Here is a 57182-nt window from a genome sequence, read left to right on the forward strand (position 1 = left end):
CTGGGGCATGCGGGCCCGTACGGTCTCCGACCAGGTGAGCTTGTGTCCGGCCTGGGCCAGTGCCGCGTAGATCTCTTCGACGGGGGCGCCGGGATTCTCCGTGAGGGCCTGGGCCTGGTCGGCGGTGGCGAACGGGATCAGCAGCCGGTGCGTGGCCCGGGTGCCTGTATCCGGGTCGATCAGGGCTCGGTCTACGCCGAACGCCGCTTCGCCCTCGGCCAGTCCGAGGAGCGGCGCGTTCTCCGCTGTGGTCCGCGTCCGGTAGACGGTGGCCTCGTGTGCCTCCTGCCATGAGGGGCCACCGGTCGTGTACGTGGTTCCGGCGCGGGTGAGGGTCCGGTCGATCGCCAGGTGGGGCGCGGTCACTCCCTTGACGAAGCTGCCTTTGCCGTGCCGTACCTCGATGAGCCCTTCGGACCGAAGTGCGGCGACCGCGTTGCGCACGGTGGGGCGGCTGACCTGGTACTCCTCGATGAGCTGAGCCTCGGAGGGAAGAGGGCTTCCGGGCGGGTACTCCCCTTCCTCGATGCCTTGCCGGATCGCGTCGGCCACCTGCTGGTACAGGGGTCCGGGGCGCTTGATGCCTGACATGTCGGCCTTCCGTCGTCGGATCGATTCAGAGTCACTTACGTCACTCGTCAGCATAAGTGCTTGCCTCCGCGAGTCAAGACATGCATATTCTTCACTCGTAACGACAAGTGACGTCAGCCGACTGATGTCCGCGAGGTCAAGGAGACCACCACACATGCAGTCCATCCCTGTGGACACGGCGCGGCTGGGCGTACTGCGGTGCGCCATCCCGCCGGAGGTGAAGTACAGCAACGCGGAGACCAAGGAGGTCAAGAAGGACCGGGAGGGCAACCCGGTGTGGACCGTCGCGGTGATGGTCCGTCAGGAAGCGCGTCGGATCTCGGTGATCGAGATCGCGGTGCCGGGCGACCAGAAGGGCGTCACCGAGGGTACGGAGGTCCGGGTGACCGGCCTGGTCGCGTTCGCCTGGGCCATGGGCGACCGGCACGGAATCAGCTTCCGGGCCAACGCGATCACCCCCGTTCCGACCGGCACGGGCAAGTCCGGGGGTGCGGAATGAGTGCGGCGCTCCTGGTCCTGGCGGCCGTCGCGCTCGTCTGGGTTCTGGGCGGGGGAGAGCTGTTACGGCGCCGCTGCCCTGTCGGGCACTGGTACATCGCCGGGTACCCGCTGGCGGCGCTGAGGGTCTGGTCTACCTGGCGGCGGGTGACTCCCCTCAACGACCTGACGGTGAACAGGCGTCCGCCGCGCGCCCTGCTCGGGGACCTGGTGGTGAAGGGTGAAGCGCTGCGCCCGGTCATCCCCCGGGTCTCCTTCCCCAGGGCGACACGGCTTGGGCTGTCGGTGACGGTACGGATGTGTCCGGGGCAGACCCCGGCCGTCTACCGGGCGGCGGCCGACGCTTTCACCCATGCGTGGAAGGTGCACGCGGTCCGGGTCACCTCCCCGGAACGGGGCCTTGTGCGGCTCACCGCACTCGGGACCGATCCGCTGGCGCGCCCCGGGCTGGCGACCGCTCCGAAAGCGCTGCTGTCCGCCCTGGTGGGGATCCGCGAATCCGGCCGGGCCTGGGTGCTCGATCTGCTGGTGGTGCCGCACTGGCTGATCACGGGGGCCACCCGGTCGGGCAAGTCCACGCTCCTCGCCCGGCTGATCGCCGAACTCGCTCCGCAGGATGTTGCGCTGGTAGGGATCGACTGCAAAGGCGGCATGGAACTGGGGCCCTTCGGGTCCCGGCTGTCGGCCCTGGCCACCTCGCGCCGGGAAGCGGTCGCCCTCCTCGGCGGGCTTCTCATCGAGCTGCATCAGCGGGCACGGCTGTGCCGGGGAGGGGATGTCCGCTCCATCTGGGAACTGTCGCCGAAGGTGCGGCCCGTCCCGATCGTGGTCATCGTGGACGAGGTGGCGGAGCTGTACCTCTCCGATGGCACCCGCACCGGCCGGGCCGAAGCTGAACAGTGCTCCACCATGCTTCTGCGCCTGGTCCAGCTCGGTGCCGCACTCGGCATTCACCTGGTGGTCGCCGGGCAGCGTGTGGGCTCCGATCTCGGCCCGGGGGTAACGGCCTTGCGGGCTCAGCTCGGCGGCCGGATCTGCCATCGGGTCCATGACCCCGGGACGGCTGAGATGACCTTGGGTGACCTCGACAAGGATGCCGTAGCCGCCGCTCAGTCGATCACTTCCGGCGAACCCGGCGTGGCGATCTGCACCGGTCCCGACGGCGGTTGGGAACGCGCCCGCTCCCACCCCCTCACCCCGGAAGAGGCAGCCGCCACCGCGGCCCGGTACGCCGTTCTCACCCCCCGTCTGCGCCACCTCGACCGCGCCATGACCGGAGAGCAGGAAGGGGACGACATATGAGCGAGCAGGCGGCCATCCCCTTCGCCCTGATCTTCGGAATCGTGACCGTCCTCCTCGTCCGCTCGCGCGACGTGAAGGTGTGGCAGGCAGTCTCTATCGGCCTGTTCGGCATCTACCTCGGACAGACGCCGGTGGTCTTCACCGTCGATTCCGTCGTCACCTGGGCCGTCTCCGGCTTCACCGGCACCTGACAGGAGGTCGCATGCCGATGCGCCCCGTGCGCTGCCCCATCTGCAAGGGGGAGCGTCACCGCACCACCCGTACCGGACGTCTGCGGCGCTGTCGCTGCTGCCGGGGCACAGGAACCATCCGCTGACTCACCGCCCATCCGCTCATCGACCAGAGGAGCAGCCATGAACGATCACCCGCCCTCCATCACCCTCCGCGCCGCTAGAGCGGCCCACCCCGAAAGGGCCCCACCATCACCACCCCCAACCACACGACCCCGGCGGGCAGGCGCGCCGAACTCGACCACTCGGCGCGCCTGCGCCACCTCACCGAAACAGACCGCGACGCCATCCGGCTCGCCCGGGACCCGCAGTTTCCCCGCTGGCTCGAACAGGTCACCGCCACCGGCGGATGCTCCCACCCGGTCCATCTCTCCGGCACCACCACCACACGCGACACCACGACCGGTGAAGTCCTCCACCACTACACCACCCGCGACGAACCCGGCGAACGTCTCCTCATCCGCTGCGGAAACCGCCGAGCCACCGTCTGCGCGCCCTGCTCGCGCCTCCACTCCGGCGACACGTACCACCTCGTCCGCGCGGGCCTCACGGGCGGCAAGACCGTCCCGGTATCCGTCAGGGACCGCCCCCGCCTCTTCCTCACCCTCACCGCCCCCTCCTTCGGAGCCGTCCACCGAGCCACCGACGACCAGCCGTGCCGCCCCCGCCGCCCCCCCGATGTCTGCGAACACGGGCGCCCCCTCGGCTGCGCCGCCCGGCACTCCGCCACCGACCCCCGGGCCGGACAGCCCCTGTGCGCCGACTGCTACGACTACCCCACCCACATCCTGTGGCACGCACACGCGGGGCAGCTCTGGGACCGCTTCACCCGTGCCGTTCGGCGCCACCTCGCCACGATCGCCGGCGCGGCCCAAGCCCGATTCCATGATCACGCCCGGCTCTCCTTCGCGAAGATCGCCGAGTACCAGCGGCGAGCAGCCATTCACCTCCATGCCGTCGTACGCCTCGACGGCCCCGGGGGACCCGACGACCCACCGCCCGCCTGGGGCACCGCCGACACCCTCACCCACGCCGTCCGCAGGGCCGCCCACAGCGTCGCCGTCCGCACCCCCTACAGCCGCGCTGTTGGGGAACTGGCCTTGGGCTGGGGGCCTCAGCTCGACGCCCGCACCGTCACAGAGGCGGACACCGACAGCGGCCCGAGTGACGACGCCGTGGCCGCCTACATCGCGAAGTACGTCGCCAAAGGCGCCCGGGACACCGGAGCCGGAGCAGACCACCCCATACGCCACCGCGCCGACATCGACACCGTTCCCGCCACTGAACACGCCCGCACCCTCATGCACACGTGCTGGCGGCTCGGCGCACTCCCCGAATACGGACCCCTCCGGCTCCGCCCCTGGACACACACCCTCGGATACCGGGGCCACATCCTCACCAAATCCCGGGCCTACTCCACCACCTACACAGCCCTACGCGCCGACCGCGCCGAACACGTCGGCCCCACGGCCACCCCTGGTACCGCCGTCGAACACCACTGGCGGTACCTCGACTCAGGCCACACCCCCGGCGCCGCGCTCATCGCCACGGAAATCGCAGAAAGCCTCTCGCTGACTCGGGAATTCTTCCGCGAGGAAATAGAGGCGGAAGCATGCCAGTAGATCAGAGGGAAGACGCGGATTGGGAATGGGCCAAGAGGCAGGCGCAGGGCGCCCCAAAGTGGTCCGAAACTCGCTGGCGCCAAATGAACGCCATACTCGGCGTCAAGGTGCAAACTAAGAAGCCCCGTCACGGAAAGTGAATTCCGTGGCGGGGCTCCCGTCTAGATTTCTTCTCTATATACGGGGGTTAGGCGTTCCCTCACCGGACGCCCCCGCCCTACAGCTGGAGCAACCAGAACTGTGGTGAGAGTGCGCTCAATGTAGGCCCTCTTCTCGGCGATCGAGAGATCTTCCCAAATCGCCGCGAGATCTACAGGCTTACTCTGACTCACCTTGACTTTCCTTAGATACGTCGCGCGTTCGCGAAGTAGGTTCCGTTCCTTAACCTCCGCTTCCGCGAGGAAGCTAAAGAAAGCCTCTTTACCGATTTTCCGTTCCGCCCGCTGCTCCTTCCAATCCTCAATATCTTCGCGTAGCCGCGTGAGCTCTAGCTCGCCAGACCACGGTTCGGGTTCTTGCGTGGCAGATCGACGGGTTGCCTCCAGCTCGTATTTTGCTATTACGAGCTTCTTTACGACTTCGTCAGTCTCGGGACCAGGGATTGTGGCGCCGCCGCATCCGACACCGGATGACCGTGTTGGGCAGACGTAGTAGAAGAACCCTTCCGGCTTTTTCGCTCTCTTGGGTGCTTTCATTGCTCGCAAGCGCGCGCCGCACCCTTCCTTGTCGTGTCGCAGAGTGCCGGTGCTCAGGTACTTGCGAGCGTTGTGCCCATCACCGGGCTTGGGATTGTCTCCGAGAATTACTTTCAAAGCCTCCCATTCCTCAACGCTAATGATGGGTTCCCAGAGGCCTTTAACCGGCTTCCCGTCTCCATCTACCACGACCTCGATGCGCCTATTTTCGGCATCAGTCAGGGGGTCGAAAGTAGATACGTACCTATAGCTGAATCCGCAGATTCGCGGATTGCGGAGAATGGTTTTGAGCGCATAACCAGTCCACCGGTTACCCTTCGGCGTGGTGAATCCGCTACGATCCCATCCGGCAGCGATCGTGAAAGGTGAGGCGCCTTCAAGGATTTTGCGCGCTGCATCCTTTAGCTCTTTTGCCTCTTTGGGGTGGAGGGTGCGCTTGTCCGCGTTCCAGCCTGTAGGACGCGGCCCGCCTGTGGACAGGCCCGCCGCCTTCATAGCTCGATGCTTTCGCTTTACGCGGCGGGCGATATTTGCTGACGACTTGTTGCTCCCTGCCACGACAACACGGGCCACGTTTCGCCCGTTATCGGTAAGGAGATCCAGCGTGCCAGTGATGTCAAGGATCGGCCTCTTGAAGTTCTCCACAACTTCAATCGCATCCTCAAGGTGACGATTGTCTCGCGTGAGGCGGTCGATATCGTAAACGATCAAACCATCGAGGGTTTCACCATTGGGCGCCTTCCCGATCTTGAGATCCCCGAAGGCTCCTTCCAGTACGGGGCGAAGTACTCGATAGATGATGCTTCCATCTGGCTGACGGATACGCTTACGCTTCCATGCTGACGTGTCGGGCTCCTCGTAGGTGTAGACGTAGATTCCGCCCCGACTCTCTACGAACTCCCGAACATCCTTTTCCTGCTCCTCTCGTCCCCGGATGTCATATCCCGTTAACGGCACCCGTTGGCCCGGCATATCTGCGATCGGCGTGATGTCGACCTCGAAAGACAGACGGACCAGTCCCGCCATCCGCATACCTTCGAGGTTGCCCCAGTGCGCACGCTCGATTAGGTCTCTTTGGCTCATGCCCTTAACATACATTCATCCGTGTACTGATATCCCCATAAAACCGCCTACCGTCCGCTGGGCGACGACCGTCCGGCGCTGCGCGAGCTGTGGGCCGGGGAGCGCAAGGACGCGCTCTCCCTCTATCTGCACATACCGTTCTGCGAGATCCGCTGCGGATTCTGCAATCTCTTCACCCGGATCGGCGCCCCCGACGAGCTGACCACGCGCTATCTGGACGCTCTGGACCGGCAGGCGACGGCGGTACGGGACGCGCTCGGGGACGACGGGCCGGTCCGGTTCGCCGCCGCCGCGTTCGGCGGCGGTACGCCGACCTTCCTCACCGCCGACGAGCTGGAGCGGCTCTGCGATATCGCCGAGAAGCGGATGGGCGCCGATCTGGCGGCGGTCCCGCTCGCGGTGGAGACCTCTCCGTCGACGGCCACCGCCGACCGGCTGGCGGTGCTCGCCGCCCGGGGCACGACCCGGCTCTCCATCGGGGTGCAGAGCTTTGTCGCGGAGGAGGCCAGGGCCGCGGTCCGCCCCCAGCGGACGGCCGAGGTGGAGGCGGCACTGGGGCGGATCCGGGAGAGCCGGATCCCGGTCCTCAACATCGATCTGATCTACGGCATCGACGGTCAGACCGAACGCAGCTGGCGCTACTCCCTGGAGACGGCGCTCGCCTGGCGGCCGGAGGAGCTGTATCTCTATCCCCTCTACGTCCGGCCGCTGACCGGCCTCGACCGGCGGGCCCGGGAGAGCGACCGGGAGTGGGACGCCCGGCGGCTGTCGCTCTACCGCCGGGGCCGGGATCTGCTGCTCGGCCAGGGCTACGAGCAGGTGTCGATGCGGATGTTCCGGCGGACCGACGCCCCGGGCGCCGGAGCGGCGCGCGGCCCCGACGACTACGCCTGCCAGACCGACGGGATGATCGGCCTGGGCTGCGGGGCCCGTTCCTACACCTCCCGGCTGCACTACTCGTTCGACTACGCGGTGGCCGCGTCCGAGGTCCGGGGCATCATCGACGACTACACCGGGACCGAGGACTTCGGCCGGGCCGAGGTCGGTTTCGCGATGGACCCGGCGGAGTCCCGCCGCCGCCATCTGCTGCAGTCGCTGCTCCAGGCCCGGGGCCTGGCCGTGGCCGACTACCGGGAGCGCTTCGGCCGGGACCCCGGGGACGACTTCGGCCCCGAACTGGCCCGGTTCACGGCCCTGGGCTGGCTGGACGGGTCGGCGCCCGCCGGTCTGCTGCGGCTGAGCCCCGAGGGGCTGGCGCATTCGGACGCGCTGGGCCCCGAGCTGTTCTCCCCCGCCGTACGGGCGCGGATGACCGCGTACGAGCCGAAGTGAGGCCGTCGTCATGGATCTGACGCTGCTCTACCGGGGGCCGCTGGCCTCCTGCGACTACGACTGTCCTTACTGCCCCTTCGCCAAGCGCCGGGACACCCCGGACCAGCTCCGGGCCGACCGGGCAGCGCTGGAACGTTTCTCCAACTGGGCCGCCGAGCAGACCGGGGACCGCCTCTCGGTCCTCTTCACCCCCTGGGGCGAGGGTCTGGTCCGGTCCTGGTACCGGCGGACCCTGGTGGAGCTGTCCCGGCTGCCGCACATCCGCCGGGTGGCGATCCAGACCAATCTCAGCTGCCGTACGGAGTGGCTCGCCGACGCCGACCCGGAGAAGCTGGCGCTCTGGTGTACGTACCATCCGGGTGAGACGCCGTACGACCGGTTCCTGGCCCGGACCCGTGAACTGGCAGGCCGGGGCATCCGGTTCAGTGTCGGGATCGTGGGGCTGCCCGAGCACCGCGAGGACGCCCTGCGGCTCCGCGCCGACCTCCCGGACCAGGTCTATCTCTGGGTCAACGCGGCGGAGGGCCGCGGTTACGAGGACGCGGAGGCCGACGCCTGGACGGCGGTCGACCCGCTGTTCCCGTACAGCAGACGCCCCCACCGCTCGGCGGGGCTGCCCTGCCGTACGGGCGAGTCGGTGATCTCCGTCGACGGCGAGGGAACGGTCCGGCGCTGTCATTTCGTCCGGGCCGAGCTGGGCAATCTCTACGACGGCTCCTACCGGGCGGCGCTCCGCCCGAGGGCCTGTCCGCTGGCGGTCTGCGACTGCCATATCGGCTATGTCCATCTGGAGTCGCTGCCGCTGTACGACGTCTTCGCCGGTGGGGTGCTGGAACGGATTCCGGCGCCGGGGATCTCGCCATCCGGGACATAAACCCCGAAAACATGGCCCGATTTCCGGCCATGTTCCGATCATGGGCGGGATCTCCGGCGCCGCCGCTCCACCGAAGGATCTTCATATTCACCCCGCCTTCACGACAGAATCTTCACCGCGGCGGGTGACGGCTCAGGGCGCCGGGCGCCGAGAAGCACCGGCTGCAACGTGATGACCTGCGAAGACATGACCCAATGGCAGCCAACCGACCTCGGCGCCCTACTGCGAAGCCGACGGCCCGGGTAGTCATGGCCGCGGCGTCCTCGGGACATCCCCGGGGCCGCCCTCCACCACGATTCCCGGAGGTCGTTTCGTCATGTCCAGATTCACCCGACGCCAGGTCATCGGGGCCGCCGCGGGCGCAGCCGCGGGCACGGCACTGATCGGGGTCGCCACCGCGACCGCCGTCGGTTCCTCCGGCGGCCACACCACGCACGGCCCCGCGAAGGGACTCGACTCCTTCGACGAGGTCTTCCAGGGCCGCCGCATCCAGGGGCTGCCCGCCGAGGGACACGCCGCCAAGTCCCATGCCGCCCACGGCGGCTACCAGGTACTGATCGACGGCCGCGAACTCCACATCATGAAGCACGACAAGTACGGCTGGAGCAGCGCGGTCAACCACTACTCACGGTTCAAGACCCCGCTCGACGCCGCGCGGGGCGCGGTCGAGAGCCTCAAGGGCGCCCAGCTCGTTCCCTTCATGCCCACCGTCTGAGCCGGGGAGCCCGCGACATGACCGTACGCAAGAACCAGGCGAGCCTCACCACCGCCGAGAAGAAGAAGTTCACCGACGCCGTGCTGGAGGTGAAGCGAATAGGCGTCTACGACCAGTTCGTCGAGGCCCACCGGCTCCGCTTCGCCCTCGATATGAACACCAGCGTCTACGTGGGCCACTTCGGGGCGTCGTTCCTGCCCTGGCACCGCAAGTACCTGATCGACTTCGAGGCCGAGCTGAAGAAGGTCGACGCGACGGTGTCGATCCCCTACTGGGACTGGACGGTCGACAACACGCCCGCGTCGTCCCTCTGGGCCCCGGACTTCCTCGGCGGCACCGGCCGCGCCCTGGACGATCAGGTCATGGACGGCCCGTTCGCCTACTCCACGGGCAAGTGGAACATCACCGTCGGGGTCGATACCGGGGTGTTCCTCAAGCGCTCTCTCGCCAGCTGGGTCCCGACGCTGCCCACCGCGGCCCAGGTCGCCGACGCCCTGGCCCTGACCACCTACGACTCGGCGCCGTTCCGGGACGGTTCGAGCGGCTTCCGTGCCCGGCTGGAGGGCGCGGACGGCTACTACGCCATGCACAACCGGGTCCACCGGTGGGTCTGGGGCCACATGGAGACCGCCACGTCCCCCAACGACCCGGTGTTCTGGCTGCACCACGCCTATGTCGACAAGCTCTGGGCCGACTGGCACGCGCTCCACCCGGCCAGCGCCGAGTACCTGCCCAGCACCAGCACGACCGGCGCGGTGGCCCTGAACGAGAACATGGCCCCGTGGACCAACACCACACCGGCCAGTCTGCTGGACCACACCCAGTGGTACACCTACGCCTGACGGTCCCGGTGTGACCGGATGACCGGATGACCGCGTCCGAGGGCCCGCTCCCGGTACGGGCGGGCCCTCGGACCCGGCGTCACAGCGGCAGCAGATCGGGCCGCTTGGCCTCCACATGGTCGCCGGAGCTCTCGCCCCGCAGCCGCCGTCCGATCCACGGCGCCAGGTACTCGCGCGCCCACTGGATGTCGTCGCGCCGTACCTCCAGCGTGCCCCGCAGCGGAGTCGGCGGCCACGGCTGGTCGGGGTCGGCCGGGATGTCGAGCCCGAGCACCTGACCCGCCCGCAGGGCGACCCGGGTATGCCCCTCCGGCGACAGATGGAGCCGGTCGGGGTCCCAGGCCCGGCGGTCCTGTACGGACCGGAGCGACCACAGGTCCAGCACCGGGCAGTCGTAGCGGTCGGCGATGGCCCGGACATGGGCCGTATAGGTGGCGATCTTGCCGCGCAGATGGCGCAGTACCGGAATGTCACGGGTGTCGAAGCCGGTGGTGACCATGACGGTGCCGACGGCCCCGGTCAGTTCGGCGACGGCCCGCTCGAACCGCTCCGCCACGTCGTCCGGGTCGCTGCCCGGGCGGATGATGTCGTTGCCCCCGGCGCAGAACGACACCAGGTCCGGGGCGAGCGCCCGCGCCCTGGGCACCTGCTCCGCCACGATCTGGTCGAGGAGCCGGCCGCGTACGGCCAGATTGGCGTACCGGAAGGTGCCTTCCGGTACGCGGTCGGCGAGCAGTACCGCGAAGCGGTCCGCCCAGCCGACGTAGGTTCCATCGGGTCCCGGGTCCCCCACGCCCTCGGTGAAGCTGTCACCGATCGCCGCGTACGACCCGATCCCGCCGGTCATCACTGTGCTCGAATCGTCTCCCACGGCAACCATCCTCCCCTCCCGGATGTGACCTACGCGACCGTAGGGAGGGGTTGACGGGCCGTGATCTATCACACCGTGATCCCGCGACCGGCCGGGAATACACCGCGTCCCCCACGACAGGGGTGTCGTGGGGGACGCGAGTTCGGCGGGCTCGGCCCGCCCGACGGGCTCAGCAGGTCGAGCCGGGCCCGGCGCGCTCAGCGGGCTCAGAGGTCGACGCCGTGGCTCCGCAGATGGGCGACGGGGTCGATGTCGGAGCCGTAGCCCGGTCCGGTACGGACCTCCAGGTGCAGATGCGGGCCGCTGGAGTTGCCGGTCGAACCGGCGAGGCCGATCTGCTGTCCGCCGCTGACGGTCTGGCCGGCGGCGACGGAGAGGGAGGAGAGATGGGCGTACTGCGAGTAGGTGCCGTCGGTGTGCTGGATGACGACCTCGTTGCCGTACGCACCGGCCCAGCCGGCGGAGACGACGGTGCCGGGGCCGATGGACTTGATGCTGGTCCCGGTGGGCACCGCGAAGTCGACACCGGTGTGGTAGCCGCTGGACCACATGGCGCCGGAGGCGCGGTACGGGGTGCTGACGGCGCCGTCGACCGGGGCGGACCAGCCGCCCGTGGCCGGGGCGGACTCGGGGGCGGGCTCCGCGGCGGCGGGCTCGGCGGCCGGGGCCGGGGCGGCCTCCTTCGCCGGGGCGGGCTCGGCGGCGGGGGCCGGGGCGGCGGCCCGGGCGCCGTCGCGGGAGGCGCGGTCGGCCTTGCCGGTCTCCGCCTTCTTCTCGGCCTTCTTCTCGGCCTTCTTCTCGGCCTTCGCCGGCTTGTCGCCGGTCCCGGACTGCGGGCGCTCGGCGCCGCCGCCGTTCAGGGTGAGCTTCAGACCGGGGTGGATCAGGGACGGGTCGTCGCCGACGGCCGTACGGTTGTCGGCGTACAGCTGCTGCCAGCCGCCCTCGACGTCGCGCTCGAACGCGATCCCGGACAGATGGTCACCGGCGACGACGACATAGGTCGTGGCTCCGGTGGCGGCCTTCCCGGCGGCGGCCGGGGTCGCGGGGGCGGCCGGGGCGACGGCGGCCGTCACCGGGGCGGCGGGTTCGGCGGCGTGGGCGCCGGTGGCCCCGATCAGGGGCAGGGCGATGGCGGCTCCGCCGGTGCCGGCGGCGACGATGCCGCGTGTGATGACCGTCGTCCGGGGACGGCGGTGCTTACCCTTTCCGGGCATGGCGCGATTCCTCTCCGGCGCCTGCGAGGTGAGCTGTCGGGTTCGGGCTGGAGTTGCCCGGCCGCGCCCGTCGGGCACGGCTTCACCCCGAGCCGTCCGGTCGCCCGGATCGGCGTACTACCTGGGTCCCCCGCTCCTGCCACGTGGTTCGGGTGAAGGAAAGTCCGGGCGGCGGCAGGATTCGGCGGTCCGTCCGGAGTCCGGTGAACCTAAACCGGCCATGTCGTCAGGAACAAGCCAAGCGGTACGGGAGCGGCCGGGGTCGATCTTGCGGGAACCCCGGGGCCGGTCACCCTCCGTGGAGACCCCGGGGTCAACTCCCCAGCGCCGGGGGCGTCACGCCCGGCGCCCCCCGCCACACAACGTCACGATTGTGATCCTGCTCATGACGACCACCCATCTCCCCATGAGACAGGGCATGTTCGACCAAGCACCTATTGGGCATGAATACGGACAGAACCCTACGATCCTCTGATGGCTCGGCCGCTCTCCGGCCCCGCCCGGACACCGTGACGGCACCGCTCCGGCCCGGTCGGACAAGAAGATTGCCCGAGGGAACCGATGTCGTATCGTCGGGTTCACGCCACCGTCGGCGTCCGAGCCGACGGCAGTGACGCCACAGGGAGCCCTCAGTGACGCAGCAGGTGCCGCAGGTTCCGTCCACCGAGCCCGAGCTGGCCGGGGTCCGCAACTTCCGCGACGTCGGCGGCATGCCGACCCTCGACGGGCGGACGGTGCGCCACGGCCGCCTCTACCGCAGTGGCCATCTGGCCCATGCCACCGGGAGCGACACCGCCTTCCTCGCCGGTCTCGGCCTCCATACGATCTTCGACTTCCGCAACGCGGCCGATATCCGGATCGAGGGCCCGGACGTGACCCTGCCGGGGGTACGGAATCTCAATCTGCCGCTGAGCGACCCCGCCGACGGCGCCGAGTTCTGGCAGGTGGTCCACCGGGGCGATCTGCCCCAGCTGCGGTCCCTGCTGGCGGACGGCCGGGCGGCGGACCGGATGACGGAGTCGTACCGGACCCTGATCGCGGGCCGGACCGGCGAGCACGGCCGGGTACTGCGCACCCTGGCCGAGGACAGCGTCCCGGCCCTGATGCACTGCGCCGCGGGCAAGGACCGGGCGGGTCTCTCGATCGCGGTGACCCTGCTGGCGGTCGGGGTGGAGCGGGAGGCGATCGAGGCGGACTATCTGAAGTCCAACGATCCGCACCGCCGCTATCTGGTCCGGCGGGCCGACGACGCGCCCGCCGGGACGTCCGGCGAGGTGATGGAGCTGCTGAGCCCGCTGTTCGACGCGCGCCCGGCCTATCTGCGGGCCGCGTTCGACACCATCGACACGGCCTGGGGCGGAACCGAGGAGTATCTGTCCCGGGGTCTCGGCCTGACCCCGGAGACCCGGGACCGGCTGCGGGAGCGGCTGCTCACCTCGGTCTGACCAGCGGCGCCCCGACACCCGACGCCCCCGGCGCCTGACGGGCCCGGGGCGTATTCCCGACGGCTACTTCGCGCCGACCTCGAAGAGGAGATAGAGGAAGCCCGCGAAGACATGTCCGGCCACGAGATAGGCGAAGAGCCGGATCCAGATCCCCTTGGGGAACTTGCCCTCCTCCTTCCGCTCGCGGACGGGCCGGTCGGCGGGGACTGCCGTGCCCTCGCCCGCGGTGGGGTTCTCGACCATGACGGCCTCTGCTTTCTCCGGCCCGGGGGCCGGGGCTGTCTCCCGGCCCGGCCGGAAGGGGTTCCCGGCCGGTCACCGGGACCGGTCGGGCGGTTCTGACGGTCGTCGGGGACCGGGCGGCGGAGCCGGACCGGCCCGGGGCCGTCAGAAGTGCGGATGGAAGATATCGGGGCTCTGGAGCAGCGTATGGACGAAGATCATCTCCGCTCCGTCCCTGGTCGCGGCGGTGATCCGGTGCGGGGTGAGGGAGTCGTAGTGCGCGCTGTCACCGGGGCCCAGCTCGTGCGCGGTGTCGCCGAGCGACAGCCGGACCCGGCCGTCGAGGACGTAGAGCCACTCCTCGCCGGGGTGCTGGCGGACCAGCTCGCCCTGGGCGCCGTAGGGCACGATCAGCCGTAGCGACTGCATGGCCCGGCCCGCTCCGCCGACCTGGTGGTACGTCCACCCGTCGGCCTGGGACGGCTCCCGGCTCCCGGCCCTGATGACCGGGTCGTGCTCCGGCGACGACTCCCCCAGCAGCTCGGAGACTGTCGTACCGTAGATCCTGGCGAGACCGAGCAGCATCGGCAGCGACGGCTGGCGGCGGCCGGTCTCCAGCCGGGAGAGATGCGCGGGCGAGAGCCCGGCGCGATGGGCCGCGGCCTCCAGGGTCAGTCCGCGCCGGCGGCGCAGATCGCGGAGCCTGGGCGCCACGTCGGGCAGCGACTCCGGCGCTTCCGGCCCGCCGGGCGCCGTGGATCGGGGGTCCGGGGGGTGGCCCCCGGGAGGACTCTGCATACGTCCATTGCGCCAGGAAAATGCCTCTGAGGCAACTTTCTTGCCCCAGAGGCAAAAAATTCCCGGACGCATGATCTTCGAACTGACGGTCAGCGCTGTGCCATGGCCTGCTTGACCAGGGTTTTCCCGAAGTCCCAGAGCAGTCCGCCCCCGCTGTGGGCCTCGTCCATGACCGCCGTGAAGGCGGTGACGAAGCGGTCCACCTCCGGCTCGCCGATGATCAGCGGCGGAATCAGCTTGATCACCTCCAGATGGTCGCCGGAGACCTGGGTGAGAATCCGGTGCTTGTGCAGCAGCGGTACCACCACCATCTGGGCGAAGAGGCCCTTGCGGGCGGTCTGCAGCATCGCCCAGCGGCCCCGCAGGGCCAGCGACGACGGGCGGCCGAACTCGATCCCGGTCATCAGGCCGCGGCCGCGGACGTCCGCCAGGAACTCGTACCGGTCCACCAGCCCGGCCAGCCGGGTACGCAGCAGATCGCCGGTGGTCCGGGCCCGGGCCACCAGCTTCTCGTCCTCGATCACCGAGAGCACCGCGAGCCCGGCGGCCATGGCCTGGGCGTTGGAGCCGAAGCTGGCGGAATGGACCAGGACCCGGTCCATGGCGGAGTAGACCTTCTGGAAGATCCAGTCCTTGCCGAGGGTGGCGCCGACCGGGACGTAGCCGCCGGAGAGCGCCTTGGCGACACAGATCAGATCGGGTTCCACCCCGGGTTCGTGCTGATGGGCGTAGAAGTCGCCGGTACGGCCGAGGCCGGTCTGCACCTCGTCGGCGATCAGCAGCGCCTTGTGCCGGTGGAGCAGTTCCGCGGCGGCCGCCAGATAGCCGGGCGGCGCCTCGTACACCCCCTTGCCCTGGACGGGTTCCACCACCAGGGCGGCCACATCGCCGCGGCGCAGCTCCCGCTCCAGGGCGTCGAGGTCGCCGAGGGGGACGGCGGTGTCGGGGAGCAGCGGGGCGAAGCCGTCGCGGAAGCCCGCCTCGCCGTTGACGGAGAGGGAGCCGGTGGTCAGCCCGTGGAAGGCGTGGTCGCAGTAGAGGACCCTGGGTCTGCCGGTGGCGTAGCGGGCGAATTTCAGGGCCGTCTCCACGGCCTCCGTACCGCTGTTGGAGAAGAACACCCGGTCGAGATGGGGGCTGTACGCGAGCAGCCGCTCGGCCAGCAGTCCGGGCAGCGGCTGGCAGTCGAAGCGGGTGAGGTCGGCCAGGGACGCGTCGAGGACGTCGTGCAGGGCCTTGCGGACGACGGGGTGGTGGCGGCCGAGGCCCATCACGCCGAAACCCGCGAGCATATCGAGGTAGTCGTGGCCGTCGGCGTCCCAGAAGTAGGCGCCTTCGGCTCGTTCGTAGACCCGGTCGAAGCCGATGGTACGGAGCATCCGGGGCAGCTGGTGGTTGAGGTGCCGGGTGTGCAGGGCGTATCGCTCGCCCCCGCGTTCGGCGAGCAGCCGGTTCAGGTCGAAGCCGCCGTCCGGGTGCGGGGGGTCGGCGGCCGTCCGGTGCTGCGGCGGCTGGGTCATCTGGTGGGGCTCTCCTTTCGGCGGCGGTGGCGGCGGGTGTACGGGCCGGACACCGGTCCCGCCGCCACCCGGCGCCCCGGGCCGCGCGGGGCCCGGGGCGGGTGTGCCGGGTCAGCCCCGGTTGCCGGTGACGGTTTCCCGGGCGGCCCGCAGCGACTCCTTGAGGGAGCCCATGGTGGCCAGCACGGCGGTGGGTTCGTAGCCGCAGTGGGCCATGCAGTTGGCGCACCGCGGGTCTTTGCCCCGGCCGTACTTCTCCCAGTCGGTCTCCTCGATCAGCTGGCGGTAGCTGGGGACGTATCCGTCGCTCATCAGATAGCAGGGCCGCTGCCAGCCGAAGAGCGAGTAGTTGGGGATCGCCCAGGCGGTGCAGGGGAAGTCCGCCTTGCCTTCGAGGAAGTCGAGGAAGAGGGGGGAGTGATTGAGCCGCCAGCGGGCGCGGTTGCCGCCGGAGAACGCCTTGCGGAACAGCTCCCGGGTCTGTTCGACGCCGAGGAAGTGCTCCTGGTCGGGCGCCTTCTCGTAGGCATAGGCCGGGGAGATCATCATCTCGTCGACCTTGAGGTCGTCATTGAGGTAGTTCAGTACCTCGATCACGGTCTGCGGGGTGTCGGTGTTGAAGAAGGTGGAGTTGGTGGTGACCCGGAAGCCGCGCCGCTTGGCCTCCTCGATCGCCGCCACGGCCTCGTCGAACACCCCCTCCTTGGCCACGGACTCGTCGTGCCGCTCGCGCAGTCCGTCGATGTGCACGGCGAAGGCGAAGTAGCGGGAGGGGGTGAACTTCTCGATCTTCTTCCGCAGCAGCACGGCGTTGGTGCAGAGGAAGACGTATTTCCGCCGGGCCACCAACTGCCGGACGATCTCGTCGATCTGTGGATGCATCAGCGGTTCGCCGCCCGCGATGGAGACCATCGGGGCGCCGGACTCCAGGACCGCCCCGACGGCCTGGGCGACCGGCATCCGCTGCTTGAGCACCCCGGCCGGGTGCTGGATCTTGCCGCAGCCCTCGCACTTGAGATTGCAGGCGTAGAGCGGCTCCAACTCGACGATGAGGGGGAACTTCTCCCGTCGGCGGAGCTTCTGTTCGAAGAGATAGGTCCCGACCCTGATGGACTGACGGAGCGGCATGACCATCTGGCTCACCTCCTGGGGAGCGACAAAGAACGGTGCCATTCATGAAAAGCGGGAAGTACGGCACGAAGAACACGGATGGCTGATATTCCACCGCGTACCGTGCCAATACGGACTAGTTCATGCTCCGGGGCGTCCACGACCACCCGGACGGCGGCAACCGGACGGGGCCCGGCCGCCAGCGCGCCCCGCAGGGTGGCCGCCGACTCCATGTCGACGGCGATCGCGCCGGTGGCCCGCAGTTCGGCCCGCTCGGGGCCCCGGACCACATGGTCGGATCCGGTCAGCGGGCCGGTGTGCACCCGGCGGCCGGGCAGCGCCCTGCCGACCGCGGCGGCCAGCAGGGCGGTATCCGTACACGGCGTCGCCGTGCCGTCGATCCTGGTCTCGTCGGCGATCACCAGATCACCGGGGTGCATCCCGGCGGCGAGACCGGCGCAGAACCCGGACGCCACCACGGCCGCGTGCCGCAGCGGACCGCCGTCCAGCGCGGCCCGGACCGCGCGCTCCGCGTTGACCGGGCCCATCCGGGTCCGCAGTACGGTGACCGGGCCCCGGGCGCCCCCGTGGTCGCCGCCGCGCAGGGCCAGCCGCTCGATGCCGAGCGCACAGGCGATCAGCAGCGGCGTCCCGGGGCCGTCCGGGGCCGCCGGGCGGGCCATCAACTCCCCTCGCCGCCGGTCGGGGCGCCGGCCGCCACCGGCCGCGCGCCTGCGGCCTCGCGGCCCGGGACCGGTTCGCCGTGGAGATAGCGCCCCAGGGCGGTCAGCGGGAACACCTGCCGGTACAGGTGGTAGTTGATCGAGAAGTCCCAGGGGAAGCCGGTACCGGTGAAGTACGGCTCGTCCCAGCCGCCGTCCTCCCGCTGGGTCCCGGCCAGCCAGCGCACCCCGCGCGCCACGGACTCGCTCTCCCGCTCCCCCGCGGCCAGCAGCGCCAGCAGCGCCCAGCCGGTCTGGGAGGCGGTCGACGCGCCCTTGCCGACCCATTCGTCGTGGTCGTACGAGCGCAGGTCCTCGCCCCAGCCGCCGTCCGGGTTCTGGACGGACCGCAGCCACTCGACGGCCCGCCGGACCGCCGGATGGGACGCCGGGATCCCGGCGGCGATCAGGGCCGGGACCACGGACCCGGTGCCGTAGAGGTGGTTGACGCCCCACCGGCCGAACCAGGCGCCGCTCGGCTCCTGGTGGGAGAGCAGCCAGTCGATGCCGCGCCGGGCCCTGGGGTGGTTCGCCCGGCCCTCGTACGCCAGCATCTCCACCACGTGCGCGGTGACATCGGCCGACGGCGGGTCGATCACCTCGCCGAAGTCGCAGAACGGCAGCCGGTTGGGGAAGGGGCTGGTGTTGTCGGCGTCGAAGGCGCCCCAGGCGCCGTCCCGGGACTGCATGCCGAGGGTCCACCGCCCGGCTCTGGCCACCGCCGCGTCGACCCGGGCCTGATCGGGATGCCGGACCCGGCGCAGCGCCAGGATCACCTCGGCGGTGTCGTCGATGTCGGGGTAGACGTCGTTGTGGAACTCGAACGCCCAGCCGCCGGGGGGCAGACCCGGCCGCCGCACCAGCCAGTCACCGGTCCTGACGACCTCCTCGCCGAGCATCCAGTCGGCGGCCCGGACCAGCGCCGGATGGTCGGCCGGGAGTCCGGCGTCGGCGAGGGCGATGGTGGCGAGACAGGTGTCCCACACCGGGGACTGGCACGCCTCGATCATCCGGACCGGCGCGCCGGTCTCGGTGGCGTCCCAGACCGCGAACCGGTCCAGGGACGCAAGGCCGGCCTTCATCACGGGGTGGTCCAGGTCGTAGCCCAGCAGATGGAGGGCGATCAGGGAGTAGACGGCGGGCGGCTGGATCCCGCCCCAGCAGCCGTCCTTCTCCTGCCGCTCCACGATCCACCGGGACGCCTCCTTGATCGCGGCCTCCCGCAGCGGCCGTACGGCCAGCCGGTGGTAGCGGTGCAGCATCCGGTCCGCGCGCTGGAAGAGACCGTCCCAGGTGTGCGCGGGCGCCAGGGGCCGGGGCGGACTGGGCACCCTGGGGTCGGTGTGCAGTTCGTCCAGCGGGAACGGCGCCGGGCGCACCGGGCGGCGGGCCGAAACGATGGTGAGCGGCACGATGGTCTGCCGGGCCCAGCAGCCGAAGTCGTAGATATTGAGCGGGAACCACTTGGGCAGGAAGACCAGCTCGGGCGGGACGACCGGCAGGTCCTCCCAGCGCCACCAGCCGAACAGCGCCAGCCAGATCCGGGTGAAGACCCGGGTCGCGGCGATGCCGCCCTGGTCCCGGATCCAGGCGGCGGCCCTGGCCATATGGGGATCTTCGGGCAGATCACCGGCGAGCCGGAGGGCGACGTACGCCTCGACGGTGGTGGAGAGTTCGCCGGGGCCGCCGTAGAAGCTGGCCCAGGTGCCGTCGGCGCGCTGCCGCCCCCGGACGAACCGGGCCGACGCCTCGGTGGTCGCCCGGTCCTCGATCCCGAGGAACTGCCGGAGCAGCAGATCCTCGGCGTCCATGGTCACATTGGTCTCGAGGTCGCCCTTCCACCAGCCCTCGGCGTCCTGCCGGGCCAGCAGATGGGCCACGGAGCGTTCGACGGCCCGGTGGGCCAGGGCGGGCGGACCGTCCGCGGGACGCTCCCCCGCGGCCGTACTCCCCGGGGCGAGTCCGTTCGCCGGGGGGAGGGCCGTCGCTGTCTCGGTCTCCGCGGTGGTACGGGCCCGGGCGGGCCCGCCGCTTCCGTCGGTCGTCGCTGTCATGGCTTCCCCTTCGGTGCAGTGATTCGTCTGCGCTGTGCTGGGGTATGCCGTCGGCGGGTGAACGGGTACTCAGGTCACCTGCCGGCGACTGCGATGCGTATCGGCGTGTAGGTGATGGCGATCATCTCTTCCGTGGATTTTCCGTCATAGTTGCCCGGGGCGGGTTTGTCGAGGGTTTCGCCGGGTGGATTGACCACCTATCGCCCCTCTCGCCCCGGTGAGCGGGCCCGGCCACCGGGCCGGTGCGGTCGGTGCCGCAGGCCGGTGGCCGCCGACGGGCCGTACGGCCGGATCGCGGCTACGGGCCGGGCCGCCCGCTCCGCGGGCCGCGGCCGGCGCTCGCGGTCAGCGCTTGCGGACGACCACGAAGTCGGCGAGGGCGACGAGCTGCTCCCGCACCCGGCCGGGCATGTCGACCGCGTCCAGCGCCTCGACGGCGATGGTGTGCTGACGGCGGGCCTCCTGCGAGGTCCACTCCCGGCCGCCCGCCTCCTCGATCAGCGCCGCGCGGGTGGCGAACTCCTCCTCCGAGAACGAGTCGAAGTCGGAGCTCTTGGCGTCGGCCGCGAGCAGTTCGCCGAGCCGCCGGGACGCGGGGCCGCCCTCGGCGAGCGCCGCCACGACCGGCAGGGACTTCTTCCGCTGCCGCAGATCGCTCCAGGTCTGCTTGCCGGTGGTGACCGGGTCGCCCCAGATCCCGAGCAGATCGTCGACGGCCTGGAAGGCGAGGCCGAGGTGGTAGCCGTACCGCTCCAGGACGTCGGCGGTCCGGTCGTCGGCCCCGCCGAGTACGGCGCCGATGGAGACGGCGCAGGCCAGCAGTGCGCCGGTCTTGTTGCCCTCCATCTCCAGGCACTCCTCGACGCTGACGCGCTCGCGGTGCTCGTAGGAGATGTCCTGGGCCTGGCCGTCGATCAGCTTGCGGGTGGCGGTGGTCAGCCGCCGGGTGGCCCGGCCCGCCTCCACCGTGCCCAGCTCCAGCAGCACCTCGTTGGCGAGCGCGAAGAGCGCGTCGCCGACCAGGATGGCCTGGGCGGGCCCGTGCACCTTCCATACGGTGTCCCGGTGGCGGCGCTGCTCGTCGCCGTCCATCAGATCGTCGTGCAGCAGGGAGAAGTTGTGCACCAGCTCCACGGCGACCGCGCCGGGGACGCCGACCTCGGGCCGGGCGCCCGCCGCCTCGGCGGAGAGCAGGGCCAGCGCCGGGCGGACGGCCTTGCCGCCGTCGCCGTCGGCGGGCCGCCCCTCGACGTCGATCCAGCCGAAATGGTAGGCGGCGACGGTGTCCATGGGCGGGGCCAGCCGTCCCACGGCGGCCCGCAGCTCCGGTGCCGACATCTCCCGGCCGCGCTCCAGCAGTGCGGCGATGTCCACACCGCCGGTGCCGCCCGCGCCCGGCGCGCCGCCGGGCGCTTGGTCTTCCGCCGGGTTCGCCGAGGGCACTGTCGGCACGGTCTCTCCCCTGATTTCGGTGGGTTCTGTCGGTTCGGTCGTCGCGGTGACGAGGCTCACGCCGTCTCCTTGAGCGGATGTTCGTGGGGGCGGCCCAGTTCGGTGAGGGCGGCGCCCGCGGCGGTCAGTCCGCTGCGTACGGCGCCCTCCATGGTGGCGGGCCAGCCGGTGGCGGTCCACGCACCGGCCAGATAGAGGCCGGGCGCGCGGGTGCGGGGGCCGGGGCGCAGCCGTCCGACGCCCGGCGTGGGGGCGAAGGTGGCGGTGCGCTCCCGGGTGACGAAGAAGTCGCGGACCTCGGCGTCCCGGGAGAGCGGCAGCAGCCGGGCCAGCTCGGGCAGATAGCGGGCGCGCAGTTCGGCGACGGGCGCGTCGATCTCGTGCTCGACGGCGGACTGGGAGAGCGCCAGGTACTGTCCGCCGCCGGTCAGCCCGGACGCCTCCGTACGGTCGAAGACCCACTGCACGGGGGAGCCCACGGCGGCGAAGAAGGGCTTGCGGAGCACCGGGCGGTCGTAGACCACATGGATGTTGAGAATGGGTGCGGTGCCGATGTCGAGCAGCCGGTCCGGGGCGTCCAGCGCGCCGTCCGGGAGCAGGGCGTGGGTCTCGCGCTGGGCGGTGGCGAGGACGACGGTGTCGGCGTCCAGGGTCTCGGTCTCGGTGCTGACCTGCCAGCGGCCCCCGCCGGCCCGGGTGACGTCCTTGACCCGGGTACCGGTCTCGGTCCGGACCCCGGCCGCCGCGAGCCGCTCGCGGACCAGGGTGTCGTGGAGCTGGCCGAGCGGTACCCGGGCCCAGCCGATGTCCGCGGCACCGGGCTCGGAGAGCAGCCCGGTCTTGAAGACCATGGCGGCCAGGCCCAGGGAGGCGTCGGCGGCGCGGGCGTTGAGGGTGGCCACGCCGACCAAGTCCCAGAGCGCCGCGACGGTACGCGGCGACTGGCCGTGGCGGGCGAGCCAGCTCGCGAAGTCGATCCCGTCCAGCGCCGGGTCGGCGGGGTCGAGGGCGCGCAGCGCGAGGGCCGCCCGTCCGACGGAGGCGCGTTCCGCGAGGGAGAGATGGGGGTACGTGGCGAGGCTGGCGGCGAGATGGAGGGGTACGGGCAGCGCGGCGCGCCGCAGCCGTCCCAGCCGCTTGCCCTCGGGGCGCGCGGGGTCCACCACGGGGACGTCCAGCCGGTCCTGTACGGGTGCCAGCTCCGTACCGCCGATCCGGTCCAGGAACCAGCGGTAGGCGGTACAGCAGCGGAGATAGACGTGCTGGCCGTTGTCGACGGTCAGCCCGCCACGCTGGAAGGAGAAGGCGAGGCCGCCCAGCCGGGGCCGCCCTTCGAGCAGGGTGACGCGTACTCCCGCGTCGGCCAGCCGGAGCGCGGCGGTGGCCCCGGCGAGCCCGCCGCCGACGACGACCGCGTCGCCTGTTCCGTCACGCCGGATGTCGTGGTCGCTCATCCGGTCTCCCCTCGGGTCGTCGAGCACAGGGACGCGCCGCGGGTACCGGCGGTTGCCCGCGGGCGGCCCCCGCGACCGGCCCGGGACGCTCCGGACACGCGCGAAACGGCCGTCGGGCCGCCCCGGATTCCGGCGCCGAGTGGCGCGTACGGCACCGGAGTCGTACGCGCGACGGCCCGGCGCCCGCCTCGTACCGGTACCGGGGAACAGCCCCGCACGCGCGGGGACGACGCCTCGGGCAGGCCGAGCCCGTAGCCGCCCGCCGGACCATCCCCGCAGGCGCGGGGAGCACATCGGCCCGGCCGCCCGGCGCGGGTACCGGCGGGGAACTCCCCCGCACGCGCGGGGAGGACCCGGCGATATCCGGCGTACGAGACATCCGCCCCGGCCCCCACGGGCGCGGGGTGCGCACCCGGCGCGTCGGCTGCTTCGATCCGGGCCGGGGACCATCCCCGCACCCGCGGGGAACACACTTCCCGACCTGCGGTTGCCGCTTCGCGCACGGCGGTATCCCCGCCCGGGCGGGGACGGCGCGTCGGGCGGATCGAGCCCGTAGCCCCCGGCGGGACCATCCCCGCACGCGCGGGGAGGAGCCGAAGGATCGCGCCCTCCGGGACGTGACGGCCGGAACAGCCCCGCGGGCGCGGGGAGCGGTACTCCGCCGCCCGAGCGGCCGGGGCGGGGGCATCGGGGTGACGGGGCATCAGGCGCGTCCCCTCGGGACGCGGCGGCCCACGGTGCGGGTGTCGAGGCCCGAGAGGCCGCGGACCGCGACGTACGCCTTCTCCCGGCCGGGGAGCGAGACCCGGCCGCGGAGGACCGCCTCGGGGTCGCGTTCGATCCGGTCCAGCAGCCGTCGGTAGATCCCGGCCATCGCGGCCACACAGGCGCCGCTGCGGCGGTCGAGCATCGGCAGCAGCCGGTAGCCCTCGGCGAAGAGGGCGCGGGCCCGCCGTACTTCGAAGTGGACGAGCCCGGCGAAGTCGGCGCCGGGCGCCGGGGTGGCCGCGTGGAAGCCCGCGGAGCAGCCGAACTTGGCCAGGTCGTCGGCGGGGAGATAGACCCGCCCGTTGGCCGCGTCCTCGCGGACGTCCCGCAGGATGTTGGTGAGTTGCAGGGCGAGGCCGAGGGTGTCGGCGTACTCGGCGGCCCGTTCGGTGCCGGGCGCGCCCGGCTGGGTGCCGAAGACGCCGAGGGAGAGCCGCCCGATGGCACCGGCCACACAGCGGCAGTACGCCCGCAGATCGTCCCAGGTCTCGTAGGTGCGCCCGCGGACGTCCATCAGGACGCCGTCGATCAGTTCGTCGAGGGCGTCGAGGGGGATCGGGAAGCGCCGGGCGGCGTCGGCGAGCGCGACGGCGACCGGATCGGTGTCGTCGTCGGGTACGTCGCCCCGCCGGATCCGGTCGAGTACGGCCCGGGTGGCCTCCAGCCGGTCCCTCTTCTCGTCGGCCGCGAGCGGCCCGTCCCCGATGTCGTCCACCCGCCGGGAGAACGCGTACAGCGCGCTCATCGCCTGGCGTTTCTCGGTCGGCAGGAGCCTGATGCCGTAGGCGAAGTTGCGCGCCTGTGCTCCCGTGACCGCCTCGCAGTAGCTGTACGCGGCCCGCACCGCCGCCGACACGCCGGTCGGTCCTTCCATCGTCCGGCTCACCCCTCTCCTCGTGCTCGATGCAACACGGCCCCCACGGAGCGCAGCAACCGCGGTTTCGCGGGCTTGGGCGGTCCGGGCAGAACGTCGAATCCGGCGGCGGCGATCGCGTCCACGGCGGCGAGTCCGCCGCCGACGAAACCGGCGAGCAGCAGCCGTAGCCTGCCGTGCACACCGCCGACCAGCGGAATGCCCTCTTCCAGCAGTCGCCTGGCGCGGTCGGCCTGGTAGGCGACGAGACTGCGGACGGACGCCGAGGCCGTCGGCGCGGCCAGATCGGCCTCGGTGACATGGAAGCGGCGCATGTCGTCGGCGGGCAGATAGATCCGGTCCCGGCCGAGGTCCTCACGGACGTCCTGGAGGTGCTCGACGATCTGGAGGCCGGTGCAGACGGCGTCGGAGCGGCGCAGCCGTTCGGGCGTCAGCGTGCCGCTGACCTGGAGGACGAGGTTGCCGACGGGGTTGGCGGAGAGTTCGCAGTAGTCGGCGAGGGCCCGGTAGTCGGGGTAGCGGCCGACGGTCTGGTCCTGCCGGTTGGCGGCGATCAGGCCGAGGAAGGGCTCGGGGGTCAGTTCGTGGCGGCGGATGACGGGGACCAGGGCGCGCAGCAGCGGATGGCCCGGCGGCCCGGCCACCGGGCCTGTGGCGTCGGATCCGGAAGCGGACCCGGTGCCGTCGGGGCCGGGCGTCACCGGGGCGCCGGGGGCCGAGCCGACTCGGCTCGCGGTCCGGCCCGGTACAGCGGCGGGCAGCGGGCGGCCCGCCGCGGCGAAGGCGCGCCGCAGATCGGTCTCGAAGGCGTCGAGTACGGCGATCCGGTCGTCCCGGTCGCCGGGGGCCACGCCGAGGGCGCGCAGGTCGGCGCCGCCCGGGGCGAGGTCCCCGTCGCCGATGTCGTCGACCAGGCGGGCGTAGCCGTAGAGCGCCATCAGGTCGTCACGCCAGGCGGCGGGCAGGAAGAAGGGCGCCACGGGGAAGTTCTCGGCCGCGGCCTTGTCGAGGGTGGAGCGGGTGACGGAGGCGGTCCGGGTGACGCGGGCCGGGTCCGCCGGACGGGGCACGCGACGGCGCGGGCGGCCGGTCATCCGGGACTGCCCGGTGCGGGGACGGCGAAAGCCTTACGGAGCTGGACATCGTCGATCATTGCCGTCACATCCCCCGTTCTACACTGCTGATCCAATCCATCCTATTTCGGACACGCCGCCGGGCTTCTCTGCCACGCGGTGACCGCCCTCCCGAAGGGGCGCCGGGGACGGATCGCCCCACTTGCCGTGATTCGGCACCGGTCCAGCTTACGTCGTACAACACGGGGCGCCGAGCCGGGGCCCCGTGGTCACCGTCATCACACCGCACCGGTGGTCGACCATCCTCTCACCACCACATTCCGAAACCGGTCCGGCCATGGTCGGCCGGACCGGGAAGGCGGGCCGCTCCGGGCCCGCGGCGACCGTGTCGCGGATCCGTCCGGGCGCGTCCGGGCGGGACTTCCGGGCGCGGCGTCGGCCCCGGAGACGTAGACGCGCGAAGACCCCCGCCCGGATGTCACCGCGGGGGCCCGGCCCGCCTCTTCCTGTCCTGGTGGATGCCGCCGCCGGCCCGCTATCCGCCGGTCTCGGCCTCGTACGCCGCGAGGACCCGCTCGGCGGGTCCGTCCATCGTCAGTACGCCCCGCTCCAGCCAGAGCACCCGGTCGCAGGTGTCCCGGACGGAGTCGAGGCTGTGCGAGACCAGGAAGACCGTACCGGCCTGTTCCCGCAGCTCACGGATGCGTTCCTCGGAGCGGAGCCGGAACCGGCGGTCACCGGTGGCCAGCGCCTCGTCGATCATCAGCACGTCATGGGTCTCGGCCGCGGCGATGGAGAACCGCAGCCGGGCGCCCATCCCCGAGGAATAGGTACGCATCGGGAGACTGATGAAGTCGCCCTTCTCGTTGATCCCGGAGAAGTCGACGATGTCCTGGTAGCGCTCCCGGACCCGGCGGCGGGACATCCCCGCCGCCAGCCCGCCGAGCACCACGTTGCGCTCCCCCGTCAGATCGGCCATCAGGGCCGCGTTCACCCCGAGCAGGGTCGGGCTGCCGTCGGTGTAGACCCGGCCCCGCTCGGTCGGCAGCAGTCCGGCGATCGCCCGCAGCAGGGTCGACTTGCCGGAGCCGTTCGAGCCGATCAGACCGATCGCCTCACCGCGGTAGGCGGTGAAGCTGACCCCGCGGACGGCGTGCACCGTACGCACCCCGCGCTCCTCGTCCCGGCCGAGCATCCGGCTCAGGGCGGCGGTCGCGCCGCCCCGGCCGGATGCCCCGCCGCGGACCCGGTAGACGATGTGCACGTCGTCGGCGACGACGGTGGGCACGCGTCCGCAGGGGCCGTCAGCCACGGCCGTAGCGCTCCTCGGCCTTCCAGAAGTAGACGAATCCGGCGACTCCGAAGAGGACCGCCCAGCCGAGGGCGAAGGCCCAGATGTGCGGCGGCAGGTACTGCGAGCCGTAGCCGTCGATCAGGGCGAACCGGATCAGGTCCATGTAGACGGCGGCCGGGTTCCACTGGAGCACCTCGGCGATCCAGGCGGGGTGGTCCTCCAGCATCACCGGGATGGAGAACATCACGCCGGAGGCGTACATCCAGGTCCGCATGATGAACGGCATCAGCTGCGCCAGGTCGGGGGTCTTCGCCCCGGCCCGGGCCATCATCAGCGCCAGACCGGTGTTGAAGAAGAACTGGAGCACCAGGGCGGGCACGATCAGCAGCCACGACAGCGACGGATAGCTGCCGAACGCCACCGCGACCAGGGCCAGCACGATCATCGAGACCAGCAGCTGCTGGAGCTGCTGGAGCGCGAGGGAGATGGGGAGGGACGCCCGGGGGAAGTGCAGCGCCCGGACCAGGCCGATGTTGCCGGAGATCGACCGGACGCCCGCCATCACCGAGCTCTGGGTGAAGGTGAAGACGAAGAGGCCCGTGACCAGGAAGGGGATGAAGACCTCGTCGGTCATGCCCCGGCCGGAGTCCAGGATCAGCCCGAAGATCAGGTAGTACACGACGGCGTTCAGCAGCGGCGTCACGACCTGCCACAGCTGCCCCAGCTTCGCCTGGCTGTACTGCGCGGTCAGCTTGGCCTGCGCGAACGCCATGATGAAGTGGCGCCGGCCCCACAGCTGCCGGATGTACTGGACCAGGGTCGGCCGCGCGCCGCTGACCGAGAGGCCGTACTTGGCGGCGAGCTGCGCCGCGGACAGTCCGTCGTCGACGGACGTACGACCGGTCGCCGTCGCGCCGGCGGGGGTTGTGTCGCTCACGAGGGGAACTCTCTCTTCGAGGTGCGGCGGGTGGGGCGCGGCCACGGGGCGGCCGGTACGGGGTCCGGCGCGCCCGGGATCCTCCGGGCCCCCAGCTTGTCAGATCGCGGCGGGGCGGGCGGCCCGGCCGGGACGGCGGCCCCGGGCCCCGGCCCGGGATCGCTCACCAGTTCGGCCGTACGAGGCGGCCGGAGCCCGCTCCCCCGGGGCGGGGGAGCGGGCCGGAGGTCACTTCAGTCTGCTGGAGGCGAGGATCGAGACCAGGTGCAGCAGGGTCTGGACGACGGCGATCCCGGCGAGGATCGCGATCCCGAGGCGGGTGAAGAAGAGATCGCCCTGGATCAGGTCGAGCACCGCGGCCGCCAGGATGAAGAGGCTGGCCTCGATCCCGCCGACGAGCCGGTGGAACTTGAGCGCCGCCGCCGCGCGGCGGGCCAGCGCCAGGCCCGAGGAGCGGGGCACGGACGCCTCGTCCTTGACCGCGGCGAGTCCGCTGCGGGTCCGGGCCACGTCGACCAGGTCCGTCTCGGCCTTGATCAGGATGGCGCCGAGCGCGGCGACCGTACCGAGGAACGCCCAGAGCCATTCGGCCCGGCCGTCGCCGAACACATCGGCGCCCCGGATGCCGAAGCCGACCAGCAGGGCGGCCTCGCACAGGTAGTGGCCGATCCGGTCCAGGTAGACCCCGGTGACGGAGGTCTGCTTGTGCCAGCGGGCCACCTCGCCGTCGACACAGTCGAGCAGCAGGTAGATCTGGAAGAGCACGGCCGCGAGGATCGCCCCGGTGAGTCCGGGGATCAGCAGCGCGGCACCGCCTATCACTCCCACCACGACCATGAGGTACGTGAGCTGGTTGGGGGTGATCCGGGTATTGACCACATAGCGGTCGACCCGCAGGGACAGCTCCCGCATGTAGAGGCGGCCGGCCCAGTGCTCTCCGCTGCGCCGGTCCTTCACACCCTCCGGGTGCACGACCGGGCGGAGCTCAGCTACGGATGGTCTTGGCATAGTCGGCGTACGCGTCCCTGATCTGGTCGGTGGCGAGGTCGAGGTGTTCGAGGATGGTGAAGCGGCCCGGCCGGGTCTGCGGCGCGTACGCCACCGCCTCGACGAACTCGTCGACGCCGAACCCGATGTCCTCGGGGCGGACCGGAAGCTCGTGGCGGCGGAGCACCTCGGCGAAGAGACCGGCCCGCTCGTGGTCGCCGCGGAGGTACATCGCGAAGGCGGCGCCGAGGCCGACCTGCTCGCCGTGGCTGGCGGCCCGCTGCGGGAACAGCAGGTCGAAGGCGTGGCTGATCTCGTGGCAGGCGCCGGAGGCCGGCCGGGTGTCGCCGCTGATCGAGATGGCGATCCCGGTCAGGACGAGGGCTTCGGCGAGGGTGGTCAGGAACTCGTCGTCGCCGATGCCGCCGGGATGGCGCAGTACGGACTCGCCCCCGGTCCTGGCCATGGCGGCGGCCAGGCCGTCGACCTTCTCGCCGTTGATCCGCTGGGACAGCTCCCAGTCGGCGATGGCGGAGATGTTGGAGACCGCGTCGCCGATGCCGGAGCGGATGTAGCGGGCCGGGGCGTTCCGGATGACATCGAGGTCGATCACGATGGCGATCGGGGTGGGCAGCCCGTAGGAGCCCCGCCCGTTGTCGTTGTCGAGGGTGGCGACCGGGGAGCAGATGCCGTCGTGGGCGAGGTTGGTGGCGACGGCGACCATCGGCAGGCCGACCCGGGCCGCCGCGTACTTGGCGACGTCGAGGATCTTCCCGCCGCCGAGGCCGACGACCGCGTCGTACCGCTTGCCCTTGATCTCGTCGGCCAGCTTGACGGCGGCGTCGATGGTGCCGCCCGCGACCTCGTACCAGTGGGCGCCCGGCAGCGCCGGTTCCAGCCGCTCCCGCAGGGCCCGCCCGGAGCCGCCGCTGATGGCGACCGCGAGCGTGCCCGAGGACGAGATCCGCTGATCGGCGAGGATGACCGCCAGCTCGTTGAGGGCCCCCGGCCGGATGTCGACGACGACCGGCGAGGGGATGAGCCGGGTCAGTACTGGCACGCGATCTCACGGCCCTTCGCGAGGTCGTCGTGGTTGTCGATCTCGACCCAGGTGACGTCCCCGATGGGGGCGACGTCGACGGTGAAGCCGCGGTTCACCAGCTCCTGGTAGCCGTCCTCGTAGTAGAGGTCGGGGTCGCGCTCGAAGGTGGTCTTCAGCGCGTCGGCCAGCTCCTCGGCGGCCTCGGGCTCGATCAGGGTGACGCCGATGTACTCGCCGGTGGCGGTCGCCGGGTCCATCAGCTTGGTGATCCGGCGGACGCCGAGGCCGTCCTCGGTGACGACCTTCATCTCCTCGTCGGCGAGGTTCTTCACCGTGTCGAGGGCGAGGATGATCTTCCGGCCCTCGCCCCGGGCGGCCAGCAGGGTGCGCTCGACCGAGACGGGGTGGACGGTGTCGCCGTTGGCCAGGATCACGCCCTGCTTCAGCACGTCACGGGCGCACCAGAGGGAGTAGGCGTTGTTCCACTCCTCGGCCTTGTCGTTCTCGATCAGGGTGAGCTTCAGCCCGTACCGGGCCTCCAGCGCCTCCTTGCGCTCGTACACGGCCTCCTTGCGGTAGCCGACGACGATCGCGACCTCGGTGAGACCGATCTCGGCGAAGTTGGCCAGGGTGAGGTCGAGGACTGCGAGCTCGCCGTCGACCGGCACGAGGGCCTTCGGGAGGGTGTCGGTGTAGGGGCGCAGACGCCGTCCGGCGCCGGCTGCCAGTACGAGGCCGATCATGCGGGTTCTCCTTCGTCGTGTACTGCGGGCGCCGCGGAGGACACCCAGAAGCGGATGCTCTCCACCAGCACCACAAGGGCGACGGCGACCGCGAGCGCCGTCAGCGCGATGGTGAGGTCGGTGGCCGTCAGCAGGGCTGCCAGCAGCGTGGTGACCAGGGTCCGGCCCTCGTGCCCGGCGGTCAGCCGGACCAGCAGGCGCGGGGGCGCGCCGGAGCCGCCACGGATGCGGTACACCGTGTCGTAGTGATGGTAGGCGACCGCCGCGATCAGGCCGAAGGCCGCGGGCAGCGCCCCGGGGGCGTCGGCGCGGACGGCGACGGCGAGGATCGTGCCGTACTCGGCGGCCCGGAAGACCGGGGGGACCAGCCAGTCGAGGGAGCCCTTGAGGGGGCGGGCGACGGCCAGGCCGGAGGTCAGTACGTAGACCCCGGCCGCGGCGACGGGGGCCCAGGAGCCGTAGTCGGCGAGGGCCGCCGTGGTGACCACGGCGGCGCCGCCGAGCAGGGCGAGCACTGGGGCGGCGAGGGCGGGCAGCTTGGCGACGACGCCCCGCCCGGCGCGGGCGACGGCCTCGGCCAGCGGCCCGGAGTCGGCGAGGTCGGCCAGCGCCTGGGCGGCCCGGTCGGTGCGGTGGGCCTTACGGGTCACCGAGCGCAGCAGCCGTCCCGCGGTGGTGTAGCAGGCGGCGAGCGCACAGCCGATCAGCAGGGCGTAGAAGACGATCCGGGGGGTGGTGACGGCGGTGAGGACCGCGATCATGGCCCAGCGCTCACCGATCGGCAGGACGATCATCCGGCGTACCCACACGGTCCAGCCGACGCTGTCGAGCCGGTCGGAGAGCGCGGCGGTGGGGCTGGTGTTGGAGACCGCGTCGTGGTTGGCCTCGTTGAAGGAGAAGTCGACGACATGGCGGACGGTCTGGAGGACCATCGCGGCCAGGGCCAGCGCCCAGACGTCGTCGCCGCCGCGGGCGGCGCCGAGGGCGAGCCCGGCGTAGTACGCGTACTCCTTGGCCCGGTCGAAGGTGGCGTCGAGCCAGGCGCCCATCGTGGAGTACTGGAGGGAGTACCGGGCGAGCTGCCCGTCGGCGCAGTCCAGCACGAAGGAGAGGAGCAGCAGCACTCCGGCGGCGACGAAGCCGCCGCGGGTGCCGGTGGCGGCGGCCCCGGCCGCGATCAGGGCGGTGATCAGGGACGCGGTGGTGACCTGGTTGGGGGTGAATCCCCGGCGGGCGCACCAGCGGGCCAGATAGCGGGAGTACGGGCTGATCGCGTAGGTGGTGAAGAAGCCGTCCCTGGCCTTGACCGCCGAGCGCAGCCGGACGGCCTCGTCGTCGACGGCGGCGACGGCCTGCCGGGCCTCGTTGCGGGCCTGCGGGTCCTCGGGGACGGTGGCGACCAGCGAGCCCAGCTCGGGCCGGTGGACGGCGGTGCCGGACTCCTCGATCGCGGTCGCGAGGGCGTCGGGGAGGGTGTCGGCCCGTTCCGGGGCGCGTACGGCTCCGTCCGCGCCGGCCGGGGCGTCGCCCGCGGCCCGGCCGGTCAGGGCCCGGGTGAGCGCGGCCCGGGCCTCGGGCTTGGCGGTGACGGCGCCGGGCACGGCGGCGGCGGGGAAGCGGGGGTCCGTGAGCGCGAGGCGCAGGGAGTGGACGTGCCCGACGAACCGGGAGTCCACGACCGCGACCCGGTCGGCGGAGGGGACGGCGGCCAGCAGCGCGGCCGTCTCGTCGGGTCCCGGCGAGACCCGGACGTCGAAGCCCAGCGACCGCAGATCGCCCTCGAGCGACGATCCGGGCACGGGCGGACCGGTGAGGATGGCGGTCGACAGACGAACTCACTCCTTGGAACCGAGGGTGTGGTTGCGCGGCGGCTCGGCCCGTGAGGCACGGGCGGCGGCTCGTCGGCAGAGGCTATCGGATGTACGGGAACGGGAGTTCACCCGGCCGATCGCGCCCCGCGCGGTACGTACCGGCCCCCCGCGGACCCCGTCCGGAGATCATCATTGTCGATCCCGGCCGCCGCGACAAACCGCGGCCCCCTCCTTCTTCACGCACCGGACACAAGCGGACGTCCGCGGGGGCGCCGGACAGCCGGGCGAAGCCCTCGGCGGAATGCCGCCACAGGCCCGGAACCACTCCCTCCGCAGCCGCGGCCTGCGATCTTCCGCCAAGCCGTACTGAACATCGTTTCCGCAGGTCAGAGGAATGACAACGGTGTTCAGTGCCGTGTTGCCCGATACCCCCCACCCGTAGTTCACTGAGGTTCGGCAGGGCGATTCCCACCACGATCTGGAGGCCGTTTTCATGGGGGCTGGGCACGATCACGGACATACCCACGGCGGGCCGCCGCCGACCGGGACGGCCGCGGCCGCGTACAAGGGACGGCTACGGATCGCACTGGCCATCACCCTCGGCGTGATGGTCCTGGAGATCATCGGCGGAGTCGTCACCGGCTCGCTCGCCCTGGTCGCGGACGCCGCGCACATGGCGACCGACGGCATCGGGCTGACCATGGCCCTGCTGGCGATCCACTTCGCCAACCGGCCCCCGAGCACCAATCGCACCTTCGGGCTGGCCCGGGCCGAGATCCTGGCGGCGCTGGCCAACTGTCTGCTGCTGCTCGGCGTGGGCGCCTTCCTGCTCTACGAGGCGATCCAGCGGTTCATCACCCCGGCCGAGACCAAGAGCGGCCTGACCATCGCCTTCGCCCTGGTGGGCCTGCTCGCCAACGTCATCTCCCTCTCCCTGCTGATGCGCGGCCAGAAGGACAGCCTGAATGTCCGCGGCGCCTATCTGGAGGTACTGAACGACGCGCTGGGCTCCGTCGCGGTCCTGGTGTCGGCCGTGATCATCCTGACCACCGGCTGGCAGGCCGCCGACCCGATCGCGTCCCTGGCGATCGGGCTGATGATCGTGCCCAGGACCGTGAAGCTGCTCCGGGAGACCGTGAACGTCCTGCTGGAGGCGGCGCCCCAGAACGTCGACATGGCCGAGGTACGCCGCCACATCCTGGAGCTGCCCGGAGTGGAGGACGTCCACGATCTGCACGCCTGGACCATCACTTCCGGGATGCCGGTCCTCTCGGCGCATGTCGTCGTCTCCCAGGACACTCTGGACGCGGTGGGGCACGAGCGGATGCTCCATGATCTCCAGGGCTGCCTGGGTGATCACTTCGACGTGGAACACTGCACCTTCCAGCTGGAACCGGTCGGGCACGCGGAACACGAGGCCAGGCTCTGCCACTGAGCCCTCGCGGGCGGAGGCGGAGAGCCGGGACGCCGGCGGGGCGGCACACCGGTCGGATGATCGGTTCATCAGTTCGACATCCGTCCCGGGGTTCCGACGGGCCGGGCCGGGGCACGATCCGGTTTCCGGGGGTCGCGGGCGCGCCCCGTACGGGCCCCGCGCGCCCGGCGCGGGTGTGCCGACAGGGACATGCCCGGTCGGCCGAAGTGCGGACAAGCCGCTTTTGTACGGCAGACTGGGCGGGCCTCCAGGGCCGAGCACCGATGCGAAGGATGGTTATGCCGACCTCACCAGCCACCGCCCCGAACAGCGCGTCTCCCGGAGCGTCGCCCGACGCGTCCGACGCGTCACCGGCGATCATGCTCGAACTGGTCGACGAGGACGGCACCACCATCGGCACCGCGGAGAAGCTCTCCGCGCACCAGCCGCCGGGCAGGCTGCACCGGGCGTTCTCCGTCTTCCTCTTCGACGAGCGGGGACGGCTGCTGATCCAGCGCCGGGCGCTGGGGAAGTACCACTCCCCCGGCGTCTGGTCCAACACCTGCTGCGGACACCCCTACCCGGGCGAGGCCCCGTTCGCCGCCGCCGCCCGGCGCACCCACGAGGAGCTGGGGGTCTCGCCGTCGCTCATGGCCGAGGCCGGGACCGTGCGCTACAACCACCCGGACCCGGCGTCGGGTCTGGTGGAGCAGGAGTACAACCACCTCTTCGTCGGCATGGTGCAGTCGGCGCCGGACCCGGACCCGGAGGAGGTCGGCGAGACGGTCTTCGTCACCCCGGCCGAGCTGGCCGAGCGGCATGCCGCGGCACCCTTCTCGGCCTGGTTCATGACGGTCCTGGACGCGGCGCGTCCGGCGATCCGCGAGCTGACGGGACCGGCCGGGGGCTGGTGAGCCCGGGTGGCCGGCCCGGCCCGGACGGGCCGGCCACCCTCCCCGCACCGGGTCCGAGGCCGCCCACCGGCGCACCCGGGCCGGGCCGCCCCGGCGCAGCTCCGCACGTACCCACGGCGGCCCGCGGCGCTCCTTACCCTGGAGCCGTGCCCGAATCCCCTCCGCACCGCGTCGCCGTCCTCGTGCTCGACGGCGCGAAACCGCTCGACGTGGGCATCCCCGCACAGGTGTTCACGACCCGGGCGAGCATGCCGTACGAAGTACGGGTCTGCGCCGCCGCTCCCGGTCCCGTCACCGGCGGCGACGGCCTCTCGTACGCCGTCGCCCACGGTCTGGAGGCGCTGGCCTGGGCCGATCTGGTCTTCGTGCCCGGCTACCGGTTCCCGGACCGGGACGATCCCCCGCCGCCGGTGGTGGCGGCGCTGATCGCCGCCCATGACCGGGGCGCCCGGCTCGCCGCCATCTCGACGGGCGCCTTCGCCCTCGCCGCCACCGGACTGCTCGACGACCGGCGGGCCACCACGCACTGGCACTACACCCGCGCGCTGGCCCGGAAGTATCCGCGGATCCGGGTCGACGAGAACGTCCTCTTCGTCGACGAGGGCACCGTACTGACCTCGGCGGGCGCCGCCTCCGGCATCGACCTCTGTCTGCACATCATCCGCGGCGAGCTGGGCGTGGCCGCGTCGAACCACGCCGCGCGGCGGCTGGTCGCCGCCCCCTACCGAAGCGGCGGCCAGGCCCAGTACGTACCGCGGAGCGTGCCCGAACCTCAGGGCGAGCGGTTCGCCGCCACCCGCGAGTGGGCACTGCACCGCCTCGGCGAACCGCTCGGTCTCGAAGTCCTCGCCCGGCACGCGGCGGTCTCCCCGCGGACGTTCTCCCGGCGGTTCGTCAAGGAGACCGGCTACACCCCGATGCAGTGGGTGACCAGGGCCCGGGTGGACCGGGCCCGGGAGCTGCTGGAGCGGTCCGAGCTGAGCGTCGAGCAGATCGCCGCCGAGGTCGGGCTCGGCACCGGCGCCAATCTGCGGCTGCACTTCCAGCGCGTCCTCGGTACGACTCCGAGCGAGTACCGGCGCACCTTCGCCGGGGGCGAGTGAGCCCGGGGCGGGTACGCAGGTCCGGGTGTCGCGATCCTTGCGGATCGTGGCGGTCGTGCCGCTGTCCGCGCCCGGTCCGGCAGGCGAGCCTGGACGGGACGACGAAGGACCCGACGGAGCCGCGGAGACAGCGGCGCCGGGGAACGAGGGGACACGGAAATGACTCGTATCGCCATCAATGGATTCGGCCGGATCGGCCGCAATGTGCTGCGGGCCCTGCTGGAGCGGGAGAGCGAGCTGGAGGTGGTCGCGGTCAACGACCTCTCGGAACCGGCCGTGCTCGCCCGGCTGCTGGCCTTCGACACCACGGCGGGCCGGCTCGGCCGCCCCGTGACCGTCGACGGCGACACCCTCGTGGTCGACGGCCGCCGGATCCGGGTGCTCGCCGAACGCGAGCCCGTGAAGCTGCCCTGGGGCGAGCTGGGCGTCGATGTCGTCCTGGAGGCCACCGGCCGCTTCACCTCGGCGGCGGCGGCCCGCGCCCATCTGATCGCCGGCGCGACGAAGGTCCTGGTCGGGGCGCCGTCGGACGGGGCCGACATCACCCTGGCGTACGGCGTCAACTCCGACGCCTACGACCCGGCGGCGCACACCATCGTCTCCAACGCCTCCTGCACCACCAACGCGCTCGCCCCGCTGGCCGCCGTCCTCGACGGACTCGCCGGGATCGAGCACGGCTTCATGACGACGGTGCACGCCTACACCCAGGAGCAGAACCTCCAGGACGGCCCGCACCGCGATCCGCGCCGGGCCCGGGCCGCCGGGGTCAACATCGTGCCGACGACGACCGGTGCCGCCAAGGCGATCGGACTCGTCCTGCCGAACCTCGACGGCAAGCTGTCCGGCGACTCGATCCGGGTCCCGGTACCGGTCGGCTCGATCGTCGAGCTGAATACGACCGTGGCCCGCGAGGTGACGCGCGAAGAGGTCCTGGCCGCCTATCGCACGGCGGCCGAGGGCCCCCTGGCGGGAATCCTGGAGTACTCGGAGGACCCGCTGGTCTCCTCCGACATCACCGGCAACCCGGCGTCCTCGATCTTCGACTCGGCCCTCACCCGGGTCGACGGCCGCCACATCAAGGTGGTCGCCTGGTACGACAACGAGTGGGGCTTCTCGCACCGGGTGATCGACACCCTGGAGCTGCTCGCCCGGGGCTGAACCCGTCCGGGCCGCGGGCTGTCGCCGGGACCGTGTCGCCGGGGCGGGTCAGACCCGGCCCAGCGGCAGCTCCGCCCAGATCACCTTGCCGCCGGACGCGGTGTGCTCGACGTCGCAGCGCCCCCCGGCCTCCCGGGTGATCTCGCGGACCAGCAGCAGCCCCCGGCCGCCGGTCTGGCCCCACTCCGCTTCCAGCGCCGTGGGCCGGTAGGGGTGGTTGTCCTCGACCGAGACCCTGACCCGGTCCCGGCCGAGCGCCACCTCGACGGCCAGCTCGGGCGAGAGCAGTACGGCGTGCTTCACCACATTGGTGACCAGCTCGGAGACGATCAGCAGCAGCCCCTGCACGGTCTCGCCGACCGCGCCCCACAGGGGGACGCCCTGCCGTTCGAGCAGCTCCCGGACCGCGCGTCTGGCCTCGGGGACCGAGGATTCGACGGTCGGCGCGGTGAAGCGCCAGACCCCTTCCCCGACCTCGGGGCCCCCGTACGGTTCCGCGGGCCGGACCGGCACGCTGCCGCGGCTCTCCATCGATCGACTCCCACCCATGGCGCTCGGCCATGTCCGCTGCCCACTGACTCCGGGGGCCAGTGTCGCGGGGTACCGGTACCCGCCGCCGGGCTGACCGGAAGTCATTGCCAATCGACGGCTTTTGACCGGGTCGGTACGAGCCCGGCGGCCCGGGGGCCGCCGCTGACCGTTCCCCGGTCAGAACGTCCGCGGGCCGTCGGGATCGCCGGGTTCGGTGACCAACTCGACGATCCGGCGGCCGCCGACTCCGATGGCGATCAGGCCCAGACCGTCGAAGAGGAGCGCGAGGGAGAAGAAGAGCCCGAGCACATAGCGGCTGCTCTCCGGCCAGTTCGCCAGTACGAGAATGCCCAGGACCAGGCCCACGGCCCCCTGGAAGAGCATCCAGCCGAACTGCGGGCCCCGGACCACCAGACTGCCCATCAGCCGGAAGAGCCCGCCGGTGAGGAAGAGCAGGGCCGCGAAGAGGGTCAGGGTCTCGGCGGAGCCGGTGGGATGGCGGATCACCACGATCCCGGCGGCGATGTTCAGGGCGGCGACCACCACGGCCAGCCAGAAGTAGTCGCTGCCCCGGGACTGGACCGCGTGCACCAGGCCGACCAGCCCGCCGATCAGCAGCAGCCAGCCGAAGAGCAGCATCGACGTCAGGGTCGCGACGCCGGTGTAGACGAGCCCGACGATCCCGGCGATGACCAGGATCGAGCCGAGCACGGTGAGCAGACCGAAGCTCCGCTTCAGCTTCCGGGGCTCCGTCGGCCCGGGATCGCGGGTGGTACCGGACATGGCGTTCCGCCTCCTCGCACCCCTTCCTGATCGTAGGCCCGGCCGGGGTGGATAGCATCCGGCGCATGGAGACGACCGGCTCGGTACCGGGGCCCCGGATCGGGTGCGAGATCGCCGACGGCGTGGCGACGGTCGTGATCGCCCGCCCGGCGAAGCGGAACGCCATGACGACCGGAATGTGGCGGGCGCTGCCCCCGCTGCTGGAGCGGCTGGCGGCGGATCCCGCCGTACGGGTGATGGTGCTGACGGGTGAGGGCGGGACGTTCTGCGCGGGCGCGGACATCGCGTCCCTGCGCGGCCCCGACGAAGCCGGAGGTGCCGGGGCGGCGGCCGGGGCGGAGCCGGCCCCGCAGGAGCTGGCGGTTCTCGCCGAGGAGGCGCTGGCGGCCTTCCCCAAACCGGCCCTGGCGGAGATCCGCGGCTACTGCGTCGGCGGCGGCTGTCAGCTCGCCGCCGCCTGCGATCTGCGGTTCGCCGCTTCGGACGCCCGGTTCGGGGTGACCCCGGCCCGGCTCGGTGTGGTCTATCCGCCGTCCGCCACCCGGCGGCTGGTGGAGCTGGTGGGCCCGTCGGCCGCCAAGTACCTGCTCTTCTCGGGCGAGCTGATCGACAGTGCCAGGGCGCTGCGGACCGGCCTGGTGGACGAGGTGCTGCCGCCTTCCGAGCTGGGCCTCCGGGTGGCCGCCTTCGCCCGGACCCTGGCCGCCCGGTCCCAGCTCACCCAGGCCGCCGCGAAGGAGTTCGCGGCGGGGCGTACGGACCGGGCGGACCACTGGGCCGCGATCGCGGCCGAACAGGCCCGTCCGGGCGGCGACACCGCGGAGGGTGTCGCCGCCTTCCTGGAGCGCCGTACGCCCCGCTTCACCTGGACGGTCTGAGGCCGGGGCCGTACGGCCGACCCGGCCGGGACCGGATCAGTTCGGTTCGGTTCGGCTCATCTCGGCGCTGAACTCCTCGCGCATCCGCTTGACGATGTGCGCGGGCGCCTTGTCGGGCGAGCCCGCGTCGTACGGCGGCTGCGGGTCGTACTCGGTGAAGAGCTGGATCGACTGGGCCAGGTCGTCGCCGCCGATCCGGCCGAGCAGATGAAGCGCCATGTCGATTCCGGAGGAGACCCCGGCGGCGGTGACGTACTTGCCGTCGAAGACGACCCGCTCCTTCGAGGGCTCGGCGCCCAGCCCGCCGAGGTCGTCCATGGCGAACCAGTGCGTGGTGGCCCGGCGGCCCTTCAGCAGTCCGGCGGCGCCCAGTACCAGGGAGCCGGTGCAGACCGATGTGGTCCAGGTGGAGGTCCGGTCGGCGGCGCGCAGCCAGTCGGTGATCTCCGTGTCCGCCATCGCGGCCCGGTCACCCGGGCCGCCGGGGACCAGCACGATGTCCGGATCGGTGACCTGGGCGAGGGTACGGTCCGCGACCAGGGCGAGGGAGCCCTGGTCGCCCCGCACGGGACCGGCCTCCTTGCCGACGAAGACGGTCTCGGCGCCGGGCAGCCGCCCGAGGAGTTCATAGGGGCCGACGGCGTCGAGGGTGGTGAAGTTGTCGTAGAGCAGTACGGCGATCTTCATGGCACAGCCTTTCGGTAGATATTGGCATATCAACGGCAGGCGTGGGCGCCTGGAGGGCGTCCCGCCCGAAGGAAGGGAAGGAATGGCGGAAGGGGTGGGAAGGGCCGGGGGTGCTCAGCGGGCGAGCGGGGCGTGGAACCGGCGCCGGTACTCCGCCGGTGGCGTGCCGAGGCTCCGGACGAACGCGCGGCGCATCGCCTCCGGGGTGCCATAGCCGCTGGCCCGGGAGACCTCCTCCACTCCGTGCGAGGTCTCCTCCAGGAGTCGCCGGGCGTGTTCCAGCCGTACGCGCTCCACATAGCGGCCGGGCGTGACCCCGGTCTCGGCGTGGAAGGCGCGGGCGAAGTGGCGCGGGGAGAGCCGGGCCCGGGCGGCGAGGGCGTCGACGGAGAGATCGCCGTCCGGGTGTTCGGCGACCCACCGCTGGAGGTCGCGCAGGGGTTCGCGGCGGGCGGTCTGGGCCGCCAGCAGGGCGCTGAACTGTGCCTGGTTCCCCGGGCGGCGCAGGAAGACCACCAGATGGCGGGCGACGGCGAGGGCGGCGGCCCGGCCGTGGTCCTCCTCGACGAGGGCGAGGGCGAGATCGATTCCGCTGGTCACCCCGGCGGAGGTGGCGATCCGGCCGTCGCGGACGAAGATGGGTTCGGGGTCGACGTCGACCTTCGGGTGGCGTCGGGCGAAGTCGTCGCAGAACGCCCAGTGGGTGGTGGCCCGGTGGCCGTCGAGGAGTCCGGCGGCGGCCAGCAGGAAGGAGCCGGTGCAGACGGACATCAGGCGTTCGGCGTCCGCCGCGCGCTCCCGCAGCCAGTCGACGACATCGGGGGCGCTGTCGACGGAGTCGGCGCCGCCGGGGACGACGAGGGTGTGCGGCACGGGCGCGGATCCGAGGTCGGTATCGGGGACCAGGGTCAGTCCGCTGCCGGTCCTGACCGGCCGCCCGCCGGGTGAGGCGGTGGCCAGCGGATAGGCCGACTCGTCCCCGACGGCCCAGCCCGCTCCGGCGAAGACCTCGACGGGGCCGGTCACATCGAGGCTCTGGACGCCGTCGTAGAGGACGACGAGCACGGGTCGCTGGCTCATGCGTCCATCCTTGTTACGGCCCGGGGCGGCCGCAATGACCAGTTCCCCACCTTTGCTGCCATCGGGGGTGTCGGGCCGCGCCCGGCGGCCTGGTGTCGTCCGTGGTCCGCGGACCGCGGCCGGCTTGTCGCGCAGTTCCCCGAGCCCCTGAAGGCTCTCCCGGGCGCTGCCCCTGAGGAGGGGCCCGGCCTCAGACCGCCGGACGCGGCCCGGGAGGGCGGGGGCGTAAGGCCCGAACAAGACATGGGCGGGGTCAGCGCCAGTCGGCGGGGTCGCCGCCCCACCGGCCCGGCGGACGGCTCCAGGTACGGGGCGCGCCCGCGTAGTGGACCGGGGACAGGGCGTGCCGCAGCGGGCCGTACGGCGAGGGGGTGACGGTCAGCCAGGGCGCGGGATCCGGCGGCGGGACCGCGGCCGGGGGCGCGTCGAGCGGCGGGCGGATACCGGTCAGCAGCCAGTCGGCGGTGGCCGCGAGGGAGAGGCGGATCAGCCGTCCGGCGCCGGTTGCCTGCCGGTCGGTCAGGGCGCGCAGTACGGCCGCCGCGAGGAGATAGCCGGTGCCGTGGTCGAGGGCCTGGGCGGGGAGGACGCCGGGGCGGTCGCCGCCCGCGCCCTCCACGGCGGCGATCCCGGTGGCGGCCTGGACCAGGCTGTCGAAGCCGCGCCGTCCGGCCAGCGGGCCCCGGTCGCCCCAGGCGTCGAGCCGGGCCACGATCAGTCCGGGGCGGCGGCCGGCGAGTTCGGCCGGGCCGAGGCCGAGGGCGTCGAGTGCGCCGGGCCGGTAGCCGGTGACGACGACATCGGCGGAGTCGACGAGTCCGTCGAAGACGTACCGGTCGCCGGGGTCGGCCAGATCGAGCAGCGCCGACCGTTTGCCGAGCCCGGTGTCGGCGTGGGCGTCGGGGTCCTCGGGGAGCCGGGGCGAGTCGATCCGCAGGACGTCGGCGCCGAGGAGGGCGAGGGTGCGGGTGGCGACGGGCCCGGCGATGACCCGGGTGAGATCGAGGACGCGTACGCCGTCGGCGGGGAGCGCGGCAGGCGGCAGGGGCCGGGGATCGCCGCCGGGCAGCCCCTCGATTCCGGCCCGGGGCGAAGCGGTCGGGGACGGACCGGCCGGGGGCGGACCGGCCGGGGGTACGGGACCGGGCGCGACGGCGACCGCGAGACCGCCCGCAGCGTAGACGGCCTCCTGGGTCTCCAGTGCCGTACGGGAGGCGAGCTCCGCCGCGACGGCCCCCTTCAGCGCTTCGTCACCGGTGCCCGGGTCGGGGATGCCGAGGGCGGTCAGCAGCCGGGCGCGGTGGTGGGGGTAGTCGGCGTGGGTGCGGACCCAGCCGTCGCGGGCGGGCCAGAACCCGGAGAGCGGGGCGAAGGACGCCGGGGTCCGGCCGCCGATCCGCAACTGCCGCTCGCTCACGAAAGCGGTGGCGACGGCGGCCTCGTGGATCCGGACGGCCGGGGCCGGTGTCCCGGAGCGCCGGGCCAGCAGCTCGGCCGCCGCCAGGGAGCAGACCCCGACGCAGGCCCGGGCCAGCTCCAGCACCGGCAGCCGGGCGGTGAGGGCGCCGGGGGCCGGTTCGTACGTCACCGGTTCCGTGAGCGGCCCGCCGCCGATCGCCGTCCAGGCGGCCGCGGTGGCCGGGTCCGTGGTCGTACCGCCGGCCCGTCCGGGCCGTTCCCGCCGATGAGTCGTCATGGCGTCCAGTCTCCCGCCCGGGTCTCCGGGACGGCCGTAAACGACCCGGAAGGGGCCTCTCCGGCGACGCGGGCCCGGCGAAAGCGGGCCGTTTGGCAGAATGCAGACGCAAGCACAGCCAGGAGCAGAAGGCGAGTCGGGGAACCGTGACGATGTCCATCGAAGGCAGGATCGCCGAGGAGCTCGGCGTACGGGAACGGCAGGTCAGGGCGGCCGTGGAGCTGCTGGACGGCGGGTCGACCGTGCCCTTCATCGCGCGGTACCGCAAAGAGGCGACCGAGATGCTCGACGACGCCCAGCTGCGCACCCTGGAGGAGCGGCTGCGGTATCTGCGGGAGCTGGAGGAGCGCCGGTCGGCGATCCTGGACTCCGTACGGGAGCAGGGCAAGCTGGACGAGGCGCTGGAGGCGCGGATCCTGGCCGCCGACACCAAGGCCCGGCTGGAGGACATCTATCTGCCGTTCAAGCCGAAGCGGCGGACGAAGGCGCAGATCGCCCGGGAGGCCGGTCTCGAACCACTGGCCGAGGGCCTGTTGACGGACCCGTCGGTGGAGCCGGCGGCCGCGGCGGCGGCGTTCGTGGACGCGGAGAAGGGCGTCGCCGACCCGGCCGCCGCGCTGGAGGGCGCGCGGGCGATCCTCACCGAGCGGTTCTCCGAGGACGCCGACCTCATCGGTGAGCTGCGTGAGCGGATGTGGTCCCGGGGGCGGTTGGCGTCGAAGGTCCGCGAGGGCAAGGGGGACGCGACGCAGGGTCCGGCGGCCAAGTTCGCCGACTACTTCGACTTCGCGGAGCCCTTCACCGAACTGCCGTCGCACCGGGTGCTGGCGCTGCTGCGGGGCGAGAAGGAGGAGGTGCTGGATCTGGCGCTGGAGCCGGACGCGCCCTCCGACGACCCGGGCCCGACGGCGTACGAGAACGCGATCGCCCACCGCTTCGGGGTGGCCGACCGGGGCCGTCCTGGCGACAAGTGGCTCGGGGACACGGTCCGCTGGGCGTGGCGGACCCGGATCCAGGTCCATCTCGGGATCGATCTGCGGCTGCGGCTTCGGACGGCGGCCGAGGACGAGTCCGTCCGGGTGTTCGCGGCCAATCTGCGCGATCTGCTGCTGGCGGCGCCCGCGGGGACCCGGGCCACGCTCGGGCTCGACCCCGGCTTCCGTACCGGGGTGAAGGTGGCGGTGGTCGACGCGACGGGCAAGGTCGTGGCCGTCGACACGGTCCATCCGCACGTACCGGCGAACCGCTGGGACGAGTCCCTGGCGACGCTGGCCCGGCTGGCGAAGGAGTACGCGGTCGAGCTGGTCGCGATCGGCAACGGCACCGCGTCGCGGGAGACGGACAAGCTCGCCGCCGACCTGATCGCCCGCCATCCGGAGCTGGGGCTGACGAAGGTGATGGTCTCGGAGGCGGGGGCGTCGGTCTACTCGGCGTCCGCGTTCGCCTCTCAGGAACTTCCCGAGCTGGACGTCTCCCTGCGCGGGGCGGTGTCGATCGCCCGGCGGCTCCAGGACCCGCTGGCCGAGTTGGTGAAGATCGACCCCAAGTCGATCGGCGTCGGCCAGTACCAGCACGACCTCTCCGAGGTGAAGCTCTCCCGCTCCCTCGACGCGGTCGTCGAGGACTGTGTGAACGGCGTCGGCGTCGACGTCAACACGGCCTCGGCGCCGCTGCTGTCCCGGGTGTCGGGGATCGGTGCCGGGCTCGCCGAGAACATCGTGGCGCACCGGGACGCCAACGGCCCGTTCCGCTCCCGCCGGGCGCTCAAGGACGTGGCCCGGCTGGGTCCGAAGGCGTACGAGCAGTGCGCGGGCTTCCTCCGGATCCGCGGCGGCGACGACCCGCTGGACGCGTCAAGCGTCCACCCGGAGGCGTATCCGGTGGTCCGGCGGATGGTGAAGGCGACCGGCGGGGAGGTGGCGGCCCTGATCGGCGATACGGGCACGCTGCGGTCGCTGCGGGCCGACGACTTCGTGGACGAGACCTTCGGTCTGCCGACGGTCACCGACATCCTGCGGGAGCTGGAGAAGCCGGGGCGCGACCCGCGGCCCGCGTTCCGTACCGCCACCTTCAAGGAGGGCGTCGAGAAGATCGGCGACCTGGCGGCGGGGATGGTGCTGGAGGGTGTGGTGACGAATGTGGCCGCGTTCGGCGCGTTCGTCGACGTCGGCGTCCACCAGGACGGTCTGGTGCATGTGTCGGCGATGTCGAAGACGTTCGTCAAGGACCCCCGGGACGTGGTGAAGCCGGGCGACGTGGTCAAGGTGAAGGTCCTCGACGTCGACATCCCGCGGAAGCGGATCTCCCTCACACTGCGGCTCGACGACGACGCGTCGGGCGGCCGGGCTCCGCGTCAGGGCGGTGACCGGGGCGGTCGCGAGGACCGGGGCGACCGCGGCGACCGGGGCGGGCGTCAGCAGCGGCGCGGCGGCGGGGGTGGCGGCGGCCAGAGCGGTGGGAGTGGCGGTGGCGGCCGGAGCCGTGACCGCCAGGCCCCGCCCCCGGCCAACAGCGCGATGGCGGACGCCCTCCGCCGCGCGGGCCTCACGGGCCAGGACCGCGGCCGCCGCTGATTCTCTCGCCACCGGTGCACCTGCCCGCCGCGCATGACCGGCCGGGCAGGTGCCCCCCCCTGACTATCGCCCCTCGGGAAGGGGGCGCCCTCCGGGGAGGGGGTAGTGCCTCCTCCGGAGGAGTTTCGACTGCATGCCGTCTGTGGCTTGTCGCGCAGTTCCCCGCGCCCCTGGGTCGCCTTCCTGACCGGCCTCGTGAAGCGGCAGGCCCCTCTTCAACGGGCCGAGGTCCTTTTCAGGGGCGGTGCCGGGGATAGCGTTCAGTGGCGCGGGGAACTGCGCGACCAGCTACAGGCGGGTCGCGGACCCGCTGACAACATCAGGCCGCCGGGCGCGGCCCGGGCAGTTCGGGGCGGCGCCCCGGAGGGCCGAGGCGCCGGGGGTCCCCCCAGCGCCGCAGGCACCGCGGACTGACGGGGGTCGGGCCGGGGAGCGGTCCCCGGCCCGGCGGGCTGCTGAAGCGGGCCCTCACTCGCCGGGCGGCCCCGACGCGCCCGGTCCGATCCGGAACTCGAAGTCGCCGTCGTACTTCTCGTGTCCGGCGATCACCGCCGACTCCACGGCCTCGGTGCCGACCTCCTTCCGGACGATCAGCGGGTCGTGCCGGAGGTCCCGCATCAGGGCGACGCACATCCCGATCATCACCACCACGAACGGCGCGGCGACCAGGATCGTCAGATTCTGCAGCCCGGCGAGCGCGTCGCCCTGCCCGTTGCCGATCAGCAGCATGATCGCGGCGACGGCGCCGGTGACGATGCCCCAGAACACCACGACCAGCCGGGCCGGTTCGAAGGTGCCGTGCTGGGAGAGGGTGCCCATGACCACGGACGCGGCGTCCGCGCCGGAGACGAAGAAGATCCCGACCAGGATCATCACCAGAATGCTGCTGGCTGTGGCGACCGGGTACTGCTGGAGCACGGCGAAGAGCTGGGCCTCGGGGGTGGCTTCGTCACCGATCCGCTTCCGCTCGGCGAGCTTCATCGCGGTGCCGCCGAAGACCGCGAACCAGACCAGGCTGACCGTACTGGGTACCAGGATCACCCCGCCGATGAACTGGCGGATGGTCCGGCCACGGCTGATCCGGGCGATGAACATGCCCACGAACGGGGTCCAGGAGATCCACCACGCCCAGTAGAAGACGGTCCAGCTGCTGAGCCAGTCGGCGACGGCCTTGCCGCCGGTCGCCTCGGTCCGCCCGGCGAGCTGGGGCAGTTCGGCGAAGTAGGCGGCGATGGAGGTCGGCAGCAGATCGAGGACGATGATCGTGGGCCCGGCGATGAAGACGAAGAGCGCCAGGATCAGGGCGAGCACCATATTGGTGTTGGAGAGCCACTGGATGCCGCGTTCCACCCCGGAGATCGCGGAGAGCACGAACGCGGCGGTGAGTACGGCGATCACACTCACCAGCAGCGCCGTGCCGACGGTGTCCAGCCAGCCGAGTTCGGTGAAGCCGCTGCCGATCTGGAGGGCACCGAGCCCGAGGGAGGCGGCGGAGCCGAAGAGGGTGGCGAAGATCGCCAGGATGTCGATCAGCCGTCCGATGCCGCCCTCGCAGCGCCGGGCGCCGATCAGGGGAACGAAGACGGCGCTGATGGTCTGCCGGCGGCGGCGCCGGAAGGTGCTGTAGGCGATGGCGAGGCCGACGACCGCGTAGATCGCCCAGGGGTGGAGGGTCCAGTGGAAGAGGGTGGTGGCCATGGCGATCTGCATCGCCTCGCCCGCGGACTGGGGCGAGGTGCCGGGCGGCGGCGAGAGGAAGTGCGCCAGCGGCTCGCTGACTCCGTAGAACATCAGCCCGATGCCCATACCGGCGCTGAACATCATGGCGACCCAGGAGACGGTACGGAACTCGGGCTCCGCGCCCTCCTCGCCGAGCGGGATCCGGCCGTACCGGCTGATGGCCAGCCAGAGGGCGAAGACCACGAAGCCGGAGGCGGCGAGGACGAAGGCCCAGCCGCCGTTCTTGATCAGACCGTCCAGCAGGGTGGTCGAGACGCTCTCCAGGGAGTCGGTGGCGACCGCGCCCCAGACGACGAAGGCGAGGGTGAGAACGGCGGTGACACCGAAGACGACCCGGTCCGTGACGGGTCTCCCGTGCGGCTGGGGCAGTCCGGGGGGCTCGGGCGTGACCGACCGGGCCCCCCGGTCGTCGGGCGTTGGTCCGTGCGACACAGGGACACCTTTCATGCGGTAGGCGAAGACTGTCCGGATAATCCGTTTCGCCTGGGATATGCCCTACCACAGGTGTCCCGTGCCGCCCGGGACGACGGGCCCCTCGGGCCCGGCCCGGTTCAGCAGTCGGTGACCGGCTGTCCCGGTGTCAGGTGATAGGTCGCACGCGCGTCCAGCAGCAGCGGTACCAGGGCGCGCTGCGACTGCCGCAGCGGTACGAACGCGGCGCCGTCCCGGCCGGGCAGCGCGACCACGCCGTGCAGGGCGAGTTCGTCCCGTACGTCCGCCCACTGGGCCGGGGCGAGCCGGTAGCCGCACGGCGGATCCGCCAGGGTCTCCGCCTCGGTCGCCGGGTCGTTGTCGGCGCCGCCGAGGTAGACCGGTCCCCGGTCGCGCAGTCCGGTGAGCCGGGCGGTGGTGGTGGCCGTCTCGATCCGGGCGCGCCGCTCGTCGGTGAAGGAGTAGAGCCCGTCGAGTGCGGCGAGCTGACTCGCCACCCGGCGCCGGTTGTTGACCGACTCGTCGGCCAGTTCCTCCGGGGTCATGGCGTCCACCCGGCTCTCGATGAGCAGCCCGACGGCGTTCTTCACCCCGGTGGCGTTGCGCAGTATGCGTTCCTGGCCGTCGCCCGCGACCTGCCGGATCGGCGCCCCGGTCTCGGGGTCGGTCCAGATGCCGTACGTCCCGGTGGTGTATCCCTCGTCGTGCGCGGCGGGGCGGACGTACGCGCCGGAGAGGGCCAGCGACTCCTCGTGGACCCGGGTATGGGTGTTGAGGTTGCGGGGCCAGAGGTCGAAGAGCTGCTTGTCGTAGTAGCGCGGAGTGGAGCCGTACTCGTGCAGGTCGTAGACGACGTCGGGGCGGTGGTCGCGGACGACGGCGGCGATCGCCCGGGCCTCGGCGGTCCTCAGGGCGAGATGGTCGCGGTTGACGTCCACGCCGTCGCCGTTGCCCCGGGTGTCGGCGGCCCGGCCGTCGGGGTTGGCGGTGGGGACGACCAGGATCCGGGTCCGGTCGAGCAGCCGCCGGGTCTCGCGGTCGCGGGCGAAGGCCAGATCGCGGACGGTGGAGAGACATGCCTCGCGGCCCGAGGGTTCGTCGCCGTGCTGGGAGCAGATCAGCAGGACCTTGTTGGCGGCGTGCCGGTTGCCGACGCCGACGAGTTGGATGGGCCGGTTCTGCTCGGTGGTGCCGATCCGGGCGATCGAGACCCGGTCGCCGGCGCGGGCGACGGCGGTGAGGAAGGCTTGCTCCTCGGGCTGACCGGTCCAGCGGGTGCCGCCGGTGGTCTCGAACTCGGTCCGGGGCGGGCGCGGGGTGTCGTCGTGGGCGGCGTGGGCGGGGGCGGCGAGCAGCGGCAGGGCGAGCGCGGCCGAGGCGGCTCCCACCACGAGGGCGCGGATACGGGGGTTCATCGGTGCTGGTCTCCGGGGATCGGGTCGACGGGGCGGGGGCCTTCGACGGAGTCGGACGGAGCGGCCGTACGCGGCGCGGTACGGTCGGCGGCTCCGGCGGTGGCGGCGGTGAAGGCGGCGGAGCCGCCGACGAACGGCAGCCGGGCGCCGGTGCGGGAGAGGTCGAGGGTGAGCGTGGGGGTGCTCGCGGGCGGTTCGATCAGATGGCGGTCGGTGCCCGCGATGATCAGGGCGAGCCGGTGTCCGGCCGGGACGATGTGGTCGGCCGTGTGCAGATCGAGGGTGATCGTGTGCTTCGCGCCGGGGGTGAGGGGTTCGCCGACGGCCGGGGACGCGTGGTTGCCGAGGTCGGCCCAGCCCCGGCTGAAGACGGTGAGGTCGACCTCGGCGGCGTCCGCCCTGGTCTCCTTGTAGCAGGCGCTGTCACCGGGGGCGCTCTCGCCCCAGCAGGTGCGCTCGTCGAGGGTGACGATGCCCTCGTCTGGTCCCGCGTAGTCGCGGATCGTGGCCGGGCCGAGGTCGACCAGGACGGCGGTGAGATGGGCGCTGGTGGTGGTCGGGGTGGCGGTCACGGTGACCGTGCCGGAGCCGGAGAGCCGCAGATCGCGGGTGAGGGGCGCGGTGATGAAGCCGGTCTTGGCGGTGGTGGTCCGGTCGATCGCCTTCGCCCAGTCGATCTCGTCCAGCCGGGGCGCGTCGGTGAAGGTCTCGGTGGCGCCGGGCCGGGCCGGGGTCCGGCTCAGGGTGCCGACTCCCGGCCGGGCGCCGTTTCCGGGCCTGAGCAGGGCGGCCCGGGTGCCGCGCGGCGGCCAGACGCGGTCGGTGGTCCAGCGGTCGGGGGCGCGTTCGACATCGGCCATGGGTTCGTCGTCGATGCCGTTGTCGTAGCCGAGGAGATAGTGGTCGAACCAGCGGTGCAGGGTGCGTACCCACTCGGCCCGGCGGAAGTCGAAGGGGTCGACATGACCGGCCTGGGTGAGCCAGACCTTCCGTTCGACCCCGGCCTCCGCCAGGGCGTCCCACCACTGGCCGAAGTGCTTGCTCCGGACGTTCAGGTCCTGCGCGCCGTGGACGGCGAAGACGCTGGCCCGCACCTTCGCGGCATCGGCCACGTAGTCCCGGTCGGCCCAGAGGCCGGTGTGATCGCCGCTCCGCGGGGCGCCCTCGACCAGCCGCTGTTTGACGGCTCCGCAGCGGCTCACGGCCTCGGGGCTCTCGACGGCGCGCGCCAGCCGGTCCGGGCCGGTGCCGAAGAGGGGGGCGCCCTTGGCGAAGTAGTAGTCGTACCAGCTGGAGATCGCGCCGATGGGCACGATGGTCTCCAGGCCCTCGACGCCGGTGGCGGCGACACCGTTGGCGACGGTGCCGTCATAGCTCTTGCCGATCATGCCGGTACGGCCGGTGGACCAGTCGGCCCCGGCCCGCTCGCCGCCGGTACGGGTGGTGTAGCCGCGGGCCCGCCCGTTGAGCCAGTCGACGACGGCCTTGGCGGACTGGACGTCGGACCGGCCGCCGATGTCGACACAGCCGTCGGAGCGGTTGGTCCCGGCCAGATCGACGGCGGCGAAGGCATAGCCGCGCGGTACGAAGTAGTTGTCGTAGTGAAGCGGGAACTGGACCGGCTTGCCGTCGGCGTCGTACGTCTTGCGCTGGCTCTCGTTCCCCCGGCCGCAGCAGGAGTAGTACGGGCTGGCGTCCATGATCACCGGAATCCGGCGGCCCTGGGCGGCGGCCTCCCGGGGGCGGACGATGTCGACGGCGACCCGGTCGGTCCGGCCGTCCCCGTCCCCGTCGATCCGGGTGTCGACCCAGACGGATTCCCGGATCGCGGCGGCGTAGGAGTAGACGGGTCTGCTCTCGCGGATCTTCCGGGACTCCCGGCTGTCCCAGGACTCCCGGGTTTCGGCCGCCCCGGTTCCGGCCCCGGATCCGGGGGCGGCCACGGCGCCCACCGGGGTGAGGGCGAGCGCCGTGAGGGCGGCGACGGAGGCGGCGAGCAGCGATCTGTACGTCAAGCGGGTTCCCCGCGCACGTATCGGCATGGCCGGACGGTACTCCCCGGAGCCGTGGAGCGACAGAGGGCGACGGTGAGGTCAGGGGGTCGTCAGAGAGTTCAGCGACGGGTGAGGCGGTGATTGATCCGTTTTTGTCGGGATAGCCGATCGGGACCCGGGATGCCGGGGGCCGGGGTGGGCGGCCGTACGACCGCCTGGCCGGTACGAGTCCTACGAGTCACCCGGCAGCCGGCGCCCGGCGGCGAGAGGCGGGACGCCCGGCCGGGGGTTCAACCCGCATCGCCCCGGAACAGCGCGACGCCCGCGCCGGGAACGTTTCCGTTCCCCGCGCGGGCGTCGCGGGTGAAGTGCGCCGGATCAGCCGTTGGCGCGGCCCTCGGACGGGGCCGGGACCGGCTCGCCGACGATGCGCTCGGCGAGCGAGTGGGCCCAGTTGTCGACATCGTTCCGGAGCGCGGCCTCGGCGACGACCTTCTCCGCCTCGATCGCGGCGGCGCCCTCGGCGATGATCCGCTCCTTCTCGCGCAGCCCCTCCTCGCGGGCGGCGGCGATCAGGGCGGTGCCCTCCTCGTGGGCCCGCTGGCGGGTGTGGGCGGCCTCGTGGCGGGCCTCGGCCAGGATCGCCTCGCGCTGGGCGCGGACCTCCTCGGCCTCGGTGCGGACCTCGTCGGCGGCGTCCATGACGCCCTGCGTCTTCGCCTCGCGCTCCGCCATGATCGCGGCGGCGCGCGGCAGCAGCCGGCCGGCGAGGACGGCGTAGACGATCGCGAAGGAGACGAATCCGATGACCAGACCCCAGCCCGTGGGGTTCAGCGGACCGATGTCGAGGGGAAGAAGCTTGTCGTTCAAGGGCTCGTCCTGCCTTGTCCGTAGGTGTCCGTCAGCGTGTCGACAGCGTTCGTCGGGTTCTCGGCTGCCCATCGGCGTGTGCCGGTGCCCTCCGAGGTCCGCCGGAGGGCGGGGCGGTCGGCCGCCGATGGGTTGCGCCGCACCCACGGGCGCGTGACGCGACGGCGGGCTGATCTCGATCCTACCTTTGCCCGCAAGGAACCCGGCACCTGGTCATTACCTGACGGTAACCACGGCTGATTGGATGGATTCGACGCCCTTCGCCCGCGCACCCCGACCCAGGAGTCATCGTGCCGCGTTCCCCTCGCCCCGCCGTCATCTCCTCTCCGTCTTCCTCTTCGTCTTCGCATTCCTCTCCGTCCTCGTCTTCGTCCGGCGCTCCGGGCGCCCCCTCGCCCCGGATACCCCGTACGTCCCGTGCGCCCCGCCGGGCTCGCGGGATCCGCCGCGCGGCGGCCGGAGCCGTATCGGCCGTGCTCGCCGCCGGACTGCCGGCGACGGCTCCCCCGGCCGCGGCGGCGGCCGACACGCCCGCCGGGACCCCGGCCCTGAGCGTGCTCAGCTACAACACATTCCTCTTCAGCAAGGCGCTCTACCCCCACTGGGGTCAGGACCACCGGGCCCGGGAGACCGCCGCCGCGCCCTTCTTCCGCGACCACGACGTGGTCGTCGTCCAGGAGGCGTTCGACAACTCCTCGTCGGAGCTGCTGATGAACCGGGCGGCGGCGGAGTATCCGTACCGGACGCCGGTCCTGGGCCGGAGCCGGAGCGGCTGGGACGCCACGGGCGGGGCGTATTCGGCGACCACCCCGGAGGACGGCGGGGTCGCGGTCCTCAGCAAGTGGCCGGTGGTCCGCCAGGAGCAGTACGTCTACCGGGACGCGTGCGGCGGGGACTGGTGGTCGAACAAGGGCTTCGTCTACACCGTCCTCGACGTCGACGGCGCCCGGGTCCATGTGGTGGGGACCCATGCCCAGTCGACGGACCCGGGCTGCGCCCCGGGCCGGGCGGCGACGGTACGCGCCCGGCAGTTCCGGGAGCTGGACGCCTTCCTCGGCGCCAAGGCCATCCCCGCGGCCGAGCAGGTATTGGTGGCGGGCGATCTCAATGTGGACCGGCACTCCGCCGAGTACGCGTCGATGCTCGCCGACGCGGGGCTGGTGGCGGAGGACCGCAGGACCGGATTGCCGTACTCCTTCGACACCCGGGAGAACTCGATCGCGGCCGAGCGCTACCCGGACGACCCGCGCGAGGACCTCGACCACGTCCTCCTGCGCGCGGGGCACGCCCGGCCCGCCGAGTGGACCAATGAGGTCGTGGCGGAGCGGGCCGCGCCGTGGAGCGTCACCAGCCGGGGGCGGACGTACACCTACACCCATCTGTCGGACCACTATCCGGTGATCGGCTCCGGGCGCTGAGCGGCGCGCCACGGCGGACGGGGGCGGTCCCGGCACCGCGAGGGTTCAGCCGCCCGGGTGACGGACCGTCGGGCGCCCGGCGCTCACGGCCTCCCGTGAGCCCCATCCGCACCTCCACGCGCCCTTGTTGAAATGACAGGCCCATGTCACATTGATCCGGCGGCCCGGCCTGTGTCCGGTCCACACTGATCTTCGCAAACCCCCACATACCAGCCGAGGATCGCTGCGAAGGAGACTCCCCCCATGAGACGCACGTTCGGTGCGCGGATCGTTCTTTCCCTCCTGCTGGCCCTGCCCGCCGTCGGCGCCGGTACGGGCTCCGCCGCCGCGGAGCCCGTACCGTCACCGGGCCCCGGGGTCGCCGCCGGGGCCGCCGTCTATGCCCTCGACGCCCGGCTGGAAGGGTCGTTGGGCGACCGGGGCGCGGGGTCGTACCTCGACCGCCGTACGGGAGAGCTGGTCGTCGCCGTGACCGACGCCTCCGCCGCCTCGGAGGTCCGCGCGGCGGGCGCCCGGGCCCGGATCGTGGCGCGCTCCACGGCCGATCTGGAGGACGCGATGGGCGTCCTGGAGACCCGGGCGAAGATCCCCGGCACGTCGTGGGGCATCGACCCCTCGGCCAACCGGGTCGTCGTCGAGGCCGACCAGTCCCTCGACGCGGCGGAACTGAGGCGGCTCCGGACCGTCACGGCCGGTCTCGGCGACGCGGTACGCGTCGAACGCGTCCCCGGGGTGTTCACCCAGGAGGTCACCGGCGGGGACGCCATCCACGGCGGCGGCTACCGCTGCTCGGCCGCGTTCAACGTGGTCGGCAACAACACCCGCTACCTGCTCACCGCGGGCCACTGCACCAACGCGGCGGCCACCTGGTCGGCCGGCGGGGTGCAGATCGGGGTCCGCGAGGGCACCAGCTTCCCCACCAATGACTACGGCATCGTCCGCTACACCGGCTCCGAGGTCCCGCCGGGCACGGTCAACCTCTACAACGGCGGCTACCAGGACATCACCTCGGCGGCGGACGCGATCGTCGGGCAGTCGCTCCAGAAGAGCGGCTCCACGACCAAGCTGACCGGCGGAACCGTCACGGCCGTGAACGTCACCGTCAACTACAGCGACGGCCCGGTCTACAACATGGTCCGCACGACGGCCTGCTCGGCGGGCGGCGACAGCGGCGGCGCGCACTTCTCCGGCTCGACGGCGCTCGGCATCCACTCGGGCAGCTCGGGCTGCTCGGGCACGAACGGCTCCGCGATCCATCAGCCGGTGAAGGAGGCGCTCTCGGTCTACGGGGTCCAGGTGTACTGACCCCGGCCGCCGCGATCCGTACGGGTCCAGGGGCCCGGCGGTGCTGTGGCCCCCAGCGCCACGGCTCTTCCGGGCACCGTCCCAATACCCGGCTCTCGTCCGGCTACCTGCTGCTGTCGGCGGACTGCGGACCGCCTGTGGCTTGTCGCGCGGTCGCCCGACAACATTCGCCCGGCCGGGCGGGTGGCGTGGGCCTCACCCGGAGGGCCGAGGCGCTGCGGGACCCCTCATGCCGAGGCGGAGCCTACGCGCGGGTGAGCCGCCATGCCGGGATCGTCGACGACGCCAGCGCGAGCGCCCCCGTCGCGGCGACCGCCGCGAGGATCGTCGGCCAGGGGACGGTCAGCTCCACCGGGACGCCCAGTGTGCCGCTCAGGCCCGCTCGGATTCCGAGGACGGACGGGAGGGCGGCGAGGCCGCCGAGGGCCGAGCCGATCGCGACGACCAGGGCCGTCTCCGCCGCGACGGCGCCCACCACCTGACGGGGTGTCGCCCCCGAGCGCCGGAGGATCCGCAGATCGGGCGCTCGGTCGGCGGTGGCCGTCAGCAGGGTGCTCGCGACGGCGATTCCGGTGTATCCGGCGGAGAGCGCCACCAGCAGTACCGTGAAGACGTCGATCAGCCGGTTCTCCGCCGCGTCCGCGCGTCCCCCGAACGCGGTCACGGTGATCTCCTTCCCGCCCGCCACCGCGACGGCGGCACCGGTGCGGTGGACGGCGCTGGTGAGGGCCGCCGGATCGTGGGCCCGGACCAGGTCACGGGCCAGCAGGGCTGTCCCGTACGGCAGATCGCGGTCCTCCAGGACCACGGCGATCCGCAGCCGCCGTACGGTGCCGTCCGCGAAGGTCAGCAGTACGGCTTCGCCCGCGCGGGCGCCGAGGGCGGCGAGACCGGACCGGCTGGTGCCGAAGGTGCCGGGCCGCTCCAGATCGGCGAGGGCGCCGCTGACGGGGCGCGGCGCGCCGTGGACCGCGGCGTACGGGCCCGGTTCAATGCCGACGGCCGCGATCGGGCCGCGCCCGGGCCCGCCGCGTACCACGGTCGGCAGCAGGGAGGCGCCCGTGATCCGCCGGACCTGCGCGTCGCCGAGCCCGGCCGTGCGGTCGGGGACGACGGTGGCGTGCGCGGTGACGGCGGCCACCTCGTGGTCCTTCGCGGATTCGGCGGTCATCTCGGTGTTGGCGGTGATCAGGACGGTGAAGGCGACGGTCGCGAAGACGGGTCCGATGGTGGCCGCGGTTCTGCGGACGGAGGTCAGGGCGGTTTCGCGGGTCAGGGTCGCGACGGCGCCCCGGCTCCGGGCGAACGGCAGGGTGGCGGCCTTCACCAGGGGCGGGACGAGGCCGGGCATCAGCAGTGCCCCGCCCGTGATCAGGCCGACGCCCGCGCCGAGGGCGAGGGTGATCATCCGTGCGGGTTCGGCGGACGCTCCGGCGACGGCGGCGCCGATCCCGAGGGCGGTGCAGCCGAGGCCCGCGACCAGCCGGGCCGGTCCGAGGGGCCGGTCGTCGACGGCGGCTTCGCGCAGGGCCGCCATGGGCGAGGTCCGGGCGGCCCGCCGGGCCGCCGACCACACTCCGGCGAGGGCGATTCCGACCCCGGCGGCGAAGGCGAGCGCCGAGAGCCACGGCCGCCGTTCGACGGTGAATCCGCGCGGCTGGAACCCGTGGTCCACGAGCAGGGCGCCCAGATCGGGGGCGTAGACGGTCCCGATGAGGACCCCGGTGGCGGCTGCCGTCGCGCCGATCGCGAGCCCTTCCCCGTACACCATGCGGCGGATCCGGCGGGGTGTGGCGCCGATGGTCCGCAGCAGTCCGAACTCCCGGCGGCGGCGGGCGACGGTGAAGGCGAAGGCCGAGGAGACGACGTAGACGGTGACGAAGGCCGCGAGGCCGGTCATGGCGCTGACGACCTGGCCGCCGATCCAGCGGGTCTTCTCGTCGGCGCCGGGCGCGAGGGCCTCCCGGCCCGTACCGCTGAGGACTCGGCCGTCGCCGCCGGCGATCCGCCGGGCCGCCGAGGCGACTTCGGCCGGATCGGCGCCGCCGTCGAGGAGGAGGCCGATGACGCGGACGCCGCCGGAGAGCGCGGCGGCCCGGCTGTCGGTGACATGGAATCCGGGGCCGTCGACGGTGCCGGAGACGGTGAAGGGGGTGGGCCCTTCGGCGGTGAGCAGGGTGACGGACCGTCCGGGCGCGAGGCCGAGGGACCGGTCGACGGCGACCTCGTTCGCCGCCGCCGGGGCGTGTCCCGAAGTCAGCCGGTACGGGGCGAGGGCCGCGGCCGACCAGGAGTTGCCCGCCAGGTCGCCGGGGCGCTGCTCGCCGACGGGCTGTCCGGCGCGCAGCGCCTGGGCGGGGAAGGGGCGGTCGGGGACGGCGGCGCGTACTCCGGGAAGCGCCCCGAGTTCCCGGACGAGCCGTTCGGTGGTGCGGGGCGCGAAGGGGGCGGCTTCGTCGAAGGTCAGCGGATCGTGCGGACCGCTGTGGACGAGGACGGGGGTGCCGGTGAAGCGGTCGGGGATTCCGCTGCCGCCGGAGAGCAGGATCAGGGCGCTCGCGGTGAGCAGGGCGGCGCCGACGGCGAGGGCGGTGAACGCCCCGGCGAAGGCGGTACGCCGTTCACGGAGGGGGGCGAGGAACGCGGCCCAGGTGTGGAGCGCCCGGCGGGGGTCCCGGGCGCGTACGCGGCTACGGCGGCGGGTGGTCAGGGCGTCGCGCGTCCGGGAGGCGACACGGGTGCGGATCGTCATCGGGTCCTGGCCTCCAGCGTCGCCATCCGGGCGGCGACGGCGGGCGCGTCCGTACGGGAAGTGGTCTCGTCGGCGATCCGGCCGTCGGCGAGGAACACCACCCGGTCGGCGAAAGAGGCGGCGACGGGATCGTGGGTAACCATGATCACGGTCTGTCGGCGGTCGTCCACGAGCCCCCGGAGCAGGGTGAGTACGGTCTGCGACGTGACGGTGTCGAGGGCGCCCGTCGGCTCGTCGGCGAAGAGCACCGCGGGCCGCCCG

The 57182-nt window shown here is 72.4% G+C and carries 48 protein-coding genes, 1 pseudogene and 1 riboswitch (1 of these 50 running past the window's edge); of the genes and pseudogenes, 17 read left to right on the top strand and 32 right to left on the bottom strand.

Annotated features, from left to right (window positions below):
* Positions 1 to 591, bottom strand: a 591-nt coding sequence (locus ABZ714_RS09675; protein ID WP_358824620.1) for a GntR family transcriptional regulator, incomplete at its 3' end; no start/stop codon positions are given.
* Positions 592 to 745: 154 nt separating this feature from the next.
* On the opposite strand from ABZ714_RS09675, the gene ABZ714_RS09680 reads away from it, so the two are divergent.
* From ABZ714_RS09680 to ABZ714_RS09695, 4 genes are all read left to right on the top strand, one after another.
* Positions 746 to 1090, top strand: a complete 345-nt coding sequence (locus tag ABZ714_RS09680) for a hypothetical protein (protein WP_358824621.1) — start codon at positions 746 to 748, stop codon at positions 1088 to 1090.
* The gene (locus tag ABZ714_RS09685; RefSeq protein ID WP_358824622.1) at positions 1087 to 2391 is read left to right on the top strand and encodes an FtsK/SpoIIIE domain-containing protein; all 1305 of its coding nucleotides are present in this window, start codon (positions 1087 to 1089) and stop codon (positions 2389 to 2391) included. The genes ABZ714_RS09680 and ABZ714_RS09685 overlap by 4 nt, the downstream gene beginning before the upstream one ends.
* A complete protein-coding gene (locus tag ABZ714_RS09690) occupies positions 2388 to 2582 on the top strand; it encodes a hypothetical protein (protein WP_358824623.1) in 195 nt (64 codons plus the stop codon). The genes ABZ714_RS09685 and ABZ714_RS09690 overlap by 4 nt, the downstream gene beginning before the upstream one ends.
* A 326-nt stretch (positions 2583 to 2908) precedes the next feature.
* A complete protein-coding gene (locus tag ABZ714_RS09695) occupies positions 2909 to 4243 on the top strand; it encodes a replication initiator (RefSeq protein ID WP_358824754.1) in 1335 nt (444 codons plus the stop codon).
* A 161-nt stretch (positions 4244 to 4404) separates the two neighbouring features.
* Here ABZ714_RS09695 and ABZ714_RS09700 read toward each other — a convergent pair whose 3' ends face one another.
* Positions 4405 to 6021, bottom strand: a complete 1617-nt coding sequence (locus tag ABZ714_RS09700) for a recombinase family protein (protein ID WP_358824624.1) — start codon at positions 6019 to 6021, stop codon at positions 4405 to 4407.
* On the opposite strand from ABZ714_RS09700, the pseudogene ABZ714_RS09705 reads away from it, so the two are divergent.
* The 4 genes and pseudogenes from ABZ714_RS09705 (at position 6013) to ABZ714_RS09720 (ending at position 9784) form a co-directional block, all read left to right on the top strand.
* Positions 6013 to 7353: pseudogene (locus ABZ714_RS09705) on the top strand (STM4012 family radical SAM protein). The gene ABZ714_RS09700 and the pseudogene ABZ714_RS09705 sit on opposite strands and share 9 nt — an antisense overlap.
* A gap of 10 nt (positions 7354 to 7363) precedes the next feature.
* Positions 7364 to 8227 (top strand): STM4011 family radical SAM protein, encoded by an 864-nt coding sequence (locus ABZ714_RS09710; protein ID WP_358824625.1) that lies wholly within the window; start codon positions 7364 to 7366, stop codon positions 8225 to 8227.
* Between the two features lie 316 nt (positions 8228 to 8543).
* Positions 8544 to 8942: a tyrosinase cofactor gene (locus tag ABZ714_RS09715; RefSeq protein WP_358824626.1), complete on the top strand. Its 399-nt coding sequence runs from the start codon at positions 8544 to 8546 to the stop codon at positions 8940 to 8942.
* Between the two features lie 17 nt (positions 8943 to 8959).
* The gene (locus tag ABZ714_RS09720) at positions 8960 to 9784 is read left to right on the top strand and encodes a tyrosinase family protein (protein ID WP_358824627.1); all 825 of its coding nucleotides are present in this window, start codon (positions 8960 to 8962) and stop codon (positions 9782 to 9784) included.
* A 79-nt stretch (positions 9785 to 9863) separates the two neighbouring features.
* Here ABZ714_RS09720 and ABZ714_RS09725 read toward each other — a convergent pair whose 3' ends face one another.
* Entirely contained in the window at positions 9864 to 10664 is an 801-nt protein-coding gene (locus tag ABZ714_RS09725) for an SGNH/GDSL hydrolase family protein (protein ID WP_358824628.1), read from the bottom strand.
* Positions 10665 to 10861: 197 nt separating this feature from the next.
* Positions 10862 to 11872 (bottom strand): LysM peptidoglycan-binding domain-containing M23 family metallopeptidase, encoded by a 1011-nt coding sequence (locus tag ABZ714_RS09730; protein ID WP_358824629.1) that lies wholly within the window; start codon positions 11870 to 11872, stop codon positions 10862 to 10864.
* A 5-nt stretch (positions 11873 to 11877) separates the two neighbouring features.
* Positions 11878 to 12037, bottom strand: a riboswitch (cyclic di-AMP (ydaO/yuaA leader).
* Between the two features lie 467 nt (positions 12038 to 12504).
* On the opposite strand from ABZ714_RS09730, the gene ABZ714_RS09735 reads away from it, so the two are divergent.
* On the top strand, positions 12505 to 13317 hold the full coding sequence (locus tag ABZ714_RS09735) for a tyrosine-protein phosphatase (protein ID WP_358824630.1): 813 nt from the start codon (positions 12505 to 12507) through the stop codon (positions 13315 to 13317).
* A gap of 63 nt (positions 13318 to 13380) precedes the next feature.
* Here the strand turns inward: ABZ714_RS09735 and ABZ714_RS09740 are convergent, their stop codons facing one another.
* The 17 genes from ABZ714_RS09740 to ABZ714_RS09820 all read right to left on the bottom strand — a co-directional run bounded on the left by ABZ714_RS09740 (position 13381) and on the right by ABZ714_RS09820 (position 32196).
* Entirely contained in the window at positions 13381 to 13560 is a 180-nt protein-coding gene (locus ABZ714_RS09740) for a DUF6126 family protein (protein WP_358824631.1), read from the bottom strand.
* Positions 13561 to 13704: 144 nt separating this feature from the next.
* On the bottom strand, positions 13705 to 14337 hold the full coding sequence (locus ABZ714_RS09745; RefSeq protein ID WP_358824632.1) for an XRE family transcriptional regulator: 633 nt from the start codon (positions 14335 to 14337) through the stop codon (positions 13705 to 13707).
* Positions 14338 to 14426: 89 nt separating this feature from the next.
* Positions 14427 to 15857 (bottom strand): aspartate aminotransferase family protein, encoded by a 1431-nt coding sequence (locus ABZ714_RS09750; protein ID WP_358824633.1) that lies wholly within the window; start codon positions 15855 to 15857, stop codon positions 14427 to 14429.
* Positions 15858 to 15968: 111 nt separating this feature from the next.
* Positions 15969 to 16991 (bottom strand): adenosyl-hopene transferase HpnH, encoded by a 1023-nt coding sequence (hpnH, locus tag ABZ714_RS09755; protein WP_358824755.1) that lies wholly within the window; start codon positions 16989 to 16991, stop codon positions 15969 to 15971.
* Positions 16992 to 16996: 5 nt separating this feature from the next.
* Complete coding sequence (locus tag ABZ714_RS09760) at positions 16997 to 17650, bottom strand: 1-hydroxy-2-methyl-2-butenyl 4-diphosphate reductase (RefSeq protein ID WP_358824634.1); 654 nt, start codon at positions 17648 to 17650, stop codon at positions 16997 to 16999.
* Positions 17650 to 19743 carry a squalene--hopene cyclase gene (gene shc / locus ABZ714_RS09765; protein ID WP_358824635.1) on the bottom strand — a complete coding sequence of 698 codons (2094 nt, stop codon included), beginning with the start codon at positions 19741 to 19743 and terminating at the stop codon, positions 17650 to 17652. Before shc ends, ABZ714_RS09760 begins: the two co-directional genes overlap by 1 nt.
* Positions 19744 to 19817: 74 nt before the next feature.
* Positions 19818 to 19940 (bottom strand): hypothetical protein, encoded by a 123-nt coding sequence (locus tag ABZ714_RS09770; RefSeq protein ID WP_358824636.1) that lies wholly within the window; start codon positions 19938 to 19940, stop codon positions 19818 to 19820.
* Between the two features lie 148 nt (positions 19941 to 20088).
* The gene (locus ABZ714_RS09775; protein WP_358824756.1) at positions 20089 to 21186 is read right to left on the bottom strand and encodes a polyprenyl synthetase family protein; all 1098 of its coding nucleotides are present in this window, start codon (positions 21184 to 21186) and stop codon (positions 20089 to 20091) included.
* 65 nt (positions 21187 to 21251) lie between these two features.
* Positions 21252 to 22649, bottom strand: a complete 1398-nt coding sequence (gene hpnE, locus ABZ714_RS09780) for a hydroxysqualene dehydroxylase HpnE (RefSeq protein WP_358824637.1) — start codon at positions 22647 to 22649, stop codon at positions 21252 to 21254.
* A 703-nt stretch (positions 22650 to 23352) separates the two neighbouring features.
* Entirely contained in the window at positions 23353 to 24291 is a 939-nt protein-coding gene (gene hpnD, locus ABZ714_RS09785; protein ID WP_358824638.1) for a presqualene diphosphate synthase HpnD, read from the bottom strand.
* Between the two features lie 8 nt (positions 24292 to 24299).
* Positions 24300 to 25385, bottom strand: coding sequence for a squalene/phytoene synthase family protein (locus tag ABZ714_RS09790; protein WP_358824639.1), 1086 nt, complete (start codon positions 25383 to 25385; stop codon positions 24300 to 24302).
* Positions 25386 to 25899: 514 nt separating this feature from the next.
* Complete coding sequence (locus ABZ714_RS09795; protein WP_358824640.1) at positions 25900 to 26676, bottom strand: ABC transporter ATP-binding protein; 777 nt, start codon at positions 26674 to 26676, stop codon at positions 25900 to 25902.
* Positions 26669 to 27595 (bottom strand): ABC transporter permease, encoded by a 927-nt coding sequence (locus ABZ714_RS09800; protein WP_358824641.1) that lies wholly within the window; start codon positions 27593 to 27595, stop codon positions 26669 to 26671. The genes ABZ714_RS09795 and ABZ714_RS09800 overlap by 8 nt, the downstream gene beginning before the upstream one ends.
* 228 nt (positions 27596 to 27823) lie before the next feature.
* Positions 27824 to 28603: a CDP-alcohol phosphatidyltransferase family protein gene (locus ABZ714_RS09805; protein WP_358824642.1), complete on the bottom strand. Its 780-nt coding sequence runs from the start codon at positions 28601 to 28603 to the stop codon at positions 27824 to 27826.
* Positions 28581 to 29642 carry an iron-containing alcohol dehydrogenase family protein gene (locus ABZ714_RS09810; RefSeq protein WP_358824643.1) on the bottom strand — a complete coding sequence of 354 codons (1062 nt, stop codon included), beginning with the start codon at positions 29640 to 29642 and terminating at the stop codon, positions 28581 to 28583. Before ABZ714_RS09810 ends, ABZ714_RS09805 begins: the two co-directional genes overlap by 23 nt.
* Entirely contained in the window at positions 29630 to 30367 is a 738-nt protein-coding gene (locus tag ABZ714_RS09815; protein ID WP_358824644.1) for a phosphocholine cytidylyltransferase family protein, read from the bottom strand. Before ABZ714_RS09815 ends, ABZ714_RS09810 begins: the two co-directional genes overlap by 13 nt.
* Positions 30364 to 32196 carry a DUF5941 domain-containing protein gene (locus ABZ714_RS09820; protein WP_358824757.1) on the bottom strand — a complete coding sequence of 611 codons (1833 nt, stop codon included), beginning with the start codon at positions 32194 to 32196 and terminating at the stop codon, positions 30364 to 30366. The genes ABZ714_RS09815 and ABZ714_RS09820 overlap by 4 nt, the downstream gene beginning before the upstream one ends.
* Before the next feature lie 475 nt (positions 32197 to 32671).
* Here ABZ714_RS09820 and ABZ714_RS09825 point away from each other — a divergent pair, with 475 nt between their 5' ends.
* From ABZ714_RS09825 to gap, 4 genes are all read left to right on the top strand, one after another.
* On the top strand, positions 32672 to 33613 hold the full coding sequence (locus ABZ714_RS09825; protein ID WP_358824645.1) for a cation diffusion facilitator family transporter: 942 nt from the start codon (positions 32672 to 32674) through the stop codon (positions 33611 to 33613).
* Between the two features lie 278 nt (positions 33614 to 33891).
* Entirely contained in the window at positions 33892 to 34506 is a 615-nt protein-coding gene (gene idi, locus ABZ714_RS09830; protein ID WP_358824646.1) for an isopentenyl-diphosphate Delta-isomerase, read from the top strand.
* A 146-nt stretch (positions 34507 to 34652) separates the two neighbouring features.
* Positions 34653 to 35609 carry a helix-turn-helix domain-containing protein gene (locus ABZ714_RS09835; protein WP_358824647.1) on the top strand — a complete coding sequence of 319 codons (957 nt, stop codon included), beginning with the start codon at positions 34653 to 34655 and terminating at the stop codon, positions 35607 to 35609.
* Between the two features lie 159 nt (positions 35610 to 35768).
* Positions 35769 to 36767, top strand: coding sequence for a type I glyceraldehyde-3-phosphate dehydrogenase (gene gap, locus ABZ714_RS09840; RefSeq protein WP_358824648.1), 999 nt, complete (start codon positions 35769 to 35771; stop codon positions 36765 to 36767).
* Between the two features lie 48 nt (positions 36768 to 36815).
* On the opposite strand, the gene ABZ714_RS09845 is transcribed toward gap, so the two are convergent.
* Both ABZ714_RS09845 and ABZ714_RS09850 read right to left on the bottom strand, forming a co-directional pair.
* Positions 36816 to 37298 carry an ATP-binding protein gene (locus tag ABZ714_RS09845; protein WP_358824649.1) on the bottom strand — a complete coding sequence of 161 codons (483 nt, stop codon included), beginning with the start codon at positions 37296 to 37298 and terminating at the stop codon, positions 36816 to 36818.
* 177 nt (positions 37299 to 37475) lie between these two features.
* A complete protein-coding gene (locus ABZ714_RS09850; RefSeq protein WP_358824650.1) occupies positions 37476 to 38081 on the bottom strand; it encodes a DUF308 domain-containing protein in 606 nt (201 codons plus the stop codon).
* 65 nt (positions 38082 to 38146) lie between these two features.
* Between ABZ714_RS09850 and ABZ714_RS09855 the strand changes: the two genes are divergently transcribed.
* Positions 38147 to 38959, top strand: coding sequence for an enoyl-CoA hydratase-related protein (locus ABZ714_RS09855; protein ID WP_358824651.1), 813 nt, complete (start codon positions 38147 to 38149; stop codon positions 38957 to 38959).
* Positions 38960 to 38995: 36 nt separating this feature from the next.
* Here the strand turns inward: ABZ714_RS09855 and ABZ714_RS09860 are convergent, their stop codons facing one another.
* From ABZ714_RS09860 to ABZ714_RS09870, 3 genes are all read right to left on the bottom strand, one after another.
* Positions 38996 to 39646: a DJ-1/PfpI family protein gene (locus ABZ714_RS09860; protein ID WP_358824652.1), complete on the bottom strand. Its 651-nt coding sequence runs from the start codon at positions 39644 to 39646 to the stop codon at positions 38996 to 38998.
* Between the two features lie 114 nt (positions 39647 to 39760).
* Entirely contained in the window at positions 39761 to 40726 is a 966-nt protein-coding gene (locus ABZ714_RS09865; RefSeq protein ID WP_358824653.1) for a GlxA family transcriptional regulator, read from the bottom strand.
* Between the two features lie 253 nt (positions 40727 to 40979).
* On the bottom strand, positions 40980 to 42422 hold the full coding sequence (locus ABZ714_RS09870; protein WP_358824654.1) for a CoA transferase: 1443 nt from the start codon (positions 42420 to 42422) through the stop codon (positions 40980 to 40982).
* 146 nt (positions 42423 to 42568) lie between these two features.
* Between ABZ714_RS09870 and ABZ714_RS09875 the strand changes: the two genes are divergently transcribed.
* Positions 42569 to 44995: a Tex family protein gene (locus tag ABZ714_RS09875; RefSeq protein ID WP_358824655.1), complete on the top strand. Its 2427-nt coding sequence runs from the start codon at positions 42569 to 42571 to the stop codon at positions 44993 to 44995.
* A gap of 468 nt (positions 44996 to 45463) precedes the next feature.
* Here ABZ714_RS09875 and ABZ714_RS09880 read toward each other — a convergent pair whose 3' ends face one another.
* The 4 genes from ABZ714_RS09880 to ABZ714_RS09895 all read right to left on the bottom strand — a co-directional run bounded on the left by ABZ714_RS09880 (position 45464) and on the right by ABZ714_RS09895 (position 51446).
* Positions 45464 to 47182, bottom strand: coding sequence for a BCCT family transporter (locus tag ABZ714_RS09880; RefSeq protein WP_358824656.1), 1719 nt, complete (start codon positions 47180 to 47182; stop codon positions 45464 to 45466).
* A gap of 104 nt (positions 47183 to 47286) precedes the next feature.
* On the bottom strand, positions 47287 to 48582 hold the full coding sequence (locus ABZ714_RS09885; RefSeq protein ID WP_358824657.1) for a M14 family metallocarboxypeptidase: 1296 nt from the start codon (positions 48580 to 48582) through the stop codon (positions 47287 to 47289).
* Entirely contained in the window at positions 48579 to 50624 is a 2046-nt protein-coding gene (locus tag ABZ714_RS09890; protein ID WP_358824658.1) for a Xaa-Pro dipeptidyl-peptidase, read from the bottom strand. Before ABZ714_RS09890 ends, ABZ714_RS09885 begins: the two co-directional genes overlap by 4 nt.
* 330 nt (positions 50625 to 50954) lie before the next feature.
* Positions 50955 to 51446 carry a hypothetical protein gene (locus tag ABZ714_RS09895; RefSeq protein WP_358824659.1) on the bottom strand — a complete coding sequence of 164 codons (492 nt, stop codon included), beginning with the start codon at positions 51444 to 51446 and terminating at the stop codon, positions 50955 to 50957.
* 473 nt (positions 51447 to 51919) lie between these two features.
* Between ABZ714_RS09895 and sph the strand changes: the two genes are divergently transcribed.
* Together sph and ABZ714_RS09905 are read left to right on the top strand one after the other, a co-directional pair.
* Positions 51920 to 52864 (top strand): sphingomyelin phosphodiesterase, encoded by a 945-nt coding sequence (gene sph / locus ABZ714_RS09900; protein ID WP_358824660.1) that lies wholly within the window; start codon positions 51920 to 51922, stop codon positions 52862 to 52864.
* Between the two features lie 243 nt (positions 52865 to 53107).
* Positions 53108 to 54169 (top strand): S1 family peptidase, encoded by a 1062-nt coding sequence (locus ABZ714_RS09905; RefSeq protein WP_358824661.1) that lies wholly within the window; start codon positions 53108 to 53110, stop codon positions 54167 to 54169.
* A gap of 244 nt (positions 54170 to 54413) precedes the next feature.
* On the opposite strand, the gene ABZ714_RS09910 is transcribed toward ABZ714_RS09905, so the two are convergent.
* Together ABZ714_RS09910 and ABZ714_RS09915 are read right to left on the bottom strand one after the other, a co-directional pair.
* On the bottom strand, positions 54414 to 56921 hold the full coding sequence (locus tag ABZ714_RS09910) for an ABC transporter permease (protein WP_358824662.1): 2508 nt from the start codon (positions 56919 to 56921) through the stop codon (positions 54414 to 54416).
* Positions 56918 to 57182, bottom strand: partial view of an ABC transporter ATP-binding protein gene (locus tag ABZ714_RS09915; RefSeq protein WP_358824663.1) — the 3' end only. 506 nt of this gene lie beyond the right edge of the window; only the last 265 of its 771 coding nucleotides appear in the window; its start codon lies beyond the right edge, outside the window; its stop codon occupies positions 56918 to 56920. Before ABZ714_RS09915 ends, ABZ714_RS09910 begins: the two co-directional genes overlap by 4 nt.

This window comes from Streptomyces sp. NPDC006798 (assembly GCF_040635975.1).
GTDB lineage: Bacteria > Actinomycetota > Actinomycetes > Streptomycetales > Streptomycetaceae > Streptomyces.

Bases quoted from the DNA above. Each gene is read 5' to 3' on its own strand.
- ABZ714_RS09680 (WP_358824621.1), top strand. From the start codon at position 746: ATGCAGTCCATCCCTGTGGACACGGCGCGGCTGGGCGTACTGCGGTGC.
- ABZ714_RS09685 (WP_358824622.1), top strand. From the start codon at position 1,087: ATGAGTGCGGCGCTCCTGGTCCTGGCGGCCGTCGCGCTCGTCTGGGTT.
- ABZ714_RS09690 (WP_358824623.1), top strand. From the start codon at position 2,388: ATGAGCGAGCAGGCGGCCATCCCCTTCGCCCTGATCTTCGGAATCGTG.
- ABZ714_RS09700 (WP_358824624.1), bottom strand. From the start codon at position 6,021: ATGAGCCAAAGAGACCTAATCGAGCGTGCGCACTGGGGCAACCTCGAA.
- ABZ714_RS09710 (WP_358824625.1), top strand. From the start codon at position 7,364: ATGGATCTGACGCTGCTCTACCGGGGGCCGCTGGCCTCCTGCGACTAC.
- ABZ714_RS09715 (WP_358824626.1), top strand. From the start codon at position 8,544: ATGTCCAGATTCACCCGACGCCAGGTCATCGGGGCCGCCGCGGGCGCA.
- ABZ714_RS09720 (WP_358824627.1), top strand. From the start codon at position 8,960: ATGACCGTACGCAAGAACCAGGCGAGCCTCACCACCGCCGAGAAGAAG.
- ABZ714_RS09725 (WP_358824628.1), bottom strand. From the start codon at position 10,664: ATGGTTGCCGTGGGAGACGATTCGAGCACAGTGATGACCGGCGGGATC.
- ABZ714_RS09730 (WP_358824629.1), bottom strand. From the start codon at position 11,872: ATGCCCGGAAAGGGTAAGCACCGCCGTCCCCGGACGACGGTCATCACA.
- ABZ714_RS09740 (WP_358824631.1), bottom strand. From the start codon at position 13,560: ATGGTCGAGAACCCCACCGCGGGCGAGGGCACGGCAGTCCCCGCCGAC.
- ABZ714_RS09745 (WP_358824632.1), bottom strand. From the start codon at position 14,337: ATGCAGAGTCCTCCCGGGGGCCACCCCCCGGACCCCCGATCCACGGCG.
- ABZ714_RS09750 (WP_358824633.1), bottom strand. From the start codon at position 15,857: ATGACCCAGCCGCCGCAGCACCGGACGGCCGCCGACCCCCCGCACCCG.
- hpnH (WP_358824755.1), bottom strand. From the start codon at position 16,991: ATGGTCATGCCGCTCCGTCAGTCCATCAGGGTCGGGACCTATCTCTTC.
- ABZ714_RS09760 (WP_358824634.1), bottom strand. From the start codon at position 17,650: ATGGCCCGCCCGGCGGCCCCGGACGGCCCCGGGACGCCGCTGCTGATC.
- shc (WP_358824635.1), bottom strand. From the start codon at position 19,743: ATGACAGCGACGACCGACGGAAGCGGCGGGCCCGCCCGGGCCCGTACC.
- hpnE (WP_358824637.1), bottom strand. From the start codon at position 22,649: ATGAGCGACCACGACATCCGGCGTGACGGAACAGGCGACGCGGTCGTC.
- hpnD (WP_358824638.1), bottom strand. From the start codon at position 24,291: ATGGAAGGACCGACCGGCGTGTCGGCGGCGGTGCGGGCCGCGTACAGC.
- ABZ714_RS09790 (WP_358824639.1), bottom strand. From the start codon at position 25,385: ATGACCGGCCGCCCGCGCCGTCGCGTGCCCCGTCCGGCGGACCCGGCC.
- ABZ714_RS09805 (WP_358824642.1), bottom strand. From the start codon at position 28,603: ATGCCAAGACCATCCGTAGCTGAGCTCCGCCCGGTCGTGCACCCGGAG.
- ABZ714_RS09815 (WP_358824644.1), bottom strand. From the start codon at position 30,367: ATGATCGGCCTCGTACTGGCAGCCGGCGCCGGACGGCGTCTGCGCCCC.
- ABZ714_RS09825 (WP_358824645.1), top strand. From the start codon at position 32,672: ATGGGGGCTGGGCACGATCACGGACATACCCACGGCGGGCCGCCGCCG.
- idi (WP_358824646.1), top strand. From the start codon at position 33,892: ATGCCGACCTCACCAGCCACCGCCCCGAACAGCGCGTCTCCCGGAGCG.
- gap (WP_358824648.1), top strand. From the start codon at position 35,769: ATGACTCGTATCGCCATCAATGGATTCGGCCGGATCGGCCGCAATGTG.
- ABZ714_RS09845 (WP_358824649.1), bottom strand. From the start codon at position 37,298: ATGGAGAGCCGCGGCAGCGTGCCGGTCCGGCCCGCGGAACCGTACGGG.
- ABZ714_RS09850 (WP_358824650.1), bottom strand. From the start codon at position 38,081: ATGTCCGGTACCACCCGCGATCCCGGGCCGACGGAGCCCCGGAAGCTG.
- ABZ714_RS09855 (WP_358824651.1), top strand. From the start codon at position 38,147: ATGGAGACGACCGGCTCGGTACCGGGGCCCCGGATCGGGTGCGAGATC.
- ABZ714_RS09860 (WP_358824652.1), bottom strand. From the start codon at position 39,646: ATGAAGATCGCCGTACTGCTCTACGACAACTTCACCACCCTCGACGCC.
- ABZ714_RS09865 (WP_358824653.1), bottom strand. From the start codon at position 40,726: ATGAGCCAGCGACCCGTGCTCGTCGTCCTCTACGACGGCGTCCAGAGC.
- ABZ714_RS09870 (WP_358824654.1), bottom strand. From the start codon at position 42,422: ATGACGACTCATCGGCGGGAACGGCCCGGACGGGCCGGCGGTACGACC.
- ABZ714_RS09880 (WP_358824656.1), bottom strand. From the start codon at position 47,182: ATGAAAGGTGTCCCTGTGTCGCACGGACCAACGCCCGACGACCGGGGG.
- ABZ714_RS09885 (WP_358824657.1), bottom strand. From the start codon at position 48,582: ATGAACCCCCGTATCCGCGCCCTCGTGGTGGGAGCCGCCTCGGCCGCG.
- ABZ714_RS09890 (WP_358824658.1), bottom strand. From the start codon at position 50,624: ATGCCGATACGTGCGCGGGGAACCCGCTTGACGTACAGATCGCTGCTC.
- ABZ714_RS09905 (WP_358824661.1), top strand. From the start codon at position 53,108: ATGAGACGCACGTTCGGTGCGCGGATCGTTCTTTCCCTCCTGCTGGCC.
- ABZ714_RS09910 (WP_358824662.1), bottom strand. From the start codon at position 56,921: ATGACGATCCGCACCCGTGTCGCCTCCCGGACGCGCGACGCCCTGACC.